50 protein-coding genes, 1 tRNA gene and 1 pseudogene are annotated in these 47,566 nt (G+C 45.1%); 32 read left to right on the top strand and 20 right to left on the bottom strand.

The annotated features are described in order from the left end of the window. Positions 1–1,088 precede the first annotated feature (1,088 nt). The 4 genes from FEF09_RS25020 (at position 1,089) to FEF09_RS31880 (ending at position 3,150) form a co-directional block, all read left to right on the top strand. The gene (locus tag FEF09_RS25020) at positions 1,089–1,397 is read left to right on the top strand and encodes a hypothetical protein (protein WP_146307649.1); all 309 of its coding nucleotides are present in this window, start codon (positions 1,089–1,091) and stop codon (positions 1,395–1,397) included. Between the two features lie 74 nt (positions 1,398–1,471). Next, the gene (locus FEF09_RS34990; RefSeq protein ID WP_222597124.1) at positions 1,472–1,672 is read left to right on the top strand and encodes a DUF262 domain-containing protein; all 201 of its coding nucleotides are present in this window, start codon (positions 1,472–1,474) and stop codon (positions 1,670–1,672) included. 258 nt (positions 1,673–1,930) lie between these two features. Beyond that, positions 1,931–2,803 carry a hypothetical protein gene (locus tag FEF09_RS31885; RefSeq protein WP_222597123.1) on the top strand — a complete coding sequence of 291 codons (873 nt, stop codon included), beginning with the start codon at positions 1,931–1,933 and terminating at the stop codon, positions 2,801–2,803. A gap of 35 nt (positions 2,804–2,838) precedes the next feature. After that, positions 2,839–3,150, top strand: a complete 312-nt coding sequence (locus FEF09_RS31880) for a hypothetical protein (protein WP_222597122.1) — start codon at positions 2,839–2,841, stop codon at positions 3,148–3,150. A gap of 268 nt (positions 3,151–3,418) precedes the next feature. Here the strand turns inward: FEF09_RS31880 and FEF09_RS25010 are convergent. After that, positions 3,419–3,502, bottom strand: a tRNA-Leu gene (locus FEF09_RS25010). 187 nt (positions 3,503–3,689) lie between these two features. Here FEF09_RS25010 and FEF09_RS25005 point away from each other — a divergent pair. Beyond that, positions 3,690–4,670 carry an NADP-dependent oxidoreductase gene (locus FEF09_RS25005; protein ID WP_146307648.1) on the top strand — a complete coding sequence of 327 codons (981 nt, stop codon included), beginning with the start codon at positions 3,690–3,692 and terminating at the stop codon, positions 4,668–4,670. Then, a complete protein-coding gene (locus FEF09_RS25000) occupies positions 4,657–5,574 on the top strand; it encodes a helix-turn-helix domain-containing protein (RefSeq protein ID WP_146307647.1) in 918 nt (305 codons plus the stop codon). Before FEF09_RS25005 ends, FEF09_RS25000 begins: the two co-directional genes overlap by 14 nt. 12 nt (positions 5,575–5,586) lie before the next feature. Here FEF09_RS25000 and FEF09_RS24995 read toward each other — a convergent pair whose 3' ends face one another. The 5 genes from FEF09_RS24995 to FEF09_RS24975 form a co-directional block, all read right to left on the bottom strand. Then, the gene (locus tag FEF09_RS24995; protein WP_146307646.1) at positions 5,587–6,036 is read right to left on the bottom strand and encodes an SLATT domain-containing protein; all 450 of its coding nucleotides are present in this window, start codon (positions 6,034–6,036) and stop codon (positions 5,587–5,589) included. 208 nt (positions 6,037–6,244) lie between these two features. Continuing rightward, positions 6,245–7,477: a cation:proton antiporter gene (locus FEF09_RS24990; RefSeq protein ID WP_146307645.1), complete on the bottom strand. Its 1,233-nt coding sequence runs from the start codon at positions 7,475–7,477 to the stop codon at positions 6,245–6,247. Between the two features lie 117 nt (positions 7,478–7,594). Then, the gene (locus FEF09_RS24985; RefSeq protein ID WP_186774509.1) at positions 7,595–8,509 is read right to left on the bottom strand and encodes a phosphotransferase; all 915 of its coding nucleotides are present in this window, start codon (positions 8,507–8,509) and stop codon (positions 7,595–7,597) included. 112 nt (positions 8,510–8,621) lie between these two features. After that, positions 8,622–9,053 (bottom strand): MarR family winged helix-turn-helix transcriptional regulator, encoded by a 432-nt coding sequence (locus FEF09_RS24980; protein ID WP_261387752.1) that lies wholly within the window; start codon positions 9,051–9,053, stop codon positions 8,622–8,624. Between the two features lie 67 nt (positions 9,054–9,120). Further along, positions 9,121–9,474: a winged helix-turn-helix transcriptional regulator gene (locus FEF09_RS24975; protein ID WP_146307643.1), complete on the bottom strand. Its 354-nt coding sequence runs from the start codon at positions 9,472–9,474 to the stop codon at positions 9,121–9,123. Between the two features lie 82 nt (positions 9,475–9,556). Here FEF09_RS24975 and FEF09_RS24965 point away from each other — a divergent pair, with 82 nt between their 5' ends. The 5 genes from FEF09_RS24965 (at position 9,557) to FEF09_RS24945 (ending at position 14,625) form a co-directional block, all read left to right on the top strand. Continuing rightward, a complete protein-coding gene (locus FEF09_RS24965) occupies positions 9,557–10,360 on the top strand; it encodes an alpha/beta fold hydrolase (RefSeq protein WP_146307641.1) in 804 nt (267 codons plus the stop codon). A gap of 179 nt (positions 10,361–10,539) precedes the next feature. Continuing rightward, positions 10,540–11,487: a hypothetical protein gene (locus FEF09_RS24960; protein ID WP_146307640.1), complete on the top strand. Its 948-nt coding sequence runs from the start codon at positions 10,540–10,542 to the stop codon at positions 11,485–11,487. A 266-nt stretch (positions 11,488–11,753) separates the two neighbouring features. Continuing rightward, entirely contained in the window at positions 11,754–12,347 is a 594-nt protein-coding gene (locus FEF09_RS24955) for a hypothetical protein (protein WP_146307639.1), read from the top strand. Between the two features lie 41 nt (positions 12,348–12,388). Then, entirely contained in the window at positions 12,389–13,318 is a 930-nt protein-coding gene (locus FEF09_RS24950; protein WP_146307638.1) for a helix-turn-helix domain-containing protein, read from the top strand. Between the two features lie 86 nt (positions 13,319–13,404). Beyond that, on the top strand, positions 13,405–14,625 hold the full coding sequence (locus FEF09_RS24945) for an MFS transporter (protein WP_146307637.1): 1,221 nt from the start codon (positions 13,405–13,407) through the stop codon (positions 14,623–14,625). A gap of 90 nt (positions 14,626–14,715) precedes the next feature. On the opposite strand, the gene FEF09_RS24940 is transcribed toward FEF09_RS24945, so the two are convergent. Then, on the bottom strand, positions 14,716–16,893 hold the full coding sequence (locus FEF09_RS24940) for a beta-1,3-glucanase family protein (protein ID WP_146307636.1): 2,178 nt from the start codon (positions 16,891–16,893) through the stop codon (positions 14,716–14,718). Between the two features lie 244 nt (positions 16,894–17,137). Then, a complete protein-coding gene (locus FEF09_RS24935; protein ID WP_146307635.1) occupies positions 17,138–18,202 on the bottom strand; it encodes a LacI family DNA-binding transcriptional regulator in 1,065 nt (354 codons plus the stop codon). Between the two features lie 227 nt (positions 18,203–18,429). On the opposite strand from FEF09_RS24935, the gene FEF09_RS24930 reads away from it, so the two are divergent. The 13 genes from FEF09_RS24930 (at position 18,430) to FEF09_RS30960 (ending at position 31,719) form a co-directional block, all read left to right on the top strand. Further along, positions 18,430–21,450 carry a SusC/RagA family TonB-linked outer membrane protein gene (locus tag FEF09_RS24930; protein ID WP_146307634.1) on the top strand — a complete coding sequence of 1,007 codons (3,021 nt, stop codon included), beginning with the start codon at positions 18,430–18,432 and terminating at the stop codon, positions 21,448–21,450. Positions 21,451–21,471: 21 nt separating this feature from the next. Further along, positions 21,472–22,689 (top strand): RagB/SusD family nutrient uptake outer membrane protein, encoded by a 1,218-nt coding sequence (locus FEF09_RS24925; RefSeq protein WP_409994883.1) that lies wholly within the window; start codon positions 21,472–21,474, stop codon positions 22,687–22,689. After that, positions 22,662–22,961, top strand: coding sequence for a RagB/SusD family nutrient uptake outer membrane protein (locus FEF09_RS34985; RefSeq protein WP_409994884.1), 300 nt, complete (start codon positions 22,662–22,664; stop codon positions 22,959–22,961). The genes FEF09_RS24925 and FEF09_RS34985 overlap by 28 nt, the downstream gene beginning before the upstream one ends. Before the next feature lie 51 nt (positions 22,962–23,012). Further along, on the top strand, positions 23,013–25,553 hold the full coding sequence (locus FEF09_RS24920; RefSeq protein ID WP_261387751.1) for a glycerophosphoryl diester phosphodiesterase: 2,541 nt from the start codon (positions 23,013–23,015) through the stop codon (positions 25,551–25,553). Further along, positions 25,550–25,708 (top strand): hypothetical protein, encoded by a 159-nt coding sequence (locus FEF09_RS33675; protein WP_261387750.1) that lies wholly within the window; start codon positions 25,550–25,552, stop codon positions 25,706–25,708. The genes FEF09_RS24920 and FEF09_RS33675 overlap by 4 nt, the downstream gene beginning before the upstream one ends. Continuing rightward, entirely contained in the window at positions 25,705–27,342 is a 1,638-nt protein-coding gene (locus FEF09_RS24915) for a sodium:solute symporter family protein (RefSeq protein WP_261387749.1), read from the top strand. Before FEF09_RS33675 ends, FEF09_RS24915 begins: the two co-directional genes overlap by 4 nt. Then, positions 27,320–29,266 carry an FAD-dependent oxidoreductase gene (locus FEF09_RS24910; RefSeq protein WP_261387748.1) on the top strand — a complete coding sequence of 649 codons (1,947 nt, stop codon included), beginning with the start codon at positions 27,320–27,322 and terminating at the stop codon, positions 29,264–29,266. The genes FEF09_RS24915 and FEF09_RS24910 overlap by 23 nt, the downstream gene beginning before the upstream one ends. A 101-nt stretch (positions 29,267–29,367) precedes the next feature. After that, positions 29,368–29,595, top strand: coding sequence for a hypothetical protein (locus FEF09_RS33670; protein WP_261387747.1), 228 nt, complete (start codon positions 29,368–29,370; stop codon positions 29,593–29,595). 186 nt (positions 29,596–29,781) lie between these two features. After that, positions 29,782–29,949, top strand: coding sequence for a hypothetical protein (locus tag FEF09_RS30965; RefSeq protein WP_186774508.1), 168 nt, complete (start codon positions 29,782–29,784; stop codon positions 29,947–29,949). Further along, positions 29,946–30,143: a hypothetical protein gene (locus tag FEF09_RS24905; protein WP_146307632.1), complete on the top strand. Its 198-nt coding sequence runs from the start codon at positions 29,946–29,948 to the stop codon at positions 30,141–30,143. Before FEF09_RS30965 ends, FEF09_RS24905 begins: the two co-directional genes overlap by 4 nt. 134 nt (positions 30,144–30,277) lie before the next feature. After that, the gene (locus FEF09_RS24900) at positions 30,278–30,610 is read left to right on the top strand and encodes a hypothetical protein (RefSeq protein WP_146307631.1); all 333 of its coding nucleotides are present in this window, start codon (positions 30,278–30,280) and stop codon (positions 30,608–30,610) included. A 786-nt stretch (positions 30,611–31,396) separates the two neighbouring features. Continuing rightward, positions 31,397–31,585 (top strand): hypothetical protein, encoded by a 189-nt coding sequence (locus FEF09_RS24895; protein WP_146307630.1) that lies wholly within the window; start codon positions 31,397–31,399, stop codon positions 31,583–31,585. Next, positions 31,582–31,719, top strand: coding sequence for a hypothetical protein (locus FEF09_RS30960; RefSeq protein WP_186774507.1), 138 nt, complete (start codon positions 31,582–31,584; stop codon positions 31,717–31,719). Before FEF09_RS24895 ends, FEF09_RS30960 begins: the two co-directional genes overlap by 4 nt. Here the strand turns inward: FEF09_RS30960 and FEF09_RS24890 are convergent, their stop codons facing one another. The 5 genes and pseudogenes from FEF09_RS24890 to FEF09_RS24875 all read right to left on the bottom strand — a co-directional run bounded on the left by FEF09_RS24890 (position 31,720) and on the right by FEF09_RS24875 (position 33,107). After that, positions 31,720–31,902, bottom strand: coding sequence for a GNAT family N-acetyltransferase (locus tag FEF09_RS24890; protein WP_186774506.1), 183 nt, complete (start codon positions 31,900–31,902; stop codon positions 31,720–31,722). Positions 31,903–31,913: 11 nt separating this feature from the next. Then, positions 31,914–32,138: a hypothetical protein gene (locus FEF09_RS24885; RefSeq protein WP_146307628.1), complete on the bottom strand. Its 225-nt coding sequence runs from the start codon at positions 32,136–32,138 to the stop codon at positions 31,914–31,916. 33 nt (positions 32,139–32,171) lie between these two features. Next, positions 32,172–32,566, bottom strand: a pseudogene (locus FEF09_RS24880) (FMN-dependent NADH-azoreductase). Beyond that, entirely contained in the window at positions 32,547–32,753 is a 207-nt protein-coding gene (locus tag FEF09_RS30955) for a hypothetical protein (RefSeq protein ID WP_186774510.1), read from the bottom strand. The pseudogene FEF09_RS24880 and the gene FEF09_RS30955 overlap by 20 nt, the downstream one beginning before the upstream one ends. Before the next feature lie 27 nt (positions 32,754–32,780). Continuing rightward, positions 32,781–33,107 (bottom strand): carboxymuconolactone decarboxylase family protein, encoded by a 327-nt coding sequence (locus FEF09_RS24875; protein WP_222597126.1) that lies wholly within the window; start codon positions 33,105–33,107, stop codon positions 32,781–32,783. A 200-nt stretch (positions 33,108–33,307) separates the two neighbouring features. Between FEF09_RS24875 and FEF09_RS24870 the strand changes: the two genes are divergently transcribed. From FEF09_RS24870 to FEF09_RS24845, 6 genes are all read left to right on the top strand, one after another. Then, positions 33,308–33,652: a hypothetical protein gene (locus tag FEF09_RS24870; protein ID WP_146307627.1), complete on the top strand. Its 345-nt coding sequence runs from the start codon at positions 33,308–33,310 to the stop codon at positions 33,650–33,652. 96 nt (positions 33,653–33,748) lie between these two features. Beyond that, positions 33,749–33,979 carry a hypothetical protein gene (locus FEF09_RS24865; protein WP_146307626.1) on the top strand — a complete coding sequence of 77 codons (231 nt, stop codon included), beginning with the start codon at positions 33,749–33,751 and terminating at the stop codon, positions 33,977–33,979. 73 nt (positions 33,980–34,052) lie between these two features. Next, positions 34,053–34,268: a hypothetical protein gene (locus FEF09_RS24860; RefSeq protein WP_146307625.1), complete on the top strand. Its 216-nt coding sequence runs from the start codon at positions 34,053–34,055 to the stop codon at positions 34,266–34,268. Positions 34,269–34,276: 8 nt separating this feature from the next. Continuing rightward, complete coding sequence (locus tag FEF09_RS24855; RefSeq protein WP_146307624.1) at positions 34,277–34,732, top strand: aminotransferase class I/II-fold pyridoxal phosphate-dependent enzyme; 456 nt, start codon at positions 34,277–34,279, stop codon at positions 34,730–34,732. A 62-nt stretch (positions 34,733–34,794) separates the two neighbouring features. Then, positions 34,795–35,190, top strand: coding sequence for a hypothetical protein (locus FEF09_RS24850; protein WP_146307623.1), 396 nt, complete (start codon positions 34,795–34,797; stop codon positions 35,188–35,190). Between the two features lie 181 nt (positions 35,191–35,371). Next, the gene (locus FEF09_RS24845) at positions 35,372–36,292 is read left to right on the top strand and encodes an alpha/beta hydrolase (RefSeq protein ID WP_146307622.1); all 921 of its coding nucleotides are present in this window, start codon (positions 35,372–35,374) and stop codon (positions 36,290–36,292) included. On the opposite strand, the gene FEF09_RS24840 is transcribed toward FEF09_RS24845, so the two are convergent. From FEF09_RS24840 to FEF09_RS24820, 6 genes are all read right to left on the bottom strand, one after another. Next, positions 36,260–37,582: a purple acid phosphatase family protein gene (locus FEF09_RS24840; RefSeq protein WP_146307621.1), complete on the bottom strand. Its 1,323-nt coding sequence runs from the start codon at positions 37,580–37,582 to the stop codon at positions 36,260–36,262. The genes FEF09_RS24845 and FEF09_RS24840 overlap by 33 nt on opposite strands. An 8-nt stretch (positions 37,583–37,590) precedes the next feature. Further along, positions 37,591–39,063, bottom strand: coding sequence for a SusD/RagB family nutrient-binding outer membrane lipoprotein (locus FEF09_RS24835; RefSeq protein WP_261387746.1), 1,473 nt, complete (start codon positions 39,061–39,063; stop codon positions 37,591–37,593). 8 nt (positions 39,064–39,071) lie between these two features. After that, on the bottom strand, positions 39,072–41,987 hold the full coding sequence (locus FEF09_RS24830) for a SusC/RagA family TonB-linked outer membrane protein (RefSeq protein WP_222597125.1): 2,916 nt from the start codon (positions 41,985–41,987) through the stop codon (positions 39,072–39,074). After that, positions 41,873–42,328: a hypothetical protein gene (locus FEF09_RS31875; protein ID WP_222597120.1), complete on the bottom strand. Its 456-nt coding sequence runs from the start codon at positions 42,326–42,328 to the stop codon at positions 41,873–41,875. The genes FEF09_RS24830 and FEF09_RS31875 overlap by 115 nt, the downstream gene beginning before the upstream one ends. A gap of 114 nt (positions 42,329–42,442) precedes the next feature. Further along, complete coding sequence (locus FEF09_RS24825) at positions 42,443–43,423, bottom strand: FecR family protein (RefSeq protein ID WP_146307620.1); 981 nt, start codon at positions 43,421–43,423, stop codon at positions 42,443–42,445. A 63-nt stretch (positions 43,424–43,486) separates the two neighbouring features. Beyond that, positions 43,487–44,083, bottom strand: coding sequence for an RNA polymerase sigma-70 factor (locus FEF09_RS24820; RefSeq protein WP_146307619.1), 597 nt, complete (start codon positions 44,081–44,083; stop codon positions 43,487–43,489). 358 nt (positions 44,084–44,441) lie between these two features. Between FEF09_RS24820 and FEF09_RS24815 the strand changes: the two genes are divergently transcribed. Next, on the top strand, positions 44,442–44,879 hold the full coding sequence (locus tag FEF09_RS24815) for a hypothetical protein (RefSeq protein ID WP_146307618.1): 438 nt from the start codon (positions 44,442–44,444) through the stop codon (positions 44,877–44,879). Positions 44,880–44,896: 17 nt separating this feature from the next. After that, the gene (locus FEF09_RS24810) at positions 44,897–46,378 is read left to right on the top strand and encodes a tetratricopeptide repeat protein (protein WP_146307617.1); all 1,482 of its coding nucleotides are present in this window, start codon (positions 44,897–44,899) and stop codon (positions 46,376–46,378) included. A 9-nt stretch (positions 46,379–46,387) separates the two neighbouring features. Here FEF09_RS24810 and FEF09_RS24805 read toward each other — a convergent pair whose 3' ends face one another. Continuing rightward, positions 46,388–47,350, bottom strand: a complete 963-nt coding sequence (locus tag FEF09_RS24805; RefSeq protein ID WP_222597119.1) for a YwqG family protein — start codon at positions 47,348–47,350, stop codon at positions 46,388–46,390. Between the last annotated feature and the right edge of the window lie 216 nt (positions 47,351–47,566).

Below are 47,566 nucleotides of genomic sequence, written 5' to 3'. Positions count from 1 at the left end.
GTATCCTTAAATTTGAATGGACTTTGAACTGCAAAAAGTATTATCATGTAAAATTTCAAGCTATTATATTTTGGCTGAACCAAGAAGTTAAAAGTACAGAAACATCAAGGTTAAAGCCCCAAAAGCATAACACTAAAGGTTAAATAACGAAAATGACCTAATAGACAATCACCGCTTATCTTATTTAACAGTTTTCCTTCTTCGCAAGAGCAATGAATCGCTATTGTTTACTATAAGTATCTAGATCCCTGACTTGGCGTTGCCAACTTCGCATAAAACTTAGCCTTAATGTGACGCAATGATTAAGTTGAAAAGAAAAGAGAATACTTTTGGAATATTTATACTGGTTAAATTAATTATAGGTTCGACAAATATTCTATCTCGAGCCGTGATATGAAAATAGAAAAACATTGTAGGATTACTACAATAACACGTGATTTTACTGTAAAATACTAGCAACAATAAAAGTTTAGTAATATGAAAAAAAAGGCCATTGGATCCTTATCATTCTTTTAGTATTTATAGCATGTGATAACAGAAAAAACTATAAATATATTGAAGTAGTGGAAGAAGAAAGTATTTTAGGAGGCTCAGATACGAAAGAAAAGATCCAAAGATAATTAGGGCTGAAACAGACTCCGCCGCTTACCTGGAAGCGTATAAAGCCTTTTGTATTTCTCTTAAAGTCAATAAGGATATGAGGCAATCTTTAGGTAAAGTTTATTCGACTCCTATAAAGTTTAAACTATATGATAATGAAGGTGCAGATATAGCGAGTATAGTTTTATTCGCAAATAAAGATGAGCGCAAAAAAGCTATTGAAGATGATATCTTTTCGATGAGTAGCGCAATAGAAGTATCGGTCAATAACAATAAACAGACCAGAAAGATTCTTTTACGAAGAGCTCAGTTATTGATTCCTCCAAGGTTAGGCAGTTAGAGAAATCATTTCGAATTAAGATAGACGAATTTTCAAACAATAACAAAAAGTGGTATGAACCTAAATCTGCTCCGGCCTATACAAATGCTAACGGGCTTTATTGCTATTTCCAGACGGAGAATGGAGTGCCTGGTAATTTAAGATTCAGGTGCAATATTACAGTGATGAATGGCTATTCTTTCATCAGGTAAAATTTTCAATTGATAGTAAGGCTTATGAATATACTCCAATAGATACTGAAACGGACTCCGGCGATGGAGGGTATGTTTGGGAATGGTTTGATGAATCAGTTTCAACATCAGATAAGGAATTAATTGAAGCTCTTGCAAATGCAAAATCAGCAAAGATGAAATTAATTGGTCAGAAATATTATGATACAAAGACTATTAGCATAGGACAATTAAACGCCATTAAGCAGACCTTGGAGCTTTACAAAGCAATGGGAGGACAATACTAAATCATATAAAACTATGCTTTGTTGTATAATCGCAGCGCAATTAACTACATAATCGATAAATTATAATTAAAATAATGAAATTACCGGAACCTCAAAACACAAATTTCTCTACTCTATTATCAGAAATTGAAAATGGACAAATCAAGATCCCTCAATTCCAAAGGGAATTTGTTTGGAGTTTAAGTCAATCGGCTAATCTCATGGATAGTATTATCAAAGGTTATCCTATTGGTACTTTTATTTTTGGAATACAGATGAAAGATTACGGGCTGTAAGGGATATAGGAAATTTCAGGCTTCCAGAACCCAGACCGGGAGTTTTTGTAAATTATGTATTAGATGGACAGCAAAGAATGACCTCCTTGTTTGCAAGTTTAAAGGGAATGAAAATTGAGAGAGAAAGTGGGAAGATTGATGATTTTCAGATATCTATATTGATCTGGAAGCTAATGGTGATGAACAAATTGTAATAGTCGACATTGAAGAAAAAACGAGGAGTCTTTAATTAAAATTACTGATTTATTAAATGCAGGCTTGAAAACCTTAGCGAGATATGATGAAGCTTACCATGAAAAACTTGATCTGTACAAAAAAATCATTCAATCATACAACTACTCCATTATTTTGTTGAAAGACGCACCTATTGATGTTGCTACGGAAGTATTTACGCGAATAAATGAAGGTGGAAAAAAGTTATCATTGTTTGAGATTATGGTGGCTAAAACTTATGATTACGGACAGTTCGATCTATCAGAAAAATATAAACAATTGATTGAGGAGCTTAGTCCATCAAACTATGAGACAATTTCAGATGCTACCATTTTACAATTAATTTCTATCATTCTAGAAAAGGATTGTAAGAGACAGCAAATATTGAAGCTAGATAAAGTTACCTTCATTAGGGAATGGGAAAGCGTAATTGTTGCGCTAAAGAAAGCTGTTGAACATTTCAAATATACCTATCGCATTCCTGTTTCCCAACTCTTGCCATACAATGCATTGATAGTACCTTTTGCTTATTTTTTCTATCACCATAGTAATCCTCCCAAAGGCATTATTCAAGATTTATTACAAGATTTTTTTTGGCGCTGTGCGCTATCAGGAAGATATTCATCTTCAGTTGAGTCAAAATTGGCCCAAGATGTAAAAAAGATTGATGAAATTCTTAAAGAGAAACAGCCTCGTTATGATTGGGCGGTTGACGTGAGCGCTGATTTTGTTATTAAGCATGGATGGTTCAGTGCTAGCCGAAGTTATGTAAAAGCAATTCTTTGCTTATATTCATTTGAGCAACCAAAATCTTTCAATTCCAACGCTATTGTTAACATTAGTAATTACTGGTTGACAAGAGCGAATAGCAAAAATTACCATCATTTTTTCCTAAGTCATACCTTAATAGAACTTTAAAGTGGGACAGAAAAGATTTTTACATTAACCACATTTTGAATATCACAATAGTTGATGATTTTCTAAATAAGAGAGAAATTTCGACGAAACCTCCTTCTAAGTATGTCCGTCAGTTTAAGAAAGAGAATAAATTCTTAGAGGAAACCTTGGCTTCGCATCTTATTGGGGATTTAGATAAGTTTGGTATCATGAACGATGATTATGAGGCTTTTTTTCATTCTAGAGCAGATCTTGTTAGTCAAAAACTGAAATCCAGAATAATCCCCGCTGAAATAGATAAACAGATGGAGGCGGTTATGAATGAGTACGACGAAGTAGAAGAGGATTTGTCTACAGTTGATTTTTAGACCCCATTGAGGTGAATTGAGTAAATTTTGGCTTAATCTGTTTGTTGGTTACCAATTGCTATAAGCAAGAGTTAGGATGTTGGATATAAACTTGATTTACTTAGCTCCCATCGAACCAATTTGAAGTTGAATATGAATTTTTTTCAGAAAACAAATTTCGAACCACAGAACCCAACGTCATCCTCGAGCTGATAAGCAGGCCCATCGCGGGCTCAGACGACTATAAAAAGCGGAAAGGTCGGAGATATCTCCGACCTTTCCGCTTCTGTGCCCAGAACAGGAATCGAACCTGCACTCCCTTTCGAAAACAAGATTTTGAGTCTAGCGCGTCTACCAGTTCCGCCATCTGGGCAAAGCAAGTGTCCTTCACTTGCGGGTTGCAAAGATATTTAAATAATTCAAATAACCAATATTTTTTTAAAAAATATATCCCCCCCTCAAAACAACCCCTTTAAACCTCGAGCATTTCGACTGAAACAAACCGCATTCCGGCTAAACCGATCCTCTCCAATCCCCGGACCTTTGCAAAAAAGAAAACAATGAAAGCAATCAGAATCTATGAATTCGGCGGACCAGCAGTCATGCAACTAGTAGACGTACCGCGCCCGGTACCAGCAGCAGACGAGATATTAGTAAGCGTCTACGCTACAAGCGTCAACCCCGCGGACTACATCATCCGTCAGGGAGGGAATGACCTGTTAAGACCTTATTTGAAACTTCCACTAGGTCTTGGATTGGACGCTGCTGGTATCGTCGAAGAAGTCGGTAGTGAGGTGAAGAATTTTAAGGTGGGAGACAAAGTATACGGCGTTCCGAATTTTCCGGGTGACGGCAGTTATGCCGAATACCTTACGGCAAAAGCGAGTCAGTTCGCATTGATGCCGCGGAATATCAGTTTTATTGAAGCAGGAGCATTGCCTTCCTGTGCACTGATTGCGTGGAATGGTATTGTTGAATTAGGCAAGGTATTGCCGGGGCAACGGGTATTGATCCATGGAGCAGCTGGAGGGGTGGGAAATCTGGCGGTGCAGTTTGCAAAAGCGAAGGGAGCTTATGTAATAGGTACAGCATCATCGTATAACTTCGACTTTTTAAAAGAACTTGGCGCTGATGAAGTGCTCGACTATAAGGACCAGCAGTTTGAAACGTTATTAGGGAATATCGACCTTGTATTTAACGCCTCGCCGGTACGGGATAATGCAACAAGACTAAAGTCAGCGGATCTTTTAAAAGAAGGCGGTATTTTTGTGTGTACACAGCTTGATAGTCCGTTTAGCGATGAATTAAAAGAGGCATTGGCAGGGAAGAATGCCACGGCGACACATGTAGGGGGAGGAGGACTTGCCTATGTATCCTCGCTGAGTGAGACGACTAAATTAATTGAAGAAGAAAAGGTGAAGGCTGTTATTAGCAAGGTATACCCTCTGGAGCAGGTGGCTGATGCACATCGTGAGAGCGAGACAAAACATGTCCGAGGTAAGATAGTCCTAAAAATTAAGGAAGCGCATGAAGCGGTTTAAGACAATTGGTGAATTTCTGCAATTCCGGCAATTACCGGGTCCCGAACACCCATTGATTTGTGTGTTCGAAGTAGCATCTGTGGAGCGTTTGCTGATAGAAGAACCTAAAAGCTGGGTGTATGATTTTTATGCCATTGGCTTAAAGAGGGTCTCTAATGCCAAAGACGCAAGACTGAAATACGGACAGCAAGAGTATGATTTCGATAATGGAATCATGTCTTTTGTCGCACCCGGACAGGTCTTAAGCTTGTCGCTGGAAGATCATGTTAAAGCAATAAAACAATCAGGATGGATGATGCTCGTTCATCCTGATTTTCTTTGGAATACGTCATTGGCCCAGACGATCAATAAATATGATTTTTGGGATTACACCGTACATGAGGCATTGTTTCTATCTGAAAAAGAGGAGACCACCCTTGTTCATATCATGCAGGAAGTGCAGCGGGAATGTCTGTCGAATATTGATAAGTTTACAAAGAGCATTATCATTTCCCATATAGAGACCTTGTTCAATTATGCGGACCGGTTTTACCATCGCCAGTTCATTACCCGAGAAAAGGCCAATCATCAGATATTAGAGCGTCTGGAGAAAGAGTTGAATGATTATTTTAATAGCGATGATCTGCTCAGCAAAGGGCTGCCAACGGTAGGGGCGCTGGCGCAGTCTTTAAATCTTTCACCCAAATATCTGAGTAGCCTGCTCAAAGTCCTGACCGGAGAAAATACCCAGCAACATATTCACCGGAAAGTGATCGAAAAGGCGAAGGAGAAATTGTCCACTACGGACCTGTCCGTTAGTGAAATCGCATACGAACTGGGGTTTGAACACATTCAATCGTTCAGCAAACTGTTTAAGGCGAAGACTAGTCTGTCCCCATTGGAGTTTCGCCAGTCCTTTAATTAGGCCTGTACGTGCTTATTCCTCTCCGCCATCATAATGTTCGATGATCGTTTTTTGTGCCTGCAGGATCTTCTGATATTCTTCAAAATGGGCATCTTTATTTGCCTCGTAGGAGGCAGCTCCTTTCATAAAATCATAGCATATACGGTCCCGTAGTCTTCTTAAATCAAATAAAAGGGCATCGTAATTTCGCCCCTTGTCTCTGAAATTGAATAACCCTTCCAGCGCTGCTAATAATGCGATACCTGTACTAATGATCAATATGACGTTGTCATGGTTAGGTTTGTCGCCGCCACTTATTTTCCAGCCGGTTAAGACTGTAATGGAGGCGCCTGCAATAAATGTGAATACTTTGGTCGTCCTGTATAGGACGGTGTACAGTCTTTTTTTGTTTTTGATGCTATCAATTCTCAGCTCAATATCGCTGTATAAAAGATCGTTGTCGTTTAGTTCCGGAATTTTCATGTCGGGTGTTGTAGGGATGTATACGTTTGTTGCTAAAATAGGCGATGTGCCAAGATAAGAAAAACAGCCGGGTATTCATAGAAACAAAAAGAGGGTGTATCAAAAGTACGATACACCCTCTTTTTATTCGGGTACCTGATGGAGTCAGGTAGTCATTTAAGCAATTCTAAGCGCCTATTTTTACTTTTGAGTTTTCCCCTTTTTGTTTCTAATCAATGAACCTGTCTACCACTTTGTTCAGGGTTAGCCCCTGCACAATCACGGAGAAGATGACGATGATATAGCTCGCTGATAGTATTAATTCCTTATACGGAGAATCTGGTAGTGACAAGGCCAACGCTACTGAAATACCGCCTCTCAACCCTGCCCAGACTAATATCGCTGTTGTACTGAAGGTCGTTTTTAATGACCTCCGTAATGCCAGTGCCGGCACGGCTATACTCACCCCTCTGGCAACCAGTACAAACAGTACAGACACCATACCGATAAACCAGTAATTGCCAATAAAAGGTAGTACCACAATCTGCAGACCAATCATCACAAACAGGATGATATTGAGCAGCTCATCGATCAGCTCCCAGAACTGATGCAGGTAATTCTGTAGTTCAGTATTCGTCTTGGCACCAATGGAGGTGTTACCAAGAATAAGTCCTGCAGCAACTGCAGCAAGTGGTACAGATACATGTAGCAGACTTCCCAGTACAGAAATCGCCATTACCATGGAGATGGATACCAGTATCGCCGTCTGGAATTCCTGTATTTTTTTCGTCAGGTAACCGGTTACAAAAGCAACCGCCGTACCTAATGCCAGACCACCAAATACCTCCACCGCAAAAAGCTCCAATGCATGCGTAAAGGAGAAGGAAGCTTCTTGCGCAGCCACTTCGCCAATCGTGATAAAGAGTATCAGACCAACACCATCATTCAATAGTGATTCACCGGAGATAATCGTTTCGAGTGACTGCGGAATTCTGGACTTTTTCAGTACAGACAATACCGCCACCGGATCCGTAGGTGAAATTAATGCACCAAAGAGGAAACAATACACCAGTGGTAGATCTATGCCCAGCAGGGTAGTGGTAATATCTAGCAGGAATCCGAAGATAACAGTAGAACCCACGACACCAATTGTACTTAGTACCAACACCGGTCGTTTCTGTTCCTTCAGTTTTTTGTACTCAAAGTGAAAAGCACTGGCAAACAAGAGAAATGCCAGCATAATATCGAGCAGTGTTTTTGTGAAATCAATGCTCTGCGTAAGATCACGGATAAAGTTGAATGCTACCGGGAATGCTTTACCTGTCACCAGTATAAATACAGACAACAGGATAGATACAAACATTACGCCGATGGCACCAGGCAGTTTGATAAATCGAAGGTTAATGTAGGAAATCAATGCACTTATTGTGATCAGAGCTGTAATGATTGTAAATGTATCCATTCATTCTGTTTATTTGGTGAAGCGATAAATATACGAAAAAAATTTAACGATTCCCGGAGATTAATGGTCATCTACATACTCAAAATATAACTGTAACGTATATATGCAATGGTGTAACTAACCTTTCAATAATGCCAATGAAGCCTCAAACCGTGGCGTACGCATCTGCTGCACTGCTTCATGCATCAATGCCTTACCATACATGAATTGTCCTTCATAGGTGGCGAGTGAGAGTTTGCCTGAACCTATCGCCGGACCAACATCTTTCAAAAATACACCTGCTACATCCTGATCATGTGCATAGTCTGCCGGTTTCGCTTTTGACGCGAGTTGCAACATTAACACCGCATAAATGATCCGGCTCACTTGTCGCATTACATAGAAACGGGCTGTTTTGTACGCGTCCAGCTCATCGCCAAAATATGTTTCGAGAAAGATAGCCTCCTGTCCGGGCATATGAATGAAAAAGTTGGCTACACCAGCGAGATCAATATAGCGGTCGTTGACAGACGCCGTGTCCCAGTCAACAATCCGGATCTCCTGTCCGTCACACAATATATTTGAAGGATTCAGATCATTATGACTGAATACCTTGTCCGTATCATGCCAGGGATATGCAGCTTTCACCTGCTCATAACGACGCAGACACTCATCAGGAATCTCGCCCGATAGTATGTTTGTCTGACGAAAACCAGCCAGCATATGATCAATCGTCGCCTTCAGATCATCTCCGGGTACGGGATAGGAAATAGCGTGAATTTTTCTCACCGCTTCCGCCAGCTTGCCTGCCAGCACTTCAGCGGTAAAAATGCTTCTGATAGGCTTATTCTCGACGAAATCATTGATGATAACACCCAGCTCCATGTTGCGGTAACGAAGGGCAGGAGCAATGCCCGCATGAGCTGCAAGGGCTACTTTCTCAAATGGATCTGCCTCTGTACCTGCACGGGGAGCGTCCAGTTTCATGACGTAGGGGCGGTTTTCGACGCTCAGTTTGTATACCGGAGCTGCTGATAATCCACCTGCCAGCACCTGAATATGGTCGATTTTTGCGGTGCCAAAAGCTTTTTTATAGCGGCATTTACTGCGGCCGCACGCTCAGCCGGGAATACTTCCTGAAGTTGTGGTGACATAGGGAAAACATTTATACGATTACAGCGCCCAGCAGCTTAAACAAGGCTGCCGCAGCTGAATATTTTTTGAACTGTTCCGCAGGAATAAGCTCCGCAGCTATGGCGTCCGCCGTATACTTCGCTTCTTCATAGATCCGCCGCCCTGCCTCCGTCATCACTACATAACTAACGCGGGCATCCCGCTCATTCGCCTCCCGGGCAATCAGCCCCGTCTTTTCCATCGGGAGCAATAACCGGGTGATGCCCGATGCCGTCAGACTGGTCTTCTCCGCCAGATCCTTCCGGCGTAACTTTCCATCAGGCGATTCCTGTAGTATATAAAGGATCACGAAATCTGTAAAACCAATCCCGTGCATGTTTAACCGGTCAAATCGTCTTGACACAGCTGCCTGCGCTTTCGCCAGACTCATTAGTAATTGTAAAGAGGTATTTATTGTTGACATATATTTGACTACTCAACTATTATGCAAATATAAAAGCATTCTTTTTAAATCTGCAAAAATGATTTTATCACCATTCCTTTTCACCCCATTTTTGTAACTGATCCATGATTTCCATTAAGGCAATTCCTTTTTTTGTAGTAATGTAGCTGGTCTGTAATGGTACTGTTCCGGGTATCTGTTTTTTTATCACCAATTCATCCTTGACCAGTTCTGCCAGCCGTTTGCCCAATATCTGATCCGACAGGGTAGGGAAGAGGTCTTTCAATCGGCTGAATTGATTAGTGCCGGATAAAATTTTGCTGAGGATCTGCATCTTCCATCTCGGACTGATCGTCTTTAATATATCGTTTACATTGCAGGAAGCCGCCAGCACTGTCAGATTATGTGCATTAGAAGAACTTACTTTTACCTGTGTCGCCATAGCATTGATTTGAAAGACTCACTTTCGGGTGAGTTATTGATGACCTTTTTATCCGCCTGTAAATTTGAGGAAAATTTAAACAATGGATAACAGAAAAATCAAACTGGCCTTTATTGGAGTGGTACTTACTCTCTTTATTTTCATGGATGGATTTGCGCAATCAGCTAAACCCCAAACGCCTGTATATGTGCTTGTACATGGCGCGTGGCACGGTGGCTGGTGCTGGCAGAAGGTAAGTAACATATTAAGGGCAAATGGTGCAATCGTCTATACGCCTACACTCAGTGGACTAGGAGAACATAAAAATACATTGGATTCCACTGTTAACCTTGATACACACATCTCTGATATCGTAAATCTCATCGAAATGGAAGACCTGCATGACGTCATTCTCGTAGGTCATAGCTATGGTGGTACCGTAATAGGTGGTGTGGCCGACAGAATCCCGGAAAGATTACGTAAACTGGTGTTCCTTGATGCTATATTGTTAGAGAACGGACAAAGTAGCTTGTCCATTCAACCTCCTGCAGTACAAAAAGCCATGCAACAGGCTGCTGCACATGACGGCGGACTTACCATCCCCGCCTGGGCTGCAACTGCATTCGGTGTAAAGGATAGTGCTGACGCGCGCTGGGTAAACGCAAGGCTTACCAGCCATCCTTTCAGAACATTTTCTCAGCCAATAACACTACAGCATCCTTACGGAAATCACCTGCCGAAAATCTTTATCTCCTGTACCGTAGATATGCTGCCGACTATTGTTCCTTTTGCCGAAAAGACAAAGAAGAGCAAAGAATGGACATACTATGAACTCGTGACCGGTCATGACGCAATGATCACCGAACCACAACAGACAGCCGCCTTATTAACCTCTTTTGCCAGATAAGTCATCTTCATTTATTCGCAGAACTATATAAGAAAATACCAACTAGTTGGTATTTTCTTATATTTATATGTATCCTAATTTTACCGGCAAAGGTCACCAGTCTCGCTGCCCAATAATATAAGCTGAACGGAAAGACCCTTTAAACACCCCCTGTAGCTGGTAAAATATCATCCTGAAAAATGCGATTTATCTTAACTCCCATACTGTTGCTCTACAGCACATTGTTAGCTGCTCAGTTTCATGAAACCACCAGAAATAGTCACTCAGACTTCCAATTTGGCGTGTCCGCAAAGGCTACACTGGAACTTAAGCGTAAAGAACCCCACCTCAGACTGGCCATCAGTTCCGGTATCGGCCATCCGTTACGGAACTATAGCTTTTACCCTGCTTTAAACGTCGAATGGCAATTGTACTATGGAGGTTTCGGTACTATGTCCGGTTCCCAAAAGAAAGATAAGTATACAGGATCCGAGATCATCGGTTCTCTTATGCTGACCACCGGGTCCGGTTATCGTCGTCAGCCATCCTATGCACCGTTGTATTATCTGACCGATATGGCGCAGCCCTCCCTGCTGAATCCTTACCACAATTTCTCCTTCTCAATAGCACGCAACGTGGTGATTCCATTAGATGGAAAAGCCTTACAGGTCGTGGGCTATCTCAACGTACATTATCGGTACTTCCAGCTGGGATACTACAATGATGGTGGCGGATTACAAAAGGTATTGCTCGGTGATGGAGAAGACCGTTACTATACAGGTGGTGGTTTTATTGCGGTAACCTTACCCAGAAGTAACGTGATCAACACCTTTACTGCCAGCTATCACAAATACACCGGTTTTAGTGCCAATGCTTTTGATATCAGTAATGAGATGAACATCGGTAATGTATATTATAAAAATCCGGAGGAACAGTACTATAACAGAAGCTTCTGGAACTTCTCAGCCGGCAGCACCAAATATGGACTGTCTGCTTTTTGCCAGCTCAATAATCCCATGTACAGAGCAGACTTCCAGAATATTATTCATTACATAGGAAACTATGGTTACCACCAGATTCCCTATCCCCGCTATAAATCTTTCGGTCTGACCTATTTTTATTCACAGCATCAAATCAGTGTAAAGTGAGATATCTGTTATTTGCCGTTTTAATCTTGAGCTGCTTATCAGGTTGCGTCAGCAAAGGAAAGTATTTCACTTATCTCAACAATGAGTGCGCAACCGGGCTAAATAAAGAATTCGTTCCATTTGACAATAGTTATGTGCTATATGTCCGCCAGATCTGCAGGGAAAGGCCTGTAAAAAATTTCTATACATCACATGAGCCTTCTGATGTGGCACCGGTCAAAAGGTGTGACTGTGATGCTGTACCTCCGGCAAATAATCCGGAAAAGATGGAGATTGCTTATCTGCTGTATTCGGAACGGGAAAAGAAAGCATTTTATATTACGCAGGTACCTAATTACGACATGGACTTAAGTGGAACCAGAACAGGTGTCTATGACATGCCCCTGTATCGTATTGACAACTTTTTAAATGTTAGCCATTTCAATACATTTTTTTGCCTTACAGTGTCAGAAGATAGCCTGAATTTCAACGCCGGGAGAAAAAAAGGATCATGGTTGTTTAAAAAATCTGCGGATGGCAACAGCGTGACAATTACAGACGTAAATTTCACGAAAGGCAGAAAAGAGCGAAATTACCCGGTAAACCCGTCTCTTGCTTTTCCCATTGTATTTTATAAAAGAGATAACTGGAGTATTGGTTACAGCAACGATTTTAAACAGCAGACGCTGACAGCTGGTCACGTCACATATCTTCACCGGCGAGGCGTCTATTTTTCAACATCTAAACTAGGTTACACTGTTAAGCCTGACTTTCCTTTGTTTGAATTTGAACGGGATCTTGCCGTGGGTGAGAATCGTTACAGGTGGATCTACTTCCGTTCAGCCAGATTGAAAAGCAGCATCTGGAGCAAGTATAAGTAGACAAGAATTAAATATCCCTTTCTTTTCGTTAAATTTGTTAAATGAGCCAGCAATTGGAGACATTAACAGATTTTTATCGGGAAAGGTCTTTTATCAGTTTCCCGTTCAGTACTGAAGACGTAGGGAAAGGAAAGTCTCATTTCAATGTAAATACCCGCAAATACTGCAACTTCAAATCTCCCTACAACCGCAGGGATTTCTATAAGATAACACTGATATATGGTACCGGTGAACTGAGCTACGGTGGTAATTCCATTACCATTGACCGCCCGGCACTATTACTGCCCTGTCCATCCGTGCCTTATGCATGGACCAGCCTCAGTGGTGAACAGGATGGTTTTTACTGCCTGTTCAATCAGGAGTTCTTTAATGAACATTACCAGTTTGATATCTTTAAACGCTCTCCTTTGTTCAAACCATGGAGCGAGCCGGTCATCTTCCTCGATGAAAAACAACGGGCACTGATCCATGGCTATTTTGAACAGATGATGGAAATGGCACACAGCGATTATCCGTATAAATACGAAGCGCTGCGTAATCTGCTGTGTTTACTGATGCACTCTCTGCTGGTTGATAAGCCTCTGACCGAACCCGGAGCCGGTGAATTGTCCGCGTCCTCCCGCTTGCTGAAATCCTTTGACGAACTACTGCATCAGCAGTTTCCTCTGGATTCTCCCGCTGATCCATTGACCATGAGAACGCCGGCTGACTTCGCCAGTTCCCTGAATGTACATGTCAATCACCTGAACCATGTGGTCAAGAGTATCACCGGACAAACAACCACCAATATTATCAAAGGCCGCATTCTCGAAGAAGCCAAGACATTATTACTCAATACACAATGGGATATCTCTCAGGTAGGATATTGCCTCGGTTTTGAAGATCCGGCTCACTTTAATAACTTCTTTAAGAAATCCGCAGGTATCACCCCCTTACAGTTCCGACAATCAAAGATGAGTGTGCTTATTTGATTTTTGCAATTATCCGTTTGAAATATAAAATCGCTGTTAAAGCAGGGTGTTCTAATTTTGTAGCATAATCTATAAGGAATTACAGTATGTTACAAAGTGCTTCAGAGAAAAGGAAAAGAATCGCAACGACTTTAGCTTTTATTTCAATTCCGCTATCGGGATTTGTTACAGATATCTATTTACCATCCTTCCCATCCATGGCCAAAGGCCTGCAGGTCGAAGAAAGCAGCATTCAGCTTACATTGACCTGCTTCTTCATCAGTTATGGCATTTCCCAGTTGCTCGTTGGTAGTCTGCTGGACAGTATCGGCAGATTTAAACCTGCCATGTATGCCCTCGTAGCCGTAATCATTACCTCCATGCTGATCGGCTTTACCAGTAATATCCAGCTGATTTGTCTGCTGAGGATCATTCAAGGGATCGCTGTATCATTTGTAGTGGTGTCAAAACGTGCCTTTTTCGTCGATATGTACAGTGGAGATAAACTAAAGAATTACCTGAGCTATTTCACCATTATATGGTCCTGCGGACCAATCATCGCCCCTTTCCTCGGCGGCTACCTGCAAAAGTATTTTCACTGGCAGGCAAACTTCTATTTCCTCGCACTATATGCATTGGTGATGCTGATATTTGAACTGATCTACAGCGGTGAGACTATTAAAGTGCGTAAGCAGTTTGATGTCGCAAGAATAAAGAAAGATTACGGAATGGCTTTGGGGAATCTGAATTTCGTACTGGGCATCATCACCCTCGGACTGGCCTATTCAGTTGTAATGGTCTTTAATATAGGCGGACCTTTTGTCATCGAAAATGGCTACCATTTCAATTCTATTGTTACAGGATATTGTACCCTGATACTCGGTTTCTCGTGGTTGGTAGGAGGAGTGATCGGTAAACGGCTGGTAGCTGTGGACTTCGTTCGCAAAATCACCATCGCTTCTGCCACACAGCTGCTACTGATCGTCATACTGATGTTCGTTGGTTTCGGATATCCCGCGCTGTGGTGCTTTATGTTCTTCGCATTTGTCATCCATATCTGCTCCGGATTTCTGTACAATGTTCACTTTACACATAGTATGCTGTACTTCCCGGAACACGCAGCAATGGCTTCAGGTTTACTTGGTGGATTAGTATATGTGATTACATCATTTTCCAGCTTTATCCTCTCCAAGACAGGCAAAATGGGACACCAGCATGATATCGTAATACGATATCTGGTCATCTCCGCTATCCTGAGCGCGGTAGTATGGTACGCCGTAAAAAGAAGAAGAACAGCGGCAAAAATGAGTGCAGCAATCGCTGCTTAAAATATGTTTGTTTTATTGAGTGTTTTGTATAATAAAAGAGCAGTCTTCCAAACAGGAAGACTGCTCTTTTTTATGGCTTATTGTTGCCGTTTATTGCTTCAATATCTTCACATTTTTCTTTGTACCGTCTTTACGCTCTATAGCAATGATGTAAACACCCGGTGCCAGATGGCTGATCGCAATCGTATTGCCCGGACTCTTTACATTCATCACCGCGCGACCGCTGATATCATAAATGCCTAACGTTTTCACTTGATCATTGCCACGGATATACAGCTGATCGTGTACCGGATTCGGCGTCAGTGAAACGATATTATCTTCCACTAATTTTGTGTTCTGCATAGCAAGACGGGCAGAAGATACACTGGTGATAGTGAAATAATTCAGGTTAAATCCACCTGTGCCCGTAGCGACACCTATACTGTATGCTCCAGCAGGCAATGTAACGGTATGAGACGCATTTCCCCAGGTCTGCCAGCCGCCCGTATTAGGAATGGTAACAGATCCCAGCTGAGTAGCGCCGCCATCTTTCTCCAGTCGCAGTGTTGTATTGCTGTTCGGACTGGCTACGCGATAATCAAAACGATAAGTGCCCGCGGCAGGGATATTGATGTCATAAGACATCCAGTCTCCTGCATCTATCCAGCCAACGTTTTGCCCGCCGCCTGCGTCGGTTGTCGCTTCAACATCCACACCGGCCATATAGGTGTAGCTTTCTGCCTGTATCACAGTGGAAAATGCACTATTGGTCTCTACCTTCAAAGAAGAGGTAGAATCATTCCAGTTATTAGTTACCAGACAGGCATTATCTGCCGTTACAGTGAGTGTCGCACCACCGAAATTGTCATGCTTGTAAAGTGTTACTTTATAACCGGAGGTTACTTTCAGTGAAGAGATATCATCATTGAGAATGCCCAATGCATTCAGCTGACTGAGTGTATAAGTACCTGTTGACAGATTAACCGCATAACCGGCATAATTACAGTCTTTGTAGACCGTTACAGGGCCTGTCTGTGTCTGTCCTGCATAACCACCGATCGTAATAGTTGCCCTGATAGGTGAAGACGCATTCACAGTGGATGAATGATCATATACATCATCATAACAGAAGGCGTAGGTCAGACTGTTTAAACTGATATCACTACGATGCCAGAATTTGCAATACCAATTGTAAGGCGAGGTCTGATAATACTTCGACGCAGTAGCCAGATCCTGCGTAACGCCGGTGGCCAGATTCAGATCAATAGCATGACGGTTGATCGCCGCACAGATCTGTGCCTGAACGACCTTATCCCATTGTCCGCCGGTAGCCATCACACCACTACCTTCCATCACTTCGATGTTGGTAGGTTTGCGGGAAATAGTGCCAATCTGTCCATCAGATGCTCTTGTGAAAGTAAATACATTGCCGGATACACGACCACTCCATGTGCCTGCATCGCCTGCATTGAATACCAGATTGCCGTTCTGATATTTTGACCAGATAGCGTCTACATAAGAACCAAAGTAGTTTGCCTGTGCACCACTCTGGAAAGCAGGTGTCTTTGATGGAAATTTGATGATAGTATTGGTGGCATCATAACATCCTGCAAAATCTGCCGGTGCAGTAGATTGCCACAGTGAAAGAATCTGGCTGTGAGGAATAAATTCACCTACTTTTTTGTAGAAGCCCCCATTACCCCATACTTCCAGTCCCATAGGATACTGATAACCATCTACACGGGTCGTATTGGCCCAGAGTCCATTGGCAGCATTCGTCAGCTCAATGTTCTCAAAACGGATGCCCTGATTGGGATCAGAAGGATTGGCAAGATCCGGAGCAGCATAACCACTAGGTGCGCCGGATGCACCAAAGAAGTAAAGGAATAACTGTGAATTGAAAGAGATCAGAATACGACAACCTGCAATACCCGGAATGTTGATCGTTTTGTTAGGGATCTCACTCAGTCGTGCAAAACAATTGGCATATCGTCCATTGCCGCCGGGCCCCTGATTGCCATTGATCACAGGACCTTGTACGGTGTTGTTGGATACGCTCATGAGATTGACAGCTCCGGTCTTCGGATTGATCCATACGTGGTTGTCATTGATAATACCTACCACCGCCACATACACATTCGCGTCGGCATACGCAGAATTGTTGGACAAAGTGAAAGGAACCGTGGTTTGCGCCTGTACACTGCTTTGTAACGAAAGCGTTAATGCCAGCAACAGGACCAGATGGGTACAATGTACCCTGACGAGGGAAAAGAAAGGTCTGATTTTCATAGATGATGGATTTTTTGTTTAACAAAAAAAGAGCTACCCGACATTGGAAGTAAATGATATGGTGGCATAGCAGGCCTCGAATGCATTATTCAGGCTGTATGCGGCTGCAGGAGATGGGTTACGATAGGCAATCGTGATAGGATTACGCTACAAAGATAGGAAGGAAGATGGAGAAAGTAGAATTATTACTTATATATTCAGTACTTCCACTGCATAAATACTATATAGTTGCAAAAGGAATTTTTTATTTACTCTTTACCGCTTTTTTTGTTTTCTCTTCTGATACCGTAGACTCACGGATGATCAACCTTGTAGGCAACTGTACCGTTGGGGCTTTCTTGATCGTATAATCATTCTTCACTTTCGCCCGCATCTCCTGTAACAACATCTCCGCCGCCATACGGCCGATCTCCGAAGTCGGCTGTGCTACCGTCGTCAGTCCCGGATGTACCAACCCCGCAGAAAAGTCATTACTAAACCCCACAATAGCAATATCCTCCGGTATTCTTAATCCCTTTGCCTTGACCACTTCCATCGCCGCAATAGCCGTCGGATCATTGATAGCAAATAAGGCATCTGGTGGCGTATCCAGTTCCAGAAAGTGCTTCATATAGATCTTCACTTTTTCCGTTGTCAGATCATAAGACAACATTAAATCAGGATTATACGCAATACCGTGTTTCTTCAAAGCATCGAGATAACCTTGTCTGCGCAGACGGGTATTTACGAGTGATTCCGGTCCCGCCAGATGTGCGATCCGTTTTCTGCCAATAAGGATCAGGTGTTCCACCGCCTGAAAGGCAGCTTCGTAGTCATTCACAATCACATTCGGCACATTCATATCCTCCGGTACTCTGTTGAAGAATACCAGTGGTACGCCTCTGCGTTGTGCAAGGGTGAAATGATCAAAGTTGCGCGTCTCTTTCGTGTGTGATACAATAATGCCATCTACACGATAGGAGAGCAGTAGCTTCATATTAGAAACTTCTGACTCATACGATTCATTCTGCTGACAGATCACCACATTGTAACCGGCCGCCTGCATCACATCCTGTACACCAACAATCACGGATGGAAAATACGTGGACATAAACTCCGGCACCATAATACCGATCGTGTTCGTATTGTGCTTACTAAAACCCAATGCCAGCGAATTACGCTGGTACTCCATACTCGCAGCCAGTTCCATGACCGCTTTACGGGTATGTTCCTTCACATTCGGATGCCCCGTTAAGGCACGTGATACCGTCGATTTTGATATGTTCAGTTGCCGGGCGATGTCGATGATCGTGATATACTTTGCTTTCATACGTGGAAGTTTTTCAGTCGCTGGGAATATAAAAGTAAGACTTTGGGAACTATCCCAAAGAATTGGGACCGTTCCCATAAAAAAAACTTGTAAAAATGTTTTGTCTCATCAATTTGTTTGTGAAAATTTGAAGCAGTTTAGAATTCCATGTTGCATATATCCGCCGGTAGTCAAAGCATTCAGATGATATATTATTCAACCCGGCTTTAACACCAATTACCACAGTTATGAAAAAACGTTTATTCCAACTATTGGGAATTTTCCCAATACTGCTCATCCCAATACTTTGTTTTTCGCAGCAGCTGACGGTGAAAGGCCGCATCACCAGTGCTGATAACGGGGAGGCATTACCCGGCGTCACTGTCAGGGTCAAAGGTGCTGCTACAGGAGCAGTTTCAGGGCCGGATGGCACTTATACCTTACAGCTTAAACAGGCAGCTGCCACTCTGGTATTTACATTCACCGGTTATGCCACACAGGAAGTAGCGCTTGAAGGGAAAAGCCAGCTTGATGTAGTATTACAATCAGGAAAGAAAGAGCTGGATGAAGTGGTGGTAGTGGGATATGGTACGCAGCAGAAAGCCAACGTCGCTGGTGCTATTACTTCAGTGAAGACCGCCGATCTTAAACAGACGCCTATCTCCAACGTTGTGCAAGGTTTGCAGGGGCGTGTATCTGGAGTACAGATCACGCAGAACTCCGCTGCTCCCGGTGGAAACATCAGTATGCGTATCAGAGGTGTTAACTCCATCAATGGTACCTCCGAACCGCTCTATGTAGTTGATGGTGTACAATTATCCAACTCCGGTGGTGTGAATGACATCAGCTCCCTGTCTATTATCAATCCCAATGATATTGAATCTGTTGCTGTGCTGAAAGACGCTTCTGCAACGGCTATCTATGGCGCCCGTGGTGCGAATGGTGTCGTGTTGATCACCACTAAGCGTGGTAAGTCAGGGAAGACGGTCGTTAGTTATGACGGCTACTACGGTGTACAACGTACGACAAAACGGATGGATATGATGAATGCCGCCGAATTTGCCGCACTCGAAAATGAGATCTATAAAACGAATGTATATGAAAACCCTGCTGCCTTAGGTGAAGGCGTAGACTGGCAGGATAAAATATTCCGTGATGCACCGATGCAGAATCATCAGGTAACAATTGCGGGTGGTTCTGAAAAAACGCAGTTCGCCATGTCAGGCAACTATTTCAAACAGGATGGTATCATCCTTAGTTCTGATTTTACCCGTTATTCCTTCCGGTTGAACTTCGATCACCGTGTCAACAATCTGCTCAGAGTGGGTGCGAGTATGTTTACCAGTTATGTGGTCAATAATGCAGTGCCAGCCGGCTCCACCAGTATAGACGCCGGCGCTGTGACGGGTAGTATGCTGGGTGCTGCAATGGGTGCTCCGCCTACATTAGCACCCTATAGACCCGATGGTAGTATATTCCCCTTCGGAGATCAAATGAATGGCAGATATCGGGAAGTAGTGAATCCGATAGGTCTGTCGATGATACTGAACAGAGATAAGATCAACAGAACATTGGGAAATATCTATGCAGAGATCAGTCCGTTCAAAGGTTTAACCTACCGTGCGAACTTCAATCCGGTATTATCTGGTACATTGGCGGATTACTATTCTCCGCGTGCGATTATGAATACAGGTGATCTCGCTGGTGGTGGTGGGGCTGCTTCAAAGACCAATTCCAATAATGTTGTTTTACTTCATGAAAGTATCATCACTTACGAGACGCGTATCGCCAAAGAACATGCATTGAAAGTGACGGGTGTATTTGCGACACAGAGTAACAATTCAAATTCCAATACTATCAACGCCAGCAAATTCCCCAATGATGCCACGGCTAACGAAGCCGTACAGCTGGCCACAGAAAGAACAGTCACCAGCAGTCGCTCCAAAGACCGGCTGGACTCTTATATGGGACGTATCAACTACGGCTTTCGTGATAAATACCTGCTGGATCTGATTGCCCGTGTAGATGGTTCTACAAAATTCGGTGCTAACAATAAATATGGTTTCTTTCCTGCTGCCGCTATCGCATGGCGTGCCTCTGAAGAGCCTTTCATGAAAGGCATGTCGGGTGTCAGTAATCTGAAACTCAGATTCAGTTATGGTCTTACTGGTAATGCCGGCGCCATTGATGCTTATAAATCACTTTCACTACAAGGGACTTCCGGCAATTACTATTTTGACCACAACCCGGTTATTGGTATCCGTCCTACCGGTATCGCCAACAGGGACCTGAAATGGGAACGTTCCTTACAGGCCGATTTCGGGTTTGACCTTGGTCTCTGGAATGATCGTGTAAATGTGACAGCAGATATCTATCACAAGAAAACAGACGACCTGTTGTTTGTGAAAATACTCCCCGGATCATCCGGCTATAGTGAGGTGACCGGCAATTTCGCCAGTATGGAAAATAAAGGACTGGAGTTTTCCATGGATGCGATTATACTGGATAAAGCAGTAAAATGGTCATTGGCAGGTAATATCTCTTTCAACAGAAATAAACTCCTGTCACTGGCAGATGGCCTTTCAGAATATTCAGTGAGCAATTATCAGGTCATGCAGGTAGGCCAGCCACTGGCTTTGTTCAAGACGTACGTTTTTGATGGTATTTATCAGACGGGTGAAACCGTGCTCGAAGGTTCCGGTAGCCGTGTCGGTGGTGTGAAAGTACGTGACCTTAACAAGGATGGTGTGATCAGTGCCGTTGACCAGACAATTGTAGGTAATGCCAATCCGTCTTTTATCTATGGTTTCTCTACCAATCTGAGTTATAAAAACTTTGATTGCAGCGCCTTCTTCTCCGGTGTACAGGGCAACAAAGTATACAACCTGATCCGCTATACCTTTGAAAATCCATTGGGTGGCAGGAACATGTACAAGGCATTGGTCAACCGATGGTCTCCCGATAATCCCGATAATGAATACGTAAGCGGTTTTCAGGGTGGCAGATTGCCTTTGAGTGATCGCTTTATGGAAGATGGTTCCTTCCTGCGCTGTAAAAATGTGACCCTTGGATATCGGCTGCCGAAGATCAATCATATCAGCTCGGCAAGGGTCTATGTCAGTGCCAATAACCTGTTTACTCTGACGGATTATACGGGTTATGATCCGGAAGTAAACACCTTCGGTAATTCCAATAAACAGATAGGGGTAGATAACCTGGTATATCCCACCGCCCGTTCCTTCCTGCTCGGTCTGCAGGTAGCATTCTGATCTCATCTTAAACTATCTGACATGAAAAAAATATTCCCATATAGCTTTATGCTGCTTGCATTGGTGTGCTCCTGTAGTAAACTGGAAGAAACGCCTTATTCCTCGATCTATACAGATAATTTCTATAAAACTGCGGAAGATGCAGAAGCTGCTTTAGCAGCTGTATATACTGAACTGGCCGATCTCTATGCGGGCCCCTCCGCACTCATCGTGCCTGATTTCAGTGCTGACCAGATTTACCCGAGACCTGTAGTCGGACGGGATACTTATACCTTGTTCAGTTTTGATCCGCAGTATAGTGCTGCTGCCAGTTACAGCCGGACGAATGAATCACCGGTTGATATCTGGAATAATTGTTATTCCGGTATTGAAAATGCGAACTGGTTGTTGATGAAATTGCCGCAGACAAACATGAGCAATGAAACCCGCAAACGCCAGATCTTCGGTGAGGCTTATTTTATGCGGGCATTCTATCATTGGTTTCTCACAAAGAACTTTGGTGATATTGTTGTCAGAACAAAACCCAGTCAGACCATTGAAGATGCATATGTTGGCAAAAGTGTAAAAGCAGATATCTACAAACAGATCTACGCAGATCTCGATTCCGCAGAAGCTGCGCTGCCTGCGTATAGTGCATCTCTCGTAAAAGGTCGTCCCTGTAAAGAAGCCGCTGCGGCACTCCATGCCAAAGCAGCCTTGTATGGAGAAGATTGGGCACTGGCATTACAGGAAGCAAAAGTAGTATTGACCAGTGCTTCCGGTGTCGGCTTACTCGACAATGTGCTGGATGTATACGATGTGACTAAAGAAGATGCGGCCAGAAGGGAAAACCTCTGGGCCTTTGAAGCAGAATCTATCGTCAACGGGCGTAGTTCTCAGATCATGAGTCTGTACGGTCCGCCAAACAGTGCCGCTCCGGCTTATGGAAATACTTCCTATGGTTCTGCTTTCGCTTACCAGTCTTTCTTTGACTCATTCGATCCGAAAGATAAACGCCGGCAACTCATGGATACCAGTTACAGCAATAAGCAGGGTGTGATCATCCATCAGGCGGCTATTACACCTATCACTAAACAGGGAGTGCTCGTCAGGAAGTATGCGGATAAAAATTCCAATGGTGGTAGTCATGCTACGAATATCCCGATCCTGCGGGTGGCGGATGTATACCTGATCGCGGCTGAAGCCGAAGCAAGAATAATGGTGCATCTGCCATCGCTTATCAGTATATTAATACGGTAAGAGCAAGAGCCGGACTCGACGAATTGGCAGCCGGATTGGGTAAAGATGATTTTATAGCTGCTGTATTGCAGGAGCGTAGCTGGGAATTGTATGCAGAGGGGGATCGCTGGTATGACCTGTCCCGTACCAATACGTTCCGTCAGATGGTACCGCCGGCAGTCAATGATGTGTACAAGACGCGCAGTCCACAGCCGCGTAACCAATATTTCCCCATCCCTCAGAACGAAGTAAATGCTAATAACCTGCTGGAACAGAATCCTGCATGGAAATAATCAGTTAACAGTAAAAGAACAGGTATGCGATTGAAAGGAATATGCTATAGCATGGCTCTGATACTGTGTGTGCAGACTGTCTCCGCTCAGTTAAAACTGCAGAATGAAAAGCTGCTGCTGGAATGGACTCGTGCCAAAGACGGTTATCAACTGGCAGGTATCCGCACAGATGGAAAGACGTTGTTGCACCCGTCAGGAAAATATCTGCTGCTGTACAGTGCTGATAAACCAGACAGTATACCCGATATGCAGCTGGCCAATACGCATCCCGGTGGCTTCTCTCTGGCAGATTATCGCTATCTGGTAAAGAACTGGGAAGATAACCTGCGTCCCGTTAATATGAATACAGCGGGTACACCGCTTGCTTTTTATCCTGAACAGGTACAGCAAACGCCTGCCGGTGTACTGATCTTTCGTCATGTTTCCCCCTACGGGGAATTGAACGCCGTGTGGCAACTGGATAAACAGTATCAACATGATATACTGGTCAATATCACTTTCACCGCCCGGAAAGCAGGTTATTATGCTATCGCTACGCCTGCTTTGGCGACCGTAAATAATGACGAACCTGCATATGCGATGATACCGGGATATTTTCAAAGTTCCACGGTACAGCATGATCTGGTGCTAAGCTATGGCTACGGACAGGGAATCCCGGATAAACCGGTCATCTTCCGTGAACGTACCGCGAGTACATTAAGTCCGCTGATAAGCACACAGGGTATCACAATGGCTGTCATTCCCGCTCCCGGCACCGGTCGCGATCCATGGGAGAACGACCATTATACTCATCAGCAATGGAAACTGGGCTTGTCTGTCATGGACAGGGAAGGTCGCTTTACACCGGTCGCCTATCATCCCGTATTAGGAGAATCAGGTTCCTATATGCAGCCGGGAGAAAAACGTTCTTTCTCTTTCCGGTATACCGTACAGGCAACAGACTGGTACACCGTGTATCAGCATGCCGTGAACGACGTCTATCGCTTTGCAGATTTTCTGCAACTGAAGACGACCCGGCAGTCACTCTCCGACAGGATCCTGTCCATATTGCATTATCTGGATGACGACAGTACTTCCATGTGGAAGACTTTCGACTACAAAGGTTTAAAAATAGGTGCACAGTCCTATCTGGGTGGTGTCGTCGGTTCAGGAGGGGATGCCATGAAAAACTCTGATTACGGTGCTATGTGGATGCTGGCTACCATCACCGGAGATACTACTTTACTACACCAAAGACTACCGGCAGCACGTAATTTCAAACTCGTACAGCAACAGGCGGAACCCGGCTTTTTTCAGGGGGCCGCTGTCGGACAATACTACCTTTGGAAAAAACAGCGTTTTACGGAGGAATGGGGCACTTATGTGGAACCGGTGGCACTGACCTACTACACGATGCTGGATATCGGTAATATCCTCCTGTTTCAGCCCAAAGACGATGCCTTGCTGGCACGCCTCAGACTCGGGGCGGATAAATTACTGGAATGGCAGCATGAAGACGGTCACTGGGAGGTAGGATATGACGGCAGCAGTACAAAAGCTGTTTTTACGGATATTCCGGATCTGCGGCCCACCTTTTACGGATTGCTGGTCGCATACCGGATATTGAAAGATGAAAAGTACCTGACAGCTGCCCGGAAAGGTGCAGACTGGCTGATCCGGGAAGGCGTCAGTAAAGGCAGTTTTCTCGGTGTATGCGGAGATGCCCGTTTTGTGGCAGATTTCGCAACCGGTCAGACCGTACAGGCCTTACTTGATCTCTATGAAAGTTGTGGTGATGAAAAGTATAAAAAGGCCGCTATCACAGCTGCAAGAATTTATACGGCCTCCATTTACACACATCCGGTTCCTTCCACCGCGAGAAAAACAGTCAACGGACAGGAATGGGCTGACTGGCAGATCAGTCAGGCCGGATTGAGTTTCGAACATGGTGGTAGTCTGGGATCAGCCAATTCACACGGTCCGATTATGCTGGCCAGTCATGCGGGTATGTTTGTACGCCTGTTCTCCCTCACACACGATTCTCTTTTTATCAATATGGCGCGTGCCGCCGTACTTGGCCGGGATGCTTTTGTTGATACTGCCACAAGTGTAGCGTCCTACTATTGGCGGGCAATGAATAAGGGCGCAGGTCCTTATCCGCATCATGCGTGGTGGCAGGTGGGATTACTCACAGACTATCTTGTATCCGAAGTTTCCCTCCGCAGCAATATGGGTATCAGTTTTCCAAAAGGATTTGTTACTCCCAAAGTCGGACCGCATGCCTGTTACGGTTTTGCGCCGGGACAGCTTTTTGGGAAGCCGGTAAATCTGTATATGCCGGATGGATTGTTACAGGTTAATAATCCGCAGGTAGATTATCTTATGGCAAGGAGTACTTCCGGAAGAGAAACTTATATCCTCCTGCTGAATAACGATGATGCATCACAGGAGACGACAGTCACCATAAACACCGGCAAAACTTCCGCCACTGCAATAGGGCAGGTAACACTGCTGGATGCAGCAGGAAAGATCGAAAAAGAAACACTATCCGGTCAGCAATGGAAGGTGCATATTCCGCCATATGGCCTGAAAATAATTGCGCTCAGCTTATGATGAAATCAACGATAGATACTACGGTTATATTCATTTTCTCAGCTTTCGTACTGATCATAGGGATGCTGTTTGCCCGTACCGGCAGAAACATGAAATCTTTTTTTGCCGGTGGAGAAGCGGTACCTGGTTTATCGGTGGTCTCTCCCTTTTTATGAGCTTTTTTTCAGCAGGTACTTTTGTCGCGTGGGGGAGTATCGCTTACAAATATGGTTTCGTAGCGGTTACTATTCAGTGGACCATGTGTCTCGGGGGAATTATCACCGCCTTTCTGCTGGCCCCACGCTGGAAGCGGACAGGCGCTCTGACAGCGGCAGAATTTATTCGTCAGCGGCTCGGTGCACCGGTACAGAAATTTTATGTCAATATATTTCTGCTGGTTTCCCTGTTCAATAAAGGCGCCGTATTGTATCCTGTCGCCAAACTGGTCAGCGTATCGCTGGGGTTTCCCTTGACAAGCTGTACCATCGTATTGGGACTGATGATGATTGCGTATACCGCTATCGGTGGTCTGTGGGCAGTAATGGTGACAGATATTCTACAGTTTGTCATTCTTACAGCAGCAGTGCTGATGGTATTGCCTTTATCACTCGATGCCGCAGGCGGTTGGGAGAAGTTTACGCAACAGGTACCTGACGATTTCTTTCATATTATCAACGGAGAATATGCTTTTGGATTCATTGTCGCATTTGCGTTATACCATATCAGCTATATCGGCGGCAACTGGACCTTTGTGCAACGATATACCAGCGTGGATTCCGCGAAATCAGCTAAGAAAGTTGCTTTCTTATTTGCTGCATTATATCTGATTAGTCCGGTGATATGGATGCTGCCACCTATGATCTACCGCAGTATAGATCCTTCATTGACGGGGTTGAATACAGAAAATGCGTATTTACAGGTCTGCAGACTGGTATTACCGCCGGGGCTCATGGGGCTGATGCTGACCGGCATGTACTTTTCTACTTCCGCTACAGCCAATACCACTCTGAATGTCACTTCTGCCGTCATCACCAATGATATTTATAAAGCATTGATCAATCCCGGCGCCAGCGATCGCCAGTTGATCCGTGTGGCCCGTCTGTCAGGATTATTACTGGGGATAGGTATGATAGGCGTTGCATTATTAGTGCCCGCAGCAGGAGGGATGATTGAGGTCGTACTAAGTATTGCCGCTATTACCGGTGGCCCATCACTGTTGCCACCATTGTGGGCATTGTTTTCAAAAAAGCTGACAGGAAAAGCCGCTTATATTATCTCAGGTGCAAGTCTGCTGATCAACCTTTTGTTTAAACTGGTGGTACCTGTATTGACGACACTAAAGTTAAGCCGCTCAGAAGAAATGCTGCTGGGCGTAGGATTACCTTTCCTGCTATTGTTATTCTATGAATTTGTCATTGCCACTAAAGAGCCGGCAAAGGAATACGTGGAATACCGTTTATTCCGCCTGCAGCAGCAACAGGAAACAGCGATACAATCCGCAGCAGAAAAAGAAGCCATCCGTAAACAAAACCATTTCGGTTTGCGTGTGATCGCATTTTCACTGGCATTTACTGCGCTGATGTTATATATACTCAGTTTACTGGCGGCCAGCGGAAATATACTGGTGGCAGTGATTGCAACGGTGGTACTGCTGACGGCAATTATTCCGCTGCGTGCTGCCCGGAAGCTGCGTAAACAACCCGGATACATGCTACAAAATAACATCCCTCAGACAGATAGTGATGCGCACCATCACCTGAAAAACAGGGAATCAAAAAACGAAGCTTATGATGAAAGAACAAGGCAGTGAAGGAAGACAATTAAAGACACTCCGCTATGAGGCAGATCTGATTGTTACAGGCGGCGGACTGGCAGGGGTTTGTTGTGCGATTACCGCTGCCCGTGCTGGTATAAAGGTCATATTGGTACAGGACAGACCCGTATTAGGAGGCAACTCTTCCAGTGAAGTAAGGCTCTGGGTATTAGGCGCTACTTCACATATGGGTAATAATAATCGCTGGGCCCGCGAAGGTGGTGTCGTTGATGAGATCATGACGGAAAATATCTGGCGTAATCCTGATGGCAATCCACTTATTTACGATACAATCTTACTGGAAAAAGTGACCAGTGAACCTAATATCAGTCTCTTGCTGAATACAGCCGTATTCGAAGTGAAAAAGAAATCGGCTGATATCATAGAAGAAGTAATGGCCTTCTGTAGTCAGAACAGTACACTGTATGCATTAAGCGCGCCTTTATTTTGTGATGCATCAGGAGATGGCATTGTCGCTTTTCTGGCAGGTGCGGCGTTTCGTATGGGCGCAGAAAGCGAAAGCGAGTTTGGGGAGAAGTTTGCTCCGACAGCTGAATATGGTGAACTACTGGGTCATTCATTGTACTTCTATACAAAAGATACCGGCCGTCCGACCACCTTTGTGCCACCGGCTTATGCTTTAAAAGATATTACGGAAATTCCCCGTTACAGACGTATCAATAGTCAGGATCAGGGTTGTCAGTTCTGGTGGATAGAATATGGTGGCCGGCTGGATACGGTACATGACACGGAGACCATCAAGTGGGAACTATGGAAAGTGGTGTATGGAATCTGGAATCATATTAAGAATTCGGGCTTATTCCCTGAAGCAGATACCATGACGCTGGAATGGGTAGGACAGATCCCCGGTAAACGTGAAAGCAGACGTTTTGAAGGAGACTATATGTTGCGTCAACAGGATATAGTGCTGCAAAATACACATCCGGACGCTGTTGCCTACGGAGGATGGTCTATCGATCTGCATCCTGCAGATGGTATCTTTAGCGAAAAACCAGCCTGTAATCAGTGGCATAGCAAAGGCGTTTACCAGATCCCTTACAGATGTCTCTACAGTCATAATATCAACAATCTGTTTCTGGCAGGTCGTATTATCAGTGCCTCCCATGTGGCTTTTGGTTCGAGCAGGGTAATGGGTACCAGTGCCTGTGGCGCACAGGCCGTCGGTATGGCCGCCGTGTTGTGTCGCCGGTATAATATGCAGCCACGTCAGTTGTTAGAGGAAGAACAATTAAAGCTGTTACAGCTGTCCTTACTAAGGGCAGGACAGTATATCCCGCAACTGATGGTGCAGGACGAACAGGATCTGGTGAAGGACGCTGTCATTACTACAAGTAGTGAATACGTGTTACGTACTTTAAAGGCTGACGGGGACTATATCTCTCTTGATGCTTCCATGGCGCAGCTACTGCCGCTACAAGCAGGCAAAATACCATCAATGACGGTATATGCAGATGTAAAGGAAGCAACTGTATTACAGGTATCATTGCGCACCAGCAGCCGGCAATCGCATCATACCCCTGATGTGATATTGCAGGAACTGTCTCTTCCACTGAAACCGGGACAGCAGGCAGTTTTCGTATCTTTTGATACGTTTCTTCCTGAAGATCATTATGTATTTGTCTGTTTTATGCAGAATGAAAATATCCGTTTGCGGAGTAGTAGTGATCGGGTTAGTGGTATTCTCACCGTATTCAATAAAACAAATCCTGCTGTATCCAATTATGGTGCGCAAACACCACCGGAGGATATAGGTGTGGAAGCATTTGAATTCTGGTGCCCGGAACGGCGTCCGGCGGGTAAAAATCTGGCTATTGACATACCGGAGGGAATAGCACTATTTGGCGCTGCGAATGTCCGGAACGGAATCAACCGGCCTGTTTTCAGCCTAATATCTGGTTAGCGGATAGTCTGGATAATGATCCTCGTCTGACCCTCAGCTGGCCGGAAAAGAAGACAATACGCGAGATAGAACTGGTATTCGATACTGATTTTGATCATCCGATGGAAAATGTGATTTATCATCATCCTGAAAGAGCGATGCCGTTTTGTGTGCATTCATTTGTGATCTGTAATGACCAGAATGAAGCCATACTAAGCGTAAAAGATAATCACCATTCGTTACAACGTATTGTACTGCAGGAAGCGGTTGTTACCAGCAGACTCACCATTCACCTGAAAGGGACGCATGGAAATACGCCGGCCGGATTGTTTGCTGTCAGGTGTTATTAAGGTAACATAGTTGTCAGCAGCAGGAGGCAGTTCATCCCTTATATTATATCGGCATTATGCCGCTATTACAACGGTATTTGTCCGTTGCTGAGCGGATCACTACAGGCATAATGACGGTATAACAACGGTATAATACGGAGCAGTAAAAGGTAACTTATTCAACAACAATGTAAAGAATTACTGACTATGAAGCAATGTATAAAATGGATATTTCTGTTGATCTGTATCGTGCTGTTTAGCATGACAGATACTACAGCGCAGGATACTTTTCGTCCGGCGGCACATTGGGTATGTGTCAGTCAGACCGGCTATAACAGTGGTGAACCCATGCGTTTTACCGTACCACTGCGATGAGTGGCAGTCTGGATTTTTATATTACTGCGAATGATAGTCAGACAGCATTGTATAAGGGTACAACTAAAAATGGTACCGGCGATTTTACGGGCTTTGTTCCTGATGGTAAGGCCTCTACCTATGTCATCCATGTAAAAGGGGCTGATCTGCCGGAGGCGTATCTTATCCTTTCCGGATTGCTCCCTGTCTCATAGAAACTGCCGGTCTGGAGCCATCTGTTGGTCATGAATGATACACGCAGTATTACGGGTACACACCATTCTGCATATGGTGGTTGTCCGTGGAGAGATGGTACATATTATTCGTATGAGATTCCTTCTCTGATCTGATGTATCTTTCGAATCCGGCGGCATATGATGCGATGCCTGCAACCGTTTCTTATGATAGTCTGAAACAGGGGGTGATGGATCCCGGTTATGTACTGGTGAGAAATCCTAATGATGAAACGGCGATGGAAGCTGCCCGCAGATACTTTACAACGATTGAGCCACCACAGGGTACACATATCCCTGATGTGATGATGGATCTGCATTGGGGGCTTGGTTATTATCTGGTGAATCCGGAAACACAGGATCCAGCAAAGATCCCTTACCAAAACAATTGCATCCGCAGACGCTGGCACAGTTTGCATTTTCCTGTATGCTTATCCCTACATCAATAAGTGGTTTTCTCCGGACTTTTATCAGCAGGTGCTGACGTTCGTGCAGCAGCATTGGCGTGAGGTGGGTTTATTCGATATACAAAGAGAGGTGGGCACTACTAAGGCCGTCATGCGCCCGGTTCTCCATCTTACCTAATCTGCTGATGTATGAGGTGGCGAAACGCGATAAATCACCGGAGGCGGATGCGTATATGAAAGCGGCATATCAGCAGACGAAATGGATCATTGATTCTTTGTCCCTACAGGATCTATGAGTACAAAGGGGCAGCGTATGAGTGAACATATGTTGATGAGTGGCCTTGCCGTTTATCTGCAACAATACCTAAACAGGCGCCTGCTGGTCTGGAAAAGAAAATAGCAGCATGGACAGATGTTGTAATCAGCCGTTCAGACAATGCATGGGATTTCAGAAGATATGATATGCAGGTATAACTGGACCGTACCGGAAATGAATGAAGTGGCAATGTGGCAGGGTTTCCTGCATCTGCATTACTGGCTCTTACCTTGTTGAAAGATAAAACAAAGACAGTCCGTCTAAAACAGATGCCTTTGCGCATTTTGATAACCTGTATGGCCGGAACCCCCTGAATGTACATGCAGCGCATCATCCGGAGAAAGGATTTGATGGTATTACGAAAGGCTATCCGAGGGGCTATCAGGAAGATGTGTGTGCCGGCTGGAACTTTCACGCGGTGCATTGAGTTGTTTACCCGGGACGGAGATGTATCCTTTTAATCCGCAGGGAAAAGACAGGCACCTTGAAGGCTGGATCAACCATAATACTGCGTGGAATATGAGTCTGGCGTACTCAGCTGGTATGACAATCATCCGCAGCCGATCCATCGTCAGAAAGATGCATGGCAGATCAGCTGGCAGGCGCCGGTAGCTAATACAGATACATTGCCTGTTACCTTATATGTCAATAATGTGCCGGCCGGCAAGGTATTACTGACCTCACGAAAAAGGGCAGCATGACATTTACAGGAAAAATGCCTATAGAAAAGACGCTTTGTTACTGGAGGAAAACGTCTGCCGCTAAGAAAGGTGATCACCTGAGAGTGGCCTATGGTTATGGATTTCTGGAGAAATCAGTTCCGCTGGAATGGTAATCAGACGGCATAGGCGAAATGCAGGCAATTCAATACAAATCCATGATTGAGTAACCTGTGTGCAGGATGCAGCTGATAACCACTATCCAGATGTACCTGTTTAACGTCATTGACAGTGGCAACGTCCCTGACATGAGCGAGTAGTTGTGAGGCATATCCCTTACCACGGTATTCCGGCAGCACAAACAGATCGTCTATGTAGATCGTTTTACCGTACGCAGCATATTGATAAACCGGTAACCGACAATGCCTGCTGCTTCACCCGCTTCGTCCGTAATAAAGGCGAGTGTAAACCCTCCTTCGATAACTTCCTGCATGGTATCGAGGTATTTGTCCGGATCGAGGTGGGTACGAAACTGTAATACAGGGAGTTTACAGTTGAGCAGATCCTCTTTTGTAGTGGCAGTTTTAATCGCCATGATATATTATTTAGAGCGTGTTAACGAGTTCAGTTATTTCTTTCTGGCATTTTCGATGGCAGTGGCTCTGGCTTCCGGACCGGAGAACTGCACAGGATATACATTGATGAAATGAAGATCATGCAATCCGAGGAAAGCGAATACCCTTTCGAGATAGGGTTGCAACTGGTCCATGGATTGTTCCAGCATAAATCCTGCTGAAAAGTCTGCACCTCTGGTATTGATGATAAGACTTTCTTATTTTTTAATAATCCCTCATATTGACCTTCGTGCTTATGGAAGGTCCTGTTGATCCGGACAATGTTATCTATAAACACTTTGAAATAAGAAGGAACGGAGAAGTTATACATAGGCATTCCTATCACATAGATATCAGCGTCATGTAACCTGTCTACCAGTGCTTCCGATTCAGCCAGTGCTGCGATCATTTCCGGCGTGCGCTCTCCGGGGCGTATAATTGCCCTGTACGAAGAGCGCAGACGGATGTGAAGGTGTGTCAACAGACAGATCGAGATAATCTACCGGGAGCTGGCCGAATCTGGTGGATAGTGTTGTCATGAAGAAGGCCGACAACTCCTTTGATACAGGAGCGTTCGTTACGGATGCTGCTGTCAATATGTAATACTTTCATGTTTACCGCTATCAGAATTTAGGTTGCAGCTTAAAGGAAACACCTACACGGTTCCATGTGTTTATCACAGTAACTGCTGCAATCAGTTTGGTGGTGTAATCTTCTCCGAATACGCGCACGCACTCATCATACAGTTCGTCTGTAATACCATGTTCATGTATAAAGGTCACAGCTTTGGTCAGCTGCAGGATCAGTTGTTCTTCCTGTGTAAAGTGATCAGTTGCTTCATGCCATACAGGGATCAGTACAATCTTCCGGATAGGAATATCCATCGCGATGGCGTCCTGTGTATGTTTATCAACGCAGTAGGCACAGCCGTTGAATTGTGAAGCCGCTATTTGATCAGTTCATGATGCCATTTGTCAATGCCTGCCACATGTATCGCTTTGTCCAGATCTGCCATCACTTTGTAAAGTTCAGGATGGTTTTTGCCGATGAATGTTCTTGTTGCCATTTTGTTTGTTTTTGTTGGCACAAAGTTATGACGCGATTGTACTACCTTAGTCATACAGATTTTATTAATTAGGTAGTACAGATTATGCTGGATACAATGTTGCTCCATATAGACAAAGCGTCGTCTCAGGCGGTGTACGCGCAACTGGCCAACGGACTGATAAAACTGATCCGTAGTGGGGTGTTAAAGCCGGGTACGCCTGCCCTCTATCCGGGTAATGGCGGAAGAGATGCATATCCATCCAGAACGGTGGTAGCGGCTTATGATGAGATGGCGGCACAGGACTGGATCTACAGTAAGCCCCGTTCCGGTATGGTGGTGGCGGAAAACCTGCCGGATCTGAAACCCGGACTTTCCGTTCCGGTTTACCGGCAACAACAGACAAATCAGCCGGAGCCTCTGATCCGCAACGGCAATATCGCTATGTGATCATGATGGTTTTCCGGATCACCGTATTGCTCCCATAGAGCAGTTGATAAAGCTACAACGTCAGGCTTTCTATAACGATGATGTGGAACGTATTTCATGTATTCGGATAGCCGGGGGAGCTTCCGCCTGCGTAAGGCTCTGGCGGAGCACATCAGCGGCTCGAGAGGAATCGCGATGACGCCGGATATGTTGTTGCTGACACGCGGGGCACAGATGGCTATTTATGCGGTTGCGGCCACTCTGATCAAACCGGGAGATGAGTATTGGTGGGAGAGCCGGGTTACAGACTGGCAACGGCTGTATTTGAGCAGCTGGGGGCTAAAATAACCGTATTCCGGTAGATGAGGAGGGTATTGACGTAGATCAGATAGAAAAGGCCTGTAAAAGGAAATTCAGGCTGTTGTATATCGTTCCGCATCATCACCACCCGACTACAGTGACCCTGAGTGCGGCAAGGAGAATGAAGCTGCTGTCATTGATCAGAAAGCACCGGTTCTATACGATCGAAGATGATTATGATTATGAGTTCCATTATGCGCACCGGCCTATATTGCCATTGGCAGGTGCAGATCACGCAGGTTATGTCTTGTATATAGGTTCAGTGACGAAAATCTGACAGCGTCTATGCGGCTGGGATATCTTATTGCCGGAGAAGCATTTGTAGAAAAGGTGGCACAGGTCAAAAAAGTGATCGATCTCCGGGGAGATCTGCTATTTGAGGATGCTCTCGCAGCTTTGTTTGAAGAAGGAGTGATACAGCGGCATATCCGTAAATCCCTGAAACTTTATCAGCAGCGGAGAGACCTTTTCTGTGAATTACTGGAAAAGGAACTGGGAACATATGTACGTTTCCGGAAACCGGATGGTGGTATGGCGGTATGGGTACAGTTTGACAGTAAATTTAAGCTGTCTGTTATCGCTGCAAGAGCAGGAGAGATGGGGCTGAAGATGTCTGACGGAACGGCCTACGATCCTGTGGCAGACAGTCTGAATGGACTGAGGATGGGCTTTGCCTCCCTGAACGAAAAAGAAATGAAAAAGGTGATGGATATTCTGCGGAAAGTGCTGGCTCAATATTAAATCTGTCCGCATCCGGATTGCATTGGCCCGCAATATTTTAGCGCGACTAAAATATCCATTTTATGAAAATGAAATTGAGCATCGCGCTTTTACTGGTATGTTGCGCCCTTGTATTTTCCAGCTTTCGTGCAGGTGTATTCAGTCAGCTGACGACACCAGCTGCCAGAAGAGCTGTAATGAATTTCCATGTTTATGTGGATTCTCCCAGCCAGTCCTATGCCGGTCTGACAGCCACTGTAAAGAATGTATCTTCCGGTGTGGACTATCTGACGCCTGCCAATACAGCGATTGTATCCGGCAGGGCATTTTATGAATTTTATGTAGCAGGAAATGAAGGCGAGCAATTCTCTGTTACGGTGAAGTCAGGTAGTACGGTGGTTGCCAGCGGTACACATATAGTGACACCCACCAATACGAATAACCATCATGCTGTTGTAACAGTCTATATGAGTTATTAAACCGGCATCTTTTAAAGTAAAAGGAGTATCACATGGTTCAGCTGATACTCCTTTACTTTTTATGGATGATTCACCAGTGCGCTTTAAGAAAACAGTTTTTTATGGGCTATTCCCGAATATAGGATTTTTTATAAGATGCGATATTGTTGCCTTATCTTTCGCCAAAAGAAAAGGATTCCACATGAAGAAACGTCTTATCTGCCTGACGGCGATGACCATTATTGCGGGTGCTACCAAAGCACAACAGTTTATGCCCTTGTATCCGGATAGTGTTGTCAACAGCCGTAATGTACCCGATAAAGAAGTTAAAAAAGACAATAACGGCAGTCTGTCATTTGATAAAGTGTCCGTACCTGCTGTACAACTTTTCCTGCCACCGGCAGATAAGGCGAACGGTGCTGCGATGATTGTTTGTCCGGGTGGTGGTTACAGCTTTCTTGCTTATACGCATGAGGGGATCAACTTTGCCAGAAGACTGAATGAAATGGGGATTACCGTCTTCGTGCTGAAATACAGAATGCCGGACAACGCTACGATGTGGGATCGTACCATAGGCCCTTTACAGGATGCCCAGCAGGCGATCCGGCTGGTACGTCAGCGGGCAAAGGAATGGCATATTGATGTGAACAGGGTAGGATTAATGGGGTCTTCTGCCGGCGGACATCTTGCTTCTACTGCCGGTACACATTTCGACCACAGCTATATTCCCAATCCGGAGCATACAAACCTGCGTCCTGACTTTCTGGTGCTGGTATATCCCGTGATCAGTATGGCAGACAGCCTTACACATCAGGGCTCCAAAGACAATCTGATCGGCAAGGATGCTGCACCTGCTACGGTAACAGAGTTCAGCAATGAACTGCAGGTAACAGATAAAACGCCACCTGCTTTTCTGGTACATGCCACAGATGATAAGGGGGTGGTAGTAGGAAATAGTATTGCCTTTTATACCGCACTGGTAAGGCATAATGTTCGGGCGGAACTGCATGCTTACCAGCGCGGAGGCCATGGTTTTGGGATGCGTACCAGCAATCCTGACGAGCATTGGCTGGACAGGCTGGAAAACTGGTTACGCGATAACGGATGGCTGAAAAGGCAATAGCCTGTTTGGCTTATTACGTCGCTTTTCCAATATAAAAGCATCAAACAATTCGCCCGTCGCCAGATGGGACCGGAAACTAAGGCGGTCATTATCAATGGTAATGAGATGATACATCTGCAGGTGCCCGGCTACAACATCCGCCCATTCCATTTTCTCATATTCATACATTTTGGAGCCACTTACGGATACCACATACATGGTGCCGTAAGGGGCTACCTGTTGCATACCGCGTCCATAAGCATGGTCATGCCCCTGTAAGACAATATCCACTTTATATTTGTCAAAGACCGGCTTAAAATGTGCCCTCACTTTCTCATTATAACGCCCTTTTTTCGTTGAAAATACGGGGTGATGCATGGTGACTACCGTCCACTTATTTGGATTGTTTTCCAGTGTCGTTTCCAGCCATTTCTTCTGTGTATCGATCAGTGCTTCGGAACTGGCTTCTTCCATCATCATGGTATTGAGTGAGATGAAACGTACTCCCTGTATGTCCGCATAAAATACAGAACCTTCCAGTTGAGGATCGCCGGTACCATTGCCGGGAAGAGAGAATTGCTGCTTCCAGAAGAGTGAAAGATGTGGCCGTCCGTCTTCATGTGTATACTCATGATTGCCCGGTGTTACCAGCGAAGGGATGCTGCCGTGAATATAGCCACCAGCTTCAAACCATTGTCCCCACTCCTCATCATTATTGGCACGGTTGACCAGATCGCCGGCATGAATGATGGTCTGCGCGTCGGGTAATTGCGCATACGCTTTTCTGATGACGCGACTCCAGAAAGGACGGATGCCTACCTGTGCATCACCCAGATAAATAAAGGATGTTTTACCTGGTGTAGCTGCGGCTGTTTTGAATTGCAGCCATTCGCTCCATCCACTGTCACTACCTACCCGGTAAGTGTACAAGGTAGCTGGTTGCAGGTCGCTGAGTGTTATCCGGTGATAGACTACATCCAGTGCTTCCAGTTTGAACGCTTCACTGTTCGCAGTGAGCCGCTTCACATTGGCCGCAAACTCCGGATGAGCATCCGCACTGGTATATTCTATATAAGCCGTATTGATGCCTGCAGCGCTGCGCCAGTTAATAGTGGCGCTGGTAGCAGGATCTTTGGTGATCGTGAGGATGATCCTGTCAGGTGTATTGCCGGCGGCATATCCTTCCGTATGTTGTACAGCAGGAGGGGTGGCGGCTTTGGCGAAGGTGGCTGCTCCCGTAAACGGAAGCAACGCACCTGCTTTGATAAAACCAGACAGGAATTTCCTTCTGGCGACTGTCTTTTTTTCCATATTCAGACTCATTTCAGGTACCACATTTTTGTATTGATATCATCTGCGCCAAATACGCTGATCGCTGCTTTATAGTTGTCCAGATTCACATCCTGTTCAGATGTCGGCCATGCATATCGCACGGGGAACTGTGGCTGGAAGGCCATAGGGCCTACCACAAATGCAGGATAACCGGTACGTCTGAAATCAAACCAGCCTTCAGCACCTTTGAAGGTCATCGCTATCCATTTCTGCGTAATCAGTTGCTCCAGTGTACCGTTGTATTTTACGGTGTTCTGATTATAGTAGTCACGTTTCTGCGCTTCGTCTGTCAGCCCGTAATAGGCCATAGAAGATTGGATACCGTTGTTGTACATCGTTTCTGCTGTACTGCCGTTAACGGTTATTTTGCCACGTTGCATCGCTTCAGCGAGGATAAAGCAGACTTCTGAATAGACCATCAGACTGGCCTTGAATGTTGCAGGTTTGTCTTTTCTGAAGAATGCAGAAAGGGTGGACTGATGTGTTTCGCCGCCGTTATAGTCCGCCGGATTGGTGTAAGCATGTGGTATACCTACATATGGGTGCTGATCAATAGTAGCACCTTCCTTACTGCTGACAGGCGCGATCCATAGTTCCAGTCTCGGGTCATTGCGGGCAATCAGTACATCTACCAGTTCTTTACTGGCTTTTGTTTTCAGGAAATCATTATCGATCATATTCAGCGGTCCGCCAGCCCAGCTATCATCCTTTTTAACACCGAGGTACGCTACTTCTGCATTATCCGCATTGCTTTCCATAATAGGATATTCCGTTTTGTTATTCAGGATCTCCTGCATCTCCGTAAAGGCGGATGCATAGTTTTTCGAGCAACGCAGCAGCATACGTAAACGTAAGGAGTTCGCCAGTTTACGCCATTTCAACAGATCGCCGCCAAACAGGGCATCAGCGCCTGCATTCAGACCTGCGCCTCCTGCCTTCAGTTGTGTATTGGCTTCTTTCAGCAATGCAAGCAGGCTCTTATAAACATCTTCCTGTTTGTCGTAGCCGGGTTTGATATTACCATTTTCTACCGACTGTAATGCCTGAGAATAAGGGATATCGCCATACAGGTCTGTCAGGTAGGCAATATTGAACGCCATGAGTACATTACCGGCAGCGGTATATACCGGCTGACCAGTAGCGGCACCTTCCTGTTGCATGGTCTTGATGATCATCGCACGCTGATAGATGTCTGACCAGTCTACCGCCGTCCAGCGAAACAGTTCATAGTCATTGTTGCGGATCAGCGTGATATAACGTCCCAGCGCTGCCGGTCTTCTGGCAAAACCATTCTCGGCATAGGCATAAGCCGTTTGAGTCACCGCTTCTGTAAGGTGGTATTCCGGTCTGGTTTCAGACGGACTGTTAGGGTTGGTATTGATTTCGTCAAAGTCTTTTGTACAGGCAGTCAATGTCATTGCTGTCAGCAGACTATATAGTATGTTAGCTCGTTTCATCATGTCATTAATTAGAAGTTGCAACTGAGTTTAGCACCGTAAGAGCGGGTTCCCGGTAATGTCCAGTGACCAACACCCTGATAACGCTGGTTGGAGAGACTCATGGTGATCTCAGGATCATAGCCATTCTTCGCAGCTGCCCATGTATACAGGTTGTTGCCGATCAGTGACAGGGACAGATTGCTCAGGAATGGAATACGCTGCATTACACCACGACCGAATGCGTAAGTGAGTGATACTTCTTTCAGTTTTACATAAGTAGCACTGTAAGTCTCGTTCTCGTAGTATTTCCAGTATTTATTGTCATAATAGGTGGCGGCATCGATGATCACGTCGTTTGGTTTGTAGGTGCCATCTCCATTTGCAATCACCCCTTCCATGATCATACCGTCATCACGTGTGGTCCCATTGGCGTCTGTCCATGTAAGACCGCCATGTGCCGCATCACGTCCACGCAGAGTATTGGTTGTACGACCATCCTGAATCAGACTTTTCGCCACATAGGAATAGTAAGCACCGCCTTCGCGCCAATCGATCAGGAAGTTGCAGCTCAGGTTTTTGTAGCGGAAATTGTTGTTGAAACCCACCATAAAATCAGGGTTATAGTTACCGATCTTTACAAAATCGACATCCTGTTGCTGCAGACCGTTACTGTTCAGGAGTGCTTGTCCGGCATAAGGTCCTTCTTTCACTTTTACCCAGCTACGTGTGTAGAAATCGCCCATTTTAGTCCCTTCTTTGATAAGGTATTCGATGTTACTGCCATCCGTACTGCCGAGCATATAGCTGGTCACAGCCGGTGTCAGTTCGATGACCTTGTTGACGTTACGGGTGAAGTTGATATCAGATTTCCATGTAAAGGACTGGCTTTTTACAGGTACCAGATTCAGCCCTATTTCCCATCCGCTGTTCTGGATATTGCCGGCGTTAATGAGCATCGTACTCGCGCCGGAAGCGATAGTGGTAGGGACCTGAATGATCTGGTTGCGGTTGTTGGTTTTATACCAGGTGATATTAAAACCTACGCGGTCCTGAAAGAAGCTTGCATCTGCACCAGCCTCATAGGAAGTAGCGATCTCTGGTTTCAGCAGACTGTTTTTCTGGTTGAAACTGATGGTCGCACGTTTTACACTACCCCAGTCGGTATCAAAAGGTACGGTGTTGTACAGTTGATAAGGATCGGTATCAGCACCTACCTGTGACCAGTTGGCACGCAGCTTCAGATAAGACAGGTCCTGCCACCTGATGTTCAGCATATCCGAAAGAATCGCACTCAGGGATACGGAAGGGTAGAAGTAGGAATTGTTCTGTTTAGGCAGGGTGCTGCTCCAGTCGTTACGTGCTGTCAGGTTCAGGAAGAGGTAATTGTGATAACTCACTTCACCGATACCGTACAAACTGTTGATACGCTTTTTACGGAAGGATTGTGTATTCACTAATGCACCTGCTGCTGCGTTGGAGAGGTTGTAGATGCCCGGGAGAGTCAGGCTTCCGGTGGACTGCTGATTAGACGAGCTTTCCTGATCCATACGGTTACCACCGACAGCAACCGATACTTTAAAATCGCTTTTCAGATCGGGTTTATAGGTCAGGAGGAAATCGCTGTTCTGCTCCTTGAAATTATCATTTTCCAGTACATAAGCACCTTTCGGGTTTCTTTTGGCGCTGAATGGTCTGCGCTGGTCCTCATTTAATGCATAATAATCCAGACCGGTACGCAGCATCAGTGTCAGATCAGGTCTGATATCAAAAGAGGCCTGTACGTTGCCTGTCATGCGGTTACGGGTATAGCTGTTGGTTTCTTCGTACGCGATCAGGTAAGGGTTGTCATCAGTACTGTAAGGATTATACTGTTGCAGCCCTTCTTTACCCGGTATCCAATAGTTACGCAGTGCATGAATATCGACGTTTGGCGTCAGTTTATATACCTGCATGGTCACGCTTTCTGTGTAAGCAGAAGGACGGTTTGCACTACGGTTATTGGTATAGGCGAGATTGGTACTGAGGTGGATGGATTTATTAAGATGATAGGTGCCTGAGAAGGTCAGGTTATCACGTTTCAGGTCTGTATTAGGCACAATACCACGGTTCTGCAGATTGCCGTAGGAAAGTCTGAAATTGCCTGCATCAGTACTTTTGGATACCGCGATATTATTCGTAAAGGTATGTCCGGTACGAAAGAAGTCTTTGACACGGTCAGGATAGGCAACCCAATCCAAAGGTAAAGGATCACCGTTTTCATCGAGTGGGCTATTCCACTGTACGAGTTTACGGCCGGTATTCAGTTTAGGACCCCATGCGCCGGTGCTGATGGTATTATCGCTACCGGTCCAGTCACCGGAACCATATTCATGCTGGAAATGCGGGAACATCCAGGCTTTGTCAAATACGGCGCTTGAATTAAAACTGACACCCAGTCCTTTTTTCGCAGCACCGGATTTTGTGGTGATAAGGATCACACCAGATCCGGCACGGCTACCGTACAAGGCAGCAGCGCTGGCGCCTTTCAATACGGTAATACTGGCGATATCGTCTGCACTGATGTCACTGATCGGACTACCATAGTCGATGGTTTGTTTGCCATCTACGGCCTGTGCAGGGTTCTGGATAGCCGGAGCTACCGGTACCCCATCTACAACATATAATGGCTGGTTATCTTTGCTGATAGAGGATTGTCCGCGGATGGTCACCATCACACTGGAACCCGGGTCAGCACCCGTACTACGGATATTTACACCCGGTACGCGGGCAGCGAGGCTGTTCAGTACATTGGGTTGTGGTACATCGCTGACGTCTTTGGATGAGAGCTGAGCTACTGAATAACCGAGGTTACGTTCATTTTTTTGATACCGAGAGCGGTTACCACTACTTCTCCCAGTGCTTTGGTAGAGGGTTGTGGCAGTTCCGGTGAGCCTGTATTGGCAGATGCCGGTGTTTTCTGCGGTGCGGGAGCCACGCTAAGGATCGCATAGTTATTAAGGATACGGCAATGGATGGAGGCGTCTGCGGCCAGCCAGTCGAGGGCTTCCTTTAAAGAGACGGTGTTTTTGCGGATATGCACTGTGCGGGACAACAGGGCATTCACATCTTCATCAAAGGTAAATTGCAGCTGTTGCTGGCTTTTTACCTGTTGAATGAACTGCTGAACGGTGATGGTGCTGCCTTTGAAGGTCAGTACCTTTTCCAGTGGCTGCTGTGCAGATAGTCTGCCGCAGACCGCCAATAGGAAAACAAGCATCAGTAATCGATGCATTAAAAATGTTTTCATTATTTTACAGTTGAATTCCTTGCAGGTGGTTCAAGCCTGCATACCTCGTTACTTGGCTGATAAACCAGTCAGTTGCGAAAGGCGCCCCGCTGCTACGGGGCGTTTTTATTTTTGTTAGTACACTGCTATGTTATTGTCCTTCTCGTTATAGTTAAAACCTGCGGTCTCTGACAGGATGTGCATGACAGCTGGTAAGGAGAGACGTTCAAAGTCGGCCGTAATACGTTTCTTCTCCAATGCCGTACGCTGTATGGTAATATTGACCCCATACCATTTTTCCAGTTCACGACATACGTCTGCCAGTGTTGCCTGATCATAGGATAGTTTACCTGTGGTCCACGAAACCATTGACTGCGCGGCTACAGGCAGAATATTGAAGCGGGCATTGTCTGTGCGGATGGTCATCTGCTGATCCGGACGCAGTTCAGATAAGGGCTGTTGCTGTGCATTCAGCAGCCTGACTTTACCAGATACGAGGATGACTGACAGCTCCTGACGTTGTGGTCGTTCGAATATTTCAAAGGAAGTACCTAATACCTGCGTGGTGTAATTGCCGGCGGAAACGGAAAACGGTTTGCCGGCAATAGTAGCAACATTAAAGTAGGCGCGTCCCTTCAGTTTTATTGCGCGTGCGGTTTTATTGTATTCATTATTATAGCTGACAACAGATCCCGGGAAAAGCGTCAGATCACTACCATCCGGCAGGCGGATGGTACGTAGTTCCCCCGGACCGGCAGTGATCTCCTGCCACGCAAGCGGCTTAACGGCTGCTGGTTTACGAACCATAAAATAGATAGCGGATAAGGAGAGGAGCAGTAATAAAGTAGCTGCTGCTGCAAGCATCGGTTGTAAGAATCTTTTCCGTGAGCTACGGATACCCGACAGCATCCGGAATTGATCCCAGTCAGCCGCTGTACTGCGTGGTACATCAGCTTCACGGATATGCTCCCATGCGGTCTGCATACAAACCTGTACCAGCAGCGGATCCGTATCAGTAGAGATATATGCTTCTATGGCCTCTTTAGTAGTGGCGTCTGTAATCTTACCTTCAAAATAGGCAATAAGCTGTGCTCTGCCGGGTGGATGATGGATCATAATAGCTTGTTCATCCTAAAGGACGCAGGAGGAGGAAGCGTCAAACTATCCGGCAAAGTTGAATTAATATACAGTTAACATTGGCACAGCAAGCAGGAGTAGTACGGGCAGGAAATCGGCATAGTCATCCAGTTCTGCGCGCATGAATTTCAGGGAAGAGGCGATGTGATTTTGTACGGTAAAGATGGAGACATTGAGTGCAGCTGCTATTTCCGCATAGCTCATTCCCTTTTCACGGTTCAGAATAAATGCCTCACGGCGGCGTGGAGGAAGTTTTTCCAGACACTGGCGGTAGCGGCGTAATAGTTCCCGGTAACTGATAGTATCGTTGATGTTTTCCGGGGCCGGGGTTTCGGCGGTACTGTCTGTGAGACTATCTGTGATTGTTTTCCGTTGACGGATCATACTGATCACCTCATGACGCATCATGGTGAACAGGTAACTGTCGAAATCCTTCACGGTACTGATCCGCTCTTTCTGCTGCCATACCTTTAAAAGGACATTCATCGCCAGTTCTTCCCCTGTTACAGCGTCACCACTAAAGCCGGCAGCATAGCGCTTCAGACGGGGGAAGTAATGCTCAAATAAGGGCCTGAAATGCGAATCATCACCAGTCAGCCAGTCATGTAGCAATATATCGGTCAGCGGAGAGGATGCCATCAGATCACTGTTTTGATGGTAGCAAATATAGAAGTACTATGTTAAGGCATTATTAATAGTATGGTGTTAACGCTATATAACAGATCTCTGTCTTTTTCCCGATTGCGTAAATTTTTTTCCCTGATCGCTTATTTTAACAGGTACGTAAACCCGCCCCACCCGCCTTACCGGGTATGAATAACTGATCATCCCTGCTGGTCAATACAGGGTATAGTTGCTGTATCGTTAATAGTCTGTCAGGGCGCGTGCCTGCGTTTACGTAGGGTGTACCCTGATAAATTATTATAATTAATATTATTTGCTATATATTAGCGGCTTTTCAGCACTTTATCATATCAGTTGAAACCCTTGATCAAACATGAACGCCAATAAATTAGAGATCCCAGAACATTTACACAACGACATTATTGCACTTATTACCTATCTGGAAAAGGAGGCCCCTAAGAACGCGAATCGCAGTAAAGTATCTGCGAACGACTTAGCAAGGATGGAAGCAACGGCAGGATTTGCCATGCCGCCTGCATTCAGGGAATTCTGGCTCAAAGGAGGCTCTGCTTATTGGGAAGATGAGCAGCTGACCTGTCTCAGCTATTGCTATACAGATTATAGCAGCGCAGATAATACATTATACAGGATGTTGTTTACCAGTCTGTTATTCACAGGCAAGAAGAGTGAGTTGCTGGAACAGGAGAAAGGCCTTTTATACGCATGCTGGATTGTGGGTATGATCAAAGAAGGTGACAAAAGAACTTTTTTGTCAGTGATGCATTGGGCCGCGTGCATGTTATTCATATAGACAGGCACTTTACTTTGATGGATGACGAGATACTCCGCCATGCACTTGCTTCAATTCTGGAACAGAAGGAATCGCTGGCAGATTTTATTGCGACCATAAAATTGCCGGATGAAGACAGCGATGATTACCCCAATAGAAAAGATGAGGAAGACGAAAATGAAGACGAGGATGAGGAAGACGCAGCTAAACAGGCATTTCTTGAAAAACACCAGCTGGAAGAGATTACCTACGAGGAAGTACTGGAACGTATGGGACTGGACCAGCTGTTTGACTATTGGAACGGTGAGGGAGATGTGCAGGTGATGTCGCTGGATAACTATGAAGATGAACCATCTTATTTCGAAGACTACAGCCGTATCTACTATTGTGATACGGATCTTGAAATAGACGGTGATCTGGATATTTCCGGTCTGTATATTGACCTGCTGGTTGTAAAAGGTAATCTGACGGTTCATGGTAGTGTGACTGGCTGGGGTGGATCAGGCATGGCCTTCTATGTAACTGGTGATACCACTATTGACAAATTACAGATCGATGATTTACAGACGACCCTTGGAAAGGAATCTGTGCGTTACCTTGCTTATGCATGGGCAGATGATCATGAGCTATTAAGGAAAACGTCACACCGTAAAATTGACGCGCCTGTTTTCCTGTGTTGGTTCTATGACCTGAATTGCTTCGAATTTGCACCGGATACCCTGATTACCGCCTTATATGAGTATGATGATTTGTCTGCGTATAAAACAAATAACGCCTTCCTGCCATGGCATGATTTTGCGTCGGCCTTCCGTAGCGATTTATATTATCCGGTAGAGAAAGAACATCATGACAACCTGAATCTGAACATTGATGGTATCTATCAGGCGATGAAGCACGGTCAGCCGATATTTAAAGAAGGGGTAACGAAGGAAGGCATCCTGCTCGTCAATGAAGGACAACGGCTGCTGGCGGCAGAAGACAAGCAGGGGGCGTGGGCATGTTTTAAGAAAGCGATGGAAGTGGCGCCGGGATATTATCTGGCGTATAGCGAGGGCGGTAAGCTGCTTTCTAAAGAGAAAGCATATCGTCAGGCCATGGAGGTATTTGAGAAGGGGATTCCATTTAAACCGGAAAAGCTGGATTACGAAAATACCTGTGCCGAGCAGGCAGCTTTATCTGCTGTACGTATAGGCGAATATGATCAGGCCATTGAATGGTGTCTGGATGTGCTTGAAAAGAATGAATCTGCCTATTTTGCGATGCGTGTGATAGGAGAGGCCTTGATCTTTAAAAACGAGCTGGATGATGCGAAAGCATATCTTAAAAAATCACAGGGTATATCGTCTATTTTCAGTACCAATTGGTTGCTGGGGCTGATACATCATGTGCAAGGCGATCTCAAAAAGGCAGAGCAATATTATGAGCAGGCAGTCAGGAACAGCAGCAGGGCAAAGCCTTATAGTGAGTATATCGACATGGCTTATATTTATGGCTCACCGGTTACGCTGGATTGGGTTTGATACAAATAGTCATTTAATAGCGAAGGGGCAACAGATCATCTGTTGCCCCTTCGCTATTATACCTGATTGATCAGCTGCTTTCCAGTCCGCAATAGACTTTTGAAAAGTCTTTCTTCGCCAGATCACTTTATGTATCACAAAATAGATTTCCCCGGCATCCCAGAAGCAGAATCCCGGCTGACTATCACTACCTACTTTCAGCAATACCATCCAGTCCTCCGGTTTGCCTTTAAAGGCATGTACGGCCTCTTTTTCCGGCGTATCGTGTTGTTTGAAGACATAACTGTTGATGCTGTGTATTGCCTTAAAATCAGGTTCTAATGCCTGTTTTAACGCATCTGTAGCATCGTCCTCTTCTTCCAGTGCTTCCAGTTCCGGCCACGAATGCGCGTAATAATCCCTCGCATTGTAGAAGGAAGGAAGACTGGCGTATTTGTCTGCTATGACTTTATAGGGGGTATAGATACCATGCTGGTCATAGATGTAGTCTTCTGTAATATCCAGTTGACCGGCTGATTGCAGCGCCGACAGGTCTCCGTCGTAATAGATCACCTTTGCATCAGTGTCTTCCTGATCCTCGATGAAGAAATACAAGATGCCGGTACGGGGCAGGTAATCCTGTAAATGCGCGATATCGGTACAGTTGATCTGTGCTATAAACTGCATGCCTTTTTCATTCCCCTGATAGTCTTTAAAGGAAGGGTAGGGTATATGCGCAGGCAAATCCGGTAATCCGCCGAAACGGCTGTTCCCTTTACGGGAGTAATTATCTTCTTTTGTCGTAGCAAAGGCAACGGACTTGCGTGCCAATGCCGTCAATCCCTCCTGATAGGTTTGGAGTTCCTGTGTTGTTATTATCTGTTCCAGTTGTTTACGCAGCCGGTCGTCATGCTTTGCCCAAAAGAGCTCATTATCAAACTGCGTAGTACCTTCTCCGTCTGCCCCTTTATAACTATAATCCAGCAGCACCATTTCTTATCCAGTTCCAGATCAAGGTGTTCAATGTTTTCCAGTCCGGTAGGTAGTTTCGTCAGCGGATTATCCTTGATACACAGCCTTTTAGTTTTGGCATGCGTGTGAGTGAATCCGGTAATGAGTCAGCTTGTTATTTCCAGATTCAGCGTTCAATAGAGTCTGACTGTCCGGGTGAAACAGACTGTAACTGGTTATTGCTCAGGTAGCAGAATT

Source organism: Chitinophaga pinensis (genome assembly GCF_007896845.1).
Taxonomy (GTDB): Bacteria; Bacteroidota; Bacteroidia; order Chitinophagales; family Chitinophagaceae; genus Chitinophaga; species Chitinophaga pinensis_C.
This window is presented reverse-complemented; position numbering and strand designations above follow the sequence as displayed.

Excerpts from the sequence above, each read along its gene's own strand:
- FEF09_RS34990 (WP_222597124.1), top strand. The coding sequence starts at position 1,472 with ATGAAATTACCGGAACCTCAAAACACAAATTTCTCTACTCTATTATCA.
- FEF09_RS25005 (WP_146307648.1), top strand. The coding sequence starts at position 3,690 with ATGAAAGCAATCAGAATCTATGAATTCGGCGGACCAGCAGTCATGCAA.
- FEF09_RS25000 (WP_146307647.1), top strand. The coding sequence starts at position 4,657 with ATGAAGCGGTTTAAGACAATTGGTGAATTTCTGCAATTCCGGCAATTA.
- FEF09_RS24995 (WP_146307646.1), bottom strand. The coding sequence starts at position 6,036 with ATGAAAATTCCGGAACTAAACGACAACGATCTTTTATACAGCGATATT.
- FEF09_RS24990 (WP_146307645.1), bottom strand. The coding sequence starts at position 7,477 with ATGGATACATTTACAATCATTACAGCTCTGATCACAATAAGTGCATTG.
- FEF09_RS24980 (WP_261387752.1), bottom strand. The coding sequence starts at position 9,053 with ATGTCAACAATAAATACCTCTTTACAATTACTAATGAGTCTGGCGAAA.
- FEF09_RS24975 (WP_146307643.1), bottom strand. The coding sequence starts at position 9,474 with ATGGCGACACAGGTAAAAGTAAGTTCTTCTAATGCACATAATCTGACA.
- FEF09_RS24965 (WP_146307641.1), top strand. The coding sequence starts at position 9,557 with ATGGATAACAGAAAAATCAAACTGGCCTTTATTGGAGTGGTACTTACT.
- FEF09_RS24960 (WP_146307640.1), top strand. The coding sequence starts at position 10,540 with ATGCGATTTATCTTAACTCCCATACTGTTGCTCTACAGCACATTGTTA.
- FEF09_RS24955 (WP_146307639.1), top strand. The coding sequence starts at position 11,754 with ATGGAGATTGCTTATCTGCTGTATTCGGAACGGGAAAAGAAAGCATTT.
- FEF09_RS24950 (WP_146307638.1), top strand. The coding sequence starts at position 12,389 with ATGAGCCAGCAATTGGAGACATTAACAGATTTTTATCGGGAAAGGTCT.
- FEF09_RS24945 (WP_146307637.1), top strand. The coding sequence starts at position 13,405 with ATGTTACAAAGTGCTTCAGAGAAAAGGAAAAGAATCGCAACGACTTTA.
- FEF09_RS24940 (WP_146307636.1), bottom strand. The coding sequence starts at position 16,893 with ATGAAAATCAGACCTTTCTTTTCCCTCGTCAGGGTACATTGTACCCAT.
- FEF09_RS24935 (WP_146307635.1), bottom strand. The coding sequence starts at position 18,202 with ATGAAAGCAAAGTATATCACGATCATCGACATCGCCCGGCAACTGAAC.
- FEF09_RS24930 (WP_146307634.1), top strand. The coding sequence starts at position 18,430 with ATGAAAAAACGTTTATTCCAACTATTGGGAATTTTCCCAATACTGCTC.
- FEF09_RS24925 (WP_409994883.1), top strand. The coding sequence starts at position 21,472 with ATGAAAAAAATATTCCCATATAGCTTTATGCTGCTTGCATTGGTGTGC.
- FEF09_RS24920 (WP_261387751.1), top strand. The coding sequence starts at position 23,013 with ATGGCTCTGATACTGTGTGTGCAGACTGTCTCCGCTCAGTTAAAACTG.
- FEF09_RS33675 (WP_261387750.1), top strand. The coding sequence starts at position 25,550 with ATGATGAAATCAACGATAGATACTACGGTTATATTCATTTTCTCAGCT.
- FEF09_RS24915 (WP_261387749.1), top strand. The coding sequence starts at position 25,705 with ATGAGCTTTTTTTCAGCAGGTACTTTTGTCGCGTGGGGGAGTATCGCT.
- FEF09_RS24910 (WP_261387748.1), top strand. The coding sequence starts at position 27,320 with ATGATGAAAGAACAAGGCAGTGAAGGAAGACAATTAAAGACACTCCGC.
- FEF09_RS33670 (WP_261387747.1), top strand. The coding sequence starts at position 29,368 with ATGGAAAATGTGATTTATCATCATCCTGAAAGAGCGATGCCGTTTTGT.
- FEF09_RS30965 (WP_186774508.1), top strand. The coding sequence starts at position 29,782 with ATGAAGCAATGTATAAAATGGATATTTCTGTTGATCTGTATCGTGCTG.
- FEF09_RS24905 (WP_146307632.1), top strand. The coding sequence starts at position 29,946 with ATGAGTGGCAGTCTGGATTTTTATATTACTGCGAATGATAGTCAGACA.
- FEF09_RS24900 (WP_146307631.1), top strand. The coding sequence starts at position 30,278 with ATGTATCTTTCGAATCCGGCGGCATATGATGCGATGCCTGCAACCGTT.
- FEF09_RS30960 (WP_186774507.1), top strand. The coding sequence starts at position 31,582 with ATGACATTTACAGGAAAAATGCCTATAGAAAAGACGCTTTGTTACTGG.
- FEF09_RS24885 (WP_146307628.1), bottom strand. The coding sequence starts at position 32,138 with ATGGCGATTAAAACTGCCACTACAAAAGAGGATCTGCTCAACTGTAAA.
- FEF09_RS24870 (WP_146307627.1), top strand. The coding sequence starts at position 33,308 with ATGCTGGATACAATGTTGCTCCATATAGACAAAGCGTCGTCTCAGGCG.
- FEF09_RS24865 (WP_146307626.1), top strand. The coding sequence starts at position 33,749 with ATGTATTCGGATAGCCGGGGGAGCTTCCGCCTGCGTAAGGCTCTGGCG.
- FEF09_RS24855 (WP_146307624.1), top strand. The coding sequence starts at position 34,277 with ATGCGGCTGGGATATCTTATTGCCGGAGAAGCATTTGTAGAAAAGGTG.
- FEF09_RS24850 (WP_146307623.1), top strand. The coding sequence starts at position 34,795 with ATGAAAATGAAATTGAGCATCGCGCTTTTACTGGTATGTTGCGCCCTT.
- FEF09_RS24845 (WP_146307622.1), top strand. The coding sequence starts at position 35,372 with ATGAAGAAACGTCTTATCTGCCTGACGGCGATGACCATTATTGCGGGT.
- FEF09_RS24840 (WP_146307621.1), bottom strand. The coding sequence starts at position 37,582 with ATGGAAAAAAAGACAGTCGCCAGAAGGAAATTCCTGTCTGGTTTTATC.
- FEF09_RS24835 (WP_261387746.1), bottom strand. The coding sequence starts at position 39,063 with ATGATGAAACGAGCTAACATACTATATAGTCTGCTGACAGCAATGACA.
- FEF09_RS31875 (WP_222597120.1), bottom strand. The coding sequence starts at position 42,328 with ATGAAAACATTTTTAATGCATCGATTACTGATGCTTGTTTTCCTATTG.
- FEF09_RS24825 (WP_146307620.1), bottom strand. The coding sequence starts at position 43,423 with ATGATCCATCATCCACCCGGCAGAGCACAGCTTATTGCCTATTTTGAA.
- FEF09_RS24820 (WP_146307619.1), bottom strand. The coding sequence starts at position 44,083 with ATGGCATCCTCTCCGCTGACCGATATATTGCTACATGACTGGCTGACT.
- FEF09_RS24815 (WP_146307618.1), top strand. The coding sequence starts at position 44,442 with ATGAACGCCAATAAATTAGAGATCCCAGAACATTTACACAACGACATT.
- FEF09_RS24810 (WP_146307617.1), top strand. The coding sequence starts at position 44,897 with ATGGATGACGAGATACTCCGCCATGCACTTGCTTCAATTCTGGAACAG.
- FEF09_RS24805 (WP_222597119.1), bottom strand. The coding sequence starts at position 47,350 with ATGGTGCTGCTGGATTATAGTTATAAAGGGGCAGACGGAGAAGGTACT.